We start from the raw sequence: 55,351 nt of genomic DNA, 5'->3' as shown, positions 1-55,351 counted from the left end.
AAACAGGCACACGCAAGCAGCAGGCTGTATAGCAGATGCGCCCTGACGGCTGTGTTTCAAGATGTGGCAGGCAAAGGTGCCACACTGTCGCGCCCGGACAAACAACCAGATAGAAAACGCTTACAAAAAAACCAAGCACTTGCTAGAATGCCACGCAAGTACCCCAGAACACAGGCAGGAGACGCCAGATGACGACACCCGGTCAACGCTTCCGCGATGCGGTAGCCCAAGAAAAACCCCTGCAAGTAGTCGGCGCGGTTAACGCCTATGCCGCACGCCTGGCCGAACATAGCGGCTTCAAGGCACTGTACCTGTCCGGCGGCGGCGTAGCCGCCTGCTCCTGCGGCATTCCTGACCTGGGCATTACCACACTGGAAGACGTGCTGATCGACGTGCGCCGCATTACCGACGCCACCGAGCTGCCGCTACTGGTAGACATCGACACCGGCTGGGGCGGCGCGTTCAACATTGCCCGAGCCGTGCGCCACCTGGAAAAAGCCGGCGCTGCCGCCGTGCACATCGAAGACCAGGTACAACAAAAGCGCTGCGGCCACCGCCCGAACAAAGCCATTGTCAGCCAGGAAGAAATGGTCGACCGCATCAAGGCCGCCACTGACGCCCGCAAAAACGGCATGGTGATCATGGCCCGCACCGACGCATTGGCCGTAGAAGGTCTGGACGCCGCCATCGAGCGCGCCGTGGCCTGCGTAGAAGCCGGCGCCGACATGATCTTCCCGGAAGCCATTACCGACCTGGCCATGTACAAACAGTTTGCCGAGGCGGTGAAGGTGCCGATTCTGGCCAACATCACCGAGTTTGGCGCCACCCCGCTCTACACCACCGAAGAACTGGGCGCCAATGGCGTAGGTCTGGTGCTGTACCCGCTGTCGGCCTTCCGCGCCATGAGCCAGGCTGCACTAAACGTGTACGGCGCCATCCGCCGCGACGGCAGCCAGAAAAACGTGGTGGACACCATGCAGACCCGCATGGATCTGTACGAGCACCTGGGCTACCACAGCTACGAACAAAAGCTGGACGCACTGTTTGCCGAAGGCAAAAACAAATAAATCACGTTTTGCAGGGTTGGCCGCACGCCACACATAACACAGAGAGCCTGGTCAGCCCTGCCCCCCCTATTCACGTTCGCGGCCGCGCCGCAATGACACAGCAGGCCTCCCGCCCGCGGGTACGGCAGCACAAAGGAGAAGTGGCATGAGTGAAGTAGTGATTGGCAAACCGAAAAAATCCGTCGCCCTGTCCGGCGTCGCCGCTGGCAATACTGCCCTGTGTACCGTTGGCCGCAGCGGCAACGACCTGCACTACCGTGGCTACGACATTCTGGACCTGGCCGCCCAGGCCGAATTCGAAGAAGTCGCCTACCTGCTGGTGCATGGCAAGCTGCCCAATCGTGCCGAACTGGCCGGCTACAAGAAAAAGCTCAAGAGCCTGCGTGGCCTGCCTGCCTCGGTAAAAGCCGTGCTGGAAGCCCTGCCGGCCAACGCCCACCCGATGGACGTGATGCGCAGCGGCGTATCGGCCCTGGGTTGCGCCCTGCCAGAAAAAGACGACCACAACATCGCCGGTGCGCGTGACATTGCCGACCGTCTGATGGCCAGCCTGGGCTCGATGCTGCTGTACTGGTACCACTTCAGCCACAATGGCAAGCGTATCGAGGTAGAAACCGACGACGACAGCATCGGCGGCCACTTCCTGCACCTGCTGCATGGTGAAAAGCCGTCCGAGCAATGGGTACGCGCCATGCACACCTCGCTCAACCTGTACGCCGAGCACGAATTCAACGCCTCCACCTTTACCGCTCGCGTCATCGCCGGCACCGGCTCCGACATGCACAGCGCCATTACCGGCGCCATCGGCGCACTGCGCGGCCCGAAACACGGCGGCGCCAACGAAGTGGCATTCGAAGTACAAAAGCGCTACGAAAGCCCGGACGAAGCCGAGGCCGACATTCGCGCCCGCGTGGAGCGTAAAGAAGTAGTGATCGGTTTTGGCCACCCGGTGTACACCATCAGTGACCCGCGCAACAAAGTCATCAAGGAAGTGGCGCACGAACTGTCCAAAACCGCCGGCGACACCAAGATGTTCGACATTGCCGAGCGCCTGGAATCGGTGATGTGGGACATCAAGAAAATGTTCCCCAACCTGGACTGGTTTTCGGCCGTGAGCTACCACATGATGGGCGTGCCTACCGCCATGTTCACGCCGCTGTTCGTCATCGCCCGCACCAGCGGCTGGAGCGCCCACGTGATCGAGCAGCGCATCGACGGCAAGATCATCCGCCCGTCGGCCAACTACACCGGCCCGGAAGACCAGGCCTTCGTACCGCTGGCCCAGCGCTAACGACTGCCAGCCACGGAAACTACGGGAAACTTGGCCACGAAAACCACCAAACAACACGAAAAAGACCTGAATATCCGGAGGTCGGCATCTCCATGCTCGGCCATCTGGATACTTGGGCATGACGCTTCTATGTTTTTGCGTGGGGTTCGTGGCCAGAAGTAGCACGCACACCACCAAACGGATAAGCACTCAACGTTAGTTTTTGTTTTCGTGCTTTTCGTGGTTATCGTGGCAAAAAAGCTTTTGAATTTTCGTGGTTGCGGTGAATGCTGCAGCCACGAAACACACCCTCCAAAACATTGCCGGTAAAAACCGCCATGAATAGCCAATACCGCAAACCGCTGCCCGGCAGCCCGGCCGACTACTTCGACACCCGTGCTGCCGTAGACGCCATCGCCCCCGGCGCCTACGCCACCCTGCCCTATGTTTCCCGCGTACTGGCCGAACAGCTGGTGCGCCGCTGCGAACCCGCGCAGCTGACCGATGCGCTAACCCAATTGATCGAACGCCGCCAGGACCTGGACTTCCCCTGGTACCCGGCGCGCGTGGTGTGCCACGACATCCTGGGCCAAACTGCCCTGGTGGACCTGGCCGGCCTGCGCGACGCTATTGCCGACCAGGGCGGCGACCCGTCCCAGGTGAACCCGGTGGTGCCCACCCAGCTCATCGTGGATCACTCGCTGGCGGTAGAGTGCGGCGGGTTTGACCCGCAGGCCTTCGAGAAAAACCGCGCCATCGAAGAGCGCCGTAACGAAGACCGCTTCCACTTTATTAACTGGACGCGCACTGCGTTCAAGAACGTAGACGTGATCCCGGCCGGCAACGGCATCATGCACCAGATCAACCTGGAAAAAATGTCGCCGGTGATCCAGCTGCGCGACGGCGTGGCCTTCCCCGACACCTGTGTCGGCACCGACAGCCACACCCCGCACGTGGACGCGCTGGGCGTGATCGCCATCGGCGTCGGCGGCCTGGAAGCCGAAACCGTGATGCTGGGCCACCCATCCATGATGCGCCTGCCCGATATCGTGGGCGTAGAGCTGACCGGCCAGCGCCAACCCGGCATTACCGCCACCGACATCGTGCTGGCGCTGACCGAGTTCCTGCGCAAAGAGCGCGTCGTGGGTGCCTGGGTAGAGTTCTTTGGCGCAGGCGCCAACAGCCTGTCCATCGGCGACCGTGCCACCATCGCCAATATGTGCCCGGAATACGGCGCCACCGCCGCCATGTTCTACATCGACGAGCAGACCATTACCTACCTGAAGCTCACCGGCCGCGAGCCGGAACAGGTAGCGCTGGTCGAAAACTACGCCCGCCACACCGGGCTGTGGGCCGATGACCTGAAAACCGCGCAATACCCGCGCGTGCTGCGCTTTGACCTGTCCGGCGTGGTGCGCAATATGGCCGGTCCGTCCAACCCGCACAAACGCCTGCCTACGTCGGCGCTGGCCGAGCGCGGCATTGCCGACGCCGCCAAGCTGGCCGCAGCCCGCGACGAAGAAGCCCGCGGCCAACTGCCGGACGGCGCGGTGATCATTGCCGCCATCACCAGCTGCACCAACACCAGCAACCCGCGCAACGTGGTGGCCGCCGGCTTGCTGGCCAAGAAAGCCAACGCGCTGGGCCTGGCCCGCAAGCCGTGGGTGAAAACCTCGTTTGCGCCGGGTTCCAAGGTAGCCAAGCTGTACCTGGAAGACGCCGGCCTGCTGCCGGAGCTGGAACAACTGGGCTTCGGCATCGTCGCCTACGCCTGCACCACCTGTAACGGCATGTCCGGCGCGCTGGACCCGGCCATCCAGCAAGAAATCATCGACCGCGACCTGTACGCCACCGCCGTGCTGTCCGGCAACCGCAACTTCGACGGCCGCATCCACCCCTACGCCAAGCAAGCCTTCCTGGCGTCGCCGCCGCTGGTAGTGGCCTACGCGCTGGCCGGCACCGTGCGCTTCGACATCGAGCAGGACGTGCTGGCCGTGGTAGACGGCCGCGAGATCCGCCTGCAAGACCTGTGGCCGTCGGACGAGGAGATCGACGCTATCGTCGCGGCCAGCGTGAAGCCCGAGCAGTTCAAACAGGTGTACATCCCGATGTTCGACCTGGGCGAAGCACAGCAAGCCGACAGCCCGCTGTACCAGTGGCGCCCGATGTCCACCTACATCCGCCGCCCGCCGTACTGGGACACCGAAGGCATGGGTGCGCTGGCGGCCAACCCGCGCACGCTGAAAGGCATGCGCCCGCTGGCGGTACTGCCGGACAACATCACCACCGACCACCTGTCGCCGTCCAACGCCATTCTGGCCAGCTCTGCTGCCGGCGAATACCTGGCCAAGATGGGCCTACCAGAAGAGGACTTCAACAGCTACGCCACCCACCGCGGCGACCACCTCACCGCCATGCGCGCCACCTTTGCCAACCCGCAGCTGGTGAACGAAATGGCTGTGGTAGACGGTGCAGTGAAAAAGGGCTCGCTGGCCCGCGTCGAGCCGGAAGGCAAAGTGATGCGCATGTGGGAAGCCATCGAAACCTATATGGCACGCAAACAACCGCTGATCATCGTGGCCGGTGCCGACTACGGCCAGGGTAGCTCGCGCGACTGGGCCGCCAAAGGCGTGCGCCTGGCGGGGGTGGAAGTGATCGTGGCCGAAGGCTTCGAGCGCATCCACCGCACCAACCTGATCGGCATGGGCGTGTTGCCGGTGGAGTTCAAACCCGGTACCACGCGGCTGACGCTGGGCCTGGACGGCACCGAAACCTACGACATCCAGGGCGAGCTGGCACCACGCTGCGACTTGACGCTGGTGGTACAGCGCCGTGACGGCAGCAGCGTGGAGGTGGCGGTAACCTGCCGCCTCGATACCGCCGCCGAAGTGAGCGTCTACCAGGCCGGCGGCGTGCTGCAGCGCTTTGCTCAGGACTTCCTGGCGGGCGCAGCCTAACGCACCCTCACCCCCGGCCCCTCTCCCGCCCGCGGGTGAGGGGTGACTGGGCGCAAGGTTGGCCGCAATCGCCATGCACAGCATTGGCTAAGACCAAAACCGCACCTATACCACCAAAGCCTCTCGCCCCAGCGGGGAGAGGGGTTAGGGTGAGGGGCAAACAGCACAAGGTAACAAACGAAGGGAGCAGCGCATGGCGGCCAATCAGCACGCGCGGCAGCTACGCCAGCGCATGACCAACGCCGAGCAGCTGCTGTGGCACCACCTGCGCAACCGCCGGCTGGATGGCCACAAATTTCGCCGGAAACACCCGATCGGGCCTTACATCGTAGACTTCGTCCACCTGCAAGCCCGGCTGGTTATCGAAGCAGACGGCGGGCAGCACCTGGGCAACGCGCACGACCAGCAACGCGATGCCTGGCTGCAGGCACAGGGCTACCGTGTGCTGCGCTTCTGGAACAACAACATACTGCAGCAACCCGATACCGCACTGGCCGCCATCTGGCAGGCGCTGCCAGACCAGACCAGAAAGGACGCATCCGCATGAGTCACCCGGCACAAATCCGTATTCCCGCCACCTATATCCGTGGCGGCACCAGCAAGGGCGTATTCTTCCGCCTGCAAGACCTGCCCGCCGCCTGCCAGCAACCCGGCGCAGCACGCGATGCGCTGTTCATGCGCGTCATCGGCAGCCCCGACCCGTACAGCGCCCATATCGACGGCATGGGCGGGGCCACCTCCAGCACCAGTAAGTGCGTGATCCTGAGCAAAAGCACTGTGCCTGACCACGACGTGGACTACCTGTACGGCCAGGTGTCGATAGACAAGCCGTTTGTGGACTGGAGCGGCAACTGCGGCAACCTGTCCACCGCCGCCGGCGCCTTTGCCATCCACGCTGGCCTGGTGGCCCCCGAGCGCGTGCCGCAAGACGGCGTTTGCACCGTGCGCATCTGGCAGGCCAACATCCGCAAAACCATTATTGCCCACGTACCGGTAAGCCACGGCCAAGTGCAGGAAACCGGCGATTTCGAGCTGGACGGCGTGACCTTCCCGGCCGCCGAAATCGTGCTGGAGTTCCTCGAGCCGTCGGACGATGGCGACGACGGCGCGATGTTCCCCACCGGCAACCTGGTAGATGCGCTGGACGTGCCCGGCATCGGCACCCTGCCCGCTACGCTGATCAGCGCCGGCATCCCCACCGTGTTCGTCAACGCGGCAGATATCGGCTATAGCGGCACCGAGCTGCGCGAGCATATCAACAGCGACGCCGCCGCGCTGCAGCGCTTCGAAGCCATTCGCGTGGCCGGCGCGCTACGCATGGGGCTGATCAAGACACCGGAAGAAGCCGCCAACCGCCAGCACACGCCCAAGATTGCCTTTGTGGCACCGCCGCAGGACTACACCGCATCCAGCGGCAAAACCATTGCCGCCGGCGATGTGGACCTGCTGGTGCGGGCGCTGTCGATGGGCAAGCTGCACCACGCGATGATGGGCACCTGCGCGGTAGCCATCGGCACCGCCGCGGCCATCCCCGGCACGCTAGTGAACCAAGCGGCCGGTGGCGGCGCGCGCGAGGCGGTGCGCTTTGGCCACCCGTCCGGCACGCTGCGCGTGGGCGCCGAAGCGGTGCAGGACAACGGCCAGTGGAAAGTGACCAAGGCCATCATGAGCCGAAGCGCGCGCATCCTGATGGAAGGCTGGGTACGGGTACCGGGCGATACGTTCTGATTCCGCCCACCTGAAAAACCATGCGGCCAACCTTGCGTGACAAGGTTGGCCGCATCGTTCAAGGCAACAGGGTTCAGGCTTTTGCCACCTCGGCCAGCAATGCCTGCGCCGCCAGTTTGCCCAAGTTATTGGCCGCCAGCGGGCTGTCGCCGGTAATCAGCTTGCGGTCCTGGTAACACTGGCCGCTGATGCCTTCGTTCAGCACTTCCACGCCCAACTCGGCCAAGCGCGCAGCCAACGGCCAGCGCAACTGGCCAGGCATGTAGCCGATATCCACGTTGGCGCCTTGGTCCAGCGCGTCGGGGAACACGCAGATCTTGTAGCCCTTGTAGAGATAATTGTCGGCGCTTTCGCCCAGCGCCGGTGCCAGCATACAGGCAGGGCCATGGCACAACGTGATCACGTACTTGTCTTTGGCCATCGCCCACTGCAGCAGTGCTTTCACTTCCAGGCTGTCCGGAATGCCCACCAGCGAGCCGTGACCGCCCGGCACAAACACCGCGATATACGGCGAATCGGCGTGCAGGTTTTCTGCCATCACATCAGACAGCTTGCGCGGCTGCTTGAACTGGGCGCGGTACTTCTGGTACGTGGCTTTCACTGTCTCGTCTTCTGCCGGCATGGCCCACATTTCAAACTTCACCGGGTTGCCAGACAGGGTGGCTACCTCGATATCGAAACCGGCACTGTCCAGGTGATACATCGGCAACAGCGTTTCCACCGGGTGGTTGCCGGTGGAAAACATGGTGCCGTTCTGCATCAACACATAGCGCTCATCGGTGGCCACCATCAGCACTTTCCACTTTTTGCCGGTGTAGGGCTGCGGATAGACGGTACCGTCAAAGTCGGTTTTGGGGGCGGTGTACAGGCTTAGCGAGTACGGCGAGGGGAAAAAGGCATTTTCCTCAGCACGATCGGGGGTGGGTGCTTTGCTCAGTTCGTTGACTGTGGTTGTCATGTCAGGCCCTTTGTGTTGGATTGATCTGCACCTTGCCGCCCATTCAGGCAAGCAGCGGTCGGCCAGCAGCACGACGCGGTTGCCCGGCGGCATAAATAAGCTACACCGCACACTGCTTGCAATAATAGTTAAAAATTGCAATGTAGCGTTTCACCGGTGCAACAGGTGTCGGCACTGACAGGCAGGGGCCGGATGCGGTAGCGTAAAGCCTTGATTCGACTCCCACCGTACCCACACCATGCTGGACCTGAATGCGCTGTTCTACTTTGTACAAGTCGTTGACCACGGCGGCTATAACGCTGCCAGCCGCGCTACCGGGGTACCCACTTCGCGCCTCAGCCGCAGCATCCGCCAGCTGGAAACCCACCTGTCCGCCCGCCTGATCAACCGCAGCCCGCGCCACTTTGCACTGACCGAGGCCGGGCAGGCGTTCTACACCCACTGCCAGCAAGTCATGCTCGCCAGCGATGCTGCGCAGGCAGCCATAGCGCAGCAGCACATCGAGCCGCAAGGTACGATACGGCTCAGCTGCCCCACTGCCCTGCTCAATTTTGTGGTGGGCGGCATGATCTCGCGCTACATGGCGCGTTACCCGCTGGTCAAGGTGCAGATAGAAAGCACCAACCGCGAGGTCGATGTGGTACGCGAGGGGCTGGACATCGCGCTAGTGGCCAAAACCCCGCCCATAGAAGACAGTAATCTGGTGATGAAGCGGCTATCGCGCAGCCCGCAGGCGCTGGTGGCCAGCCCGGCACTGCTGGCACGTTACGGTCACCCGGGCAGCGTAGACGATCTGGCGGGTTTGCCCAGCCTGCACTGGGGGCCACAAGCACGCCACTACCAGTGGCAACTGCAAGGGCCAGGGGGACAAAGTGCCAGCATCAGCCATCAGCCGCGGCTGGTCACCGACGACGTCATCACCATCCGCCGCTGCGCACTGGAACACGGTGGCATGGCGCAGCTGCCTTTGCTGGTGTGCTTCAAGGACCTGCAGCAAGGCTTGCTGCTGCCGGCGCTGGACGGCTGGCAGCCACCGGAGGCAGTGGTGTTTGCGCTCTTCCCCTCCCGCCAGGGCATGCCACTTTCGGTACGCAGCCTGCTGGACTTCCTCACTGACAGCTTTGGCGACTTGGATTTTTCCAACCTGCAGGCAGGCTACGCAGCAAGGGGCGACGAAGACGCCTGCTTCATGCGCTAAGGTTGGCCGCAAGCCGCTTCAGGGCCACCTTGGCCGAGCTGCCGGAGCTAGCGCGGCAAACCACAGTGCCCGCACCCTTGCGGCCAGGCCTGTCGGACGGCACAAGTACCAAAACACAGCCCGCCAGGCCGGATAGCCGGCAAGGCGGGCTGTATCCACAGACAGGGCTGGCTTATACCGCGTACTGCAGCAAGGTACCGTAGTGCTCTACGCGGCGGTCGCGAAATACACCCCAGGCGCGGCGCTTAGCCGCCAGCGCGTCCAGGTCGAAAGTGGCGGTGAGGATGGTGCCATCCTCGCTGCCGGCCTCGGCACGCAGCTCGCCGTCTTCTGCGGCAATGAACGAGCCGCCGTAGAAAGTGATGTGCGTGCCGGCCTCGCCGTGCTCGGTGCCAACACGGTTACTGGCCAGTAGCGGCATCACGTTGGCCGCAGCGTGGCCGCGCTGGGTGTTTTGCCAGTGGCGCAGCGACTGGATGCCCGGGTCGTGCGGCTCGCTGCCGATGGCGGTGGGAAACAGCAGCAGCTCGGCGCCCATCAGTGCCATGCTGCGCGCGGTTTCGGGGAACCACTGGTCCCAGCAGATGCCCACGCCCAGCCGGCCGTAGCGGGTGTCCCACACCTTGAAACCCATATCGCCGGGCGCAAAGTAGAACTTCTCGCTGTAACCGGGGCCGTCCGGAATGTGCATCTTGCGGTAGTGGCCCAGCACGCTGCCGTCGGCGTCGATCATGGCCAGGCTATTGAACTGGGTATTGCCCGCCTGCTCGAAAAAGCTCACCGGCAGTACCACCTGCAGCTCGCGCGCCAGCGCGGCAAAGCGCCCCAGCCACGGGTGGCCGTCGAACGGCGCCGCCAGCGCGTTGTGGTGATGGCGCTGATCGATGCAGAAATACGGCGTTTCGAACAGCTCTTGCAGCAGGATCACCTGCGCCCCTTGCGCCGCCGCAGCGCGCACCAGGGCTTCGGCGCGATCCAGGTTGGCCGCACGGTCCCAGCTACAGGCCATCTGTGTAGTAGCCACGGTCACGTTACGCATCTTGTTCTCCTTGCAGTGCCCAGTACTGGCGCTGGGGGTCGCGGGCACGCGCCACGGCGGCGGCTTCGCCGCTGGTCAGCGGCCGGTCCGGCACCCAGTGCGGGTCGTCGAAATCCACCTGCTGGCCGCTTAGCCCTTCGATGACACCGAGCGTGGCAATCGGCAGGTACGGCAGGCTGTAGCCGCCTTCCTGCAGCATCACGATGCGGCCTTGGCACAGCTCACCCGCCGCAGCGGTGAGGCTGGCCGCCAGCGCACGGTAGCCGGGGCGGGTAAGGCGCATGCGGCCCAGCGGGTCGTAGGCATTGGCGTCCTGCCCGGCCGACACCAGAATCAGCTCGGGGCGGAAGCGCTGCAGCACCGGCAGCAACACCTGCTCGAATGCCAGCGCGTAGGCGGCGTAGCCACTGCCGGCCGGCAGCGGGATGTTCAGCGTGTAGCCGGCAGCGTCGCCCTGCCCTTGGTCCGTCTCGCTGCCGCCTTCCAGCGGGTAGTTGCCTTCCTCGTGCAGCGAGCAGAACAGCACATGCGCGTCGGCCTCGAACACATGCTGGGTGCCGTTGCCGTGGTGCACGTCCCAGTCGATGATGGCGATGCGCTGCAAGCCGTAACGGGCCTGGGCGTGGCGCGCCGCCACCGCCACGTTGTTGTAGTAGCAGTAGCCCATGGCGTAGTCGGGCCCGGCATGGTGGCCGGAGGGGCGGATCAGCGCGTAGGCGCGGCCAACCTTGCCTTGCAGTACCGCGTCTACCGCGGCGCAGGCCGCACCGGCGGCGGCGCGGGCGATGCGCTCGGTAGCCGGGCCGCCACGCGCATCGGGGCCTAGCTCGACACCATCGCCATCCGCAGCGGCACAGTTGGCCGCCAGCTGCGCCAGGTAGGCCGGGGTGTGCACCCGTAGCAGCGCAGCGTCGTCGGCCGGCAGGTAGGCCAGCGGCTGCAGCCGTGCTGTCATGCCGGTGGCGTCCAGCAGCGCCTTGGTATAGGCCAGGCGCTCGGGGCAGTCGAACTCGGCGCCGGCATCGGCGCTACCAGCGCTACCGTGGTAAGTCTGGCGCCCTGCGTTATGTTGCAGAAACAGCTCGTCGTACAGAAAACCGGTGGGGGTGGTCATGGTGTGCTCCTAGCGGCCGGTCTTGAACTTCTGCCACAGCCGGGTCTGGATGCGCTGTACCGCAGGCTCCAGCGGGCGCTGTACCCAGAAGGATTTCATGCGGGTGGCGTCGGGGTAGATCATCGGGTCGCTGGTCAGGTCTTTGCTCATCAGCTTGGTGGCCTGGGCATTGGGGCTGGGGTACATCACCGCATTGCTGATGTTGGCGATGACGTCCGGGCGCAGCAGGTAGTTGATGAACAGGTGGGCGTTATCGACGTTCTTGGCGTCTTTGGGGATCACCATGCTGTCAAACCACATGGGGGCGCCCTGCTGCGGAATGGTGTAGGCGATGTTCTGGCCGTTCTTGTTCTGCTTGGCGCGCAGCTTGGCCACCAGTACCGCGCCGGAGTAACCAGTGCTGACGCACACTTCGCCATTAGCCAGGTCGTTCATCACCGGGGTGGCGATCAGGCGCTTCACGTAGGGGCGGGCTTTGGCCAGCACGGCGTAGGCGGCCTCGTAGTCTTTGGCGCTGGTGCTGTTGGGGTCCAGCCCCAGGTAGCGCATGGCCATGGGCAGCATCACGCTGCCGGCATCGTTATAGGCCACATTGCAAGCTTGCAGCTTGGCCAGCACCTCGGGCTTGAACAACAAGTCGTAGCTATTGGCCGGCAGCTGGCCGCCCAGGGCTTTCTTCACTTTGTCCACGTTGTAGCCAATGGCCGTGGTGCCCCACATATACGGCACACTGTACTGCATGCCCGGATCGACACTGTCTACCTTGGGCACAAAGGCCGGGTCCAGGTTCTTCAGGTTGGTCAGCTTGCGCTTGTCCAGCTTCTGGTACACCCCGCTCTGGATCTGGCGCGTCAGAAATTCGTTGGACGGAAACACCAGGTCGTAGCCACTGCCACCAGCCAGCAACTTGGTCTGGAGCACTTCGTTGCTGTCGTACACATCCAGCCGCACTTTGATGCCGGTTTCTTTTTCGAATCCGGCAACAGTATCGGGGGCGAAGTATTCACCCCAGTTGTAGATGTTCAAGGTACCGGCTGCCTGGGCCAACGGTGGCACACAAGCAGCCGCAATACAGATGGCAAGGGCTTTCACGGTGATTTTCATTGCACTCTCCCTGGTGTGATACGCACAAATGCGTGTGTCGGTGAAAACATCATGAGCGCAAGTGCGCGGCAGGATAAAGTACGTGGCAGGCAGTTCTTTTTTTCCCGGATGGAAAAACTGATGGATACATTTCAGGCGATACAAGCCTTTATCGCGGTGGCAGAAACCGGCAGCCTGTCACGCGCCGCACTAAAACTGGGCAAAAGCCCATCGGCCATGACCAAAGCGTTGAACGCGCTGGAGGCATCGTTAGGTACGCGGCTGCTGACGCGCAGCACGCGCCAGGTGGCACTGACCGAAGCGGGCCGCATTTATCTGGAAACCGCCAGCGAAGCCATGCAGCAGCTGGGGCGTGTCGGCCAGCGCCTGCGCGAGCTGGATGGCGAGCCACGCGGGGTGCTGCGCATCACCGCACCGCTATCGTTTGGCCGCGCCGTGCTGTCGGGCTTTTGCCCCGCGTTCATGCAGCGCTACCCCGAGGTGGAGCTGGATATCAGCCTGGCAGACCGCTACGTAGACCTGGTGGCCGAGAACTACGACCTGGCGCTGCGCCTGGGCCACCACGACCTGCCAGGCCAGATTGCCAAGATCATCGGCGATAACCGCGTGATGGTGTGCGCCTCGCCGGCCTACCTGGCCAGCGCGCCACCCCTGCACAGCCCGGCCGACCTGATGCAGCACCGCTGCCTGGTGTACCGCCACCCGCTATTGAACCCCGCATGGTTTTTTGCCCGCGATGGCCACAGCCTGCGGGTGGAACCGCAGGGGCGTATCCGTTCGGACAATTTCGATTTGCTGCTGGACGCGGCCTGCGCCGGGCAGGGTATCTTGCCCTGCCCGCGCTGGAGCGCACTGCACCACATCAGGGCAGGGAAACTGCTGCAGGTGTTTGCCGACTACCACTGCACGGGCGAGAGCTTTGGCCGCGACCACGTGTACGCGGTGTACCCGGCCGCACGGCGCAACGCGCTAAAGGTGAGGCTGTTTGTGGAAGAGATACAACAATGGATGGCGTGTCATTTTAGCGACAGCCCTAGCCCGGCCACACCAAGCGCCTAGCGGCGGCTGCCGGTGCCCGGGCTGGCCGCCTGGCGCAGGCACACCTAAGGCAATAAGGCTTGGAAGCTGAAACGGTAACGGCGGATAGACGGATTCTTCACCTTGCTGTAGCTGGCAAAATCCACCCGGCTGAAATCGGCATCGCTATAAGCTTTCAGATAGCGCTGGGCCAAGGCAGCATCGAAGCGGACAAACAGCGGCCGCTGCAGCTCCAGCCCCTCGCTGGCAAAATCCTTGCCGTGCTCGTAGTCGTACAGCATCACCAGCGCCCAGGCACCGGTCACAAAATGGCCGCCGGCCAGCGCGGTCAGGCTGCCATCGCTCAGGTTTTGCAGCGCCTCTGGCGAGGTATTGATGCCGCTGAAAAACGCGTCCCGGCCGGGCTCGCCGCCACGCGCGCGCCACTGGGCCATCGCTCCCATGGCCATCTGGTCGCTACCGGCCCACACCATGCGGGCTTGCGGGTGCCGGCGGTACAGCCAGCTGGCCTGCTGCGCCGCGCGCTGGCGGTCCCATGCTGCCATCACTTCCTGCACCACCACCACATCGCCCGCGTCGCGCACGGCCTCGTACAAACCCTGCAAGCGAAAAACCGACGTAGGCGTGCTGCGGTCGCCACCAATCACCAGCATGGGCATCTTGCCGCCGATGCGTGGCACCCGCGCCTGGCGTGCCTGGGCAATCAGGGCCTGGCCGGTAAGGTAGCCGGCATCTTGCGCACGCGGTTCCAGCGAGCCCAGCCACAGGGGGTACTTTTGCCGTGGTTTGCCCAGCTCGGCACCGGCCACACCGCCCCCGCCGCCACTGTAGGCCAGAAACGTCTTGATACCGGCGGCACTCAGCATCTGCACCATTTCCGCCGCGGTACCGAATTCATTACTCAGCATCACATAATCCGGCCGCTGCCCCGCAGGCAGGCTGGCCAGCGTACGCGTGTGCTCCAGCGCCAGCTTGGCGTTGCGCGCGGCGTACTCTATGCGCAGTGAAATACCCAGATCCTCTGCCGCTGCCTGCATGCTGCGGCTCGCCGTAAACCAATAGGTTTCGTTGGCATGCCCAGGGTTGATAAACACCACCGACATGGCCCAGGCGGGGCGCACAAGACACAGGCAGCACAGAAGCAATACAGCGCGCAACATGGGGCCATTCCTACAAATCGATAAATAACATTGTAGGTACTAACATAAAAATCCCATGGTTAATATCGAATTGCAGCGATCGCTGCAGCAGCAAGCCACCCTAATGCACGATGCATGAATTTCTGTGTCTATAAAACACACACATGCCCGATGGCATGAGAAAATTCCACCCAAGCCCATACTGCTCTGCCTACCAAGGCCCAGCCCGCCATGCCCAATACACCCGAACAACACACGCCCAAACCGTGGCCGTTTTTTTCCAGCCTGCTGGGGCAAGGCAGCAAGGAAATCCTGGGCCAGCAAGAGCGCAGGGATAACGTCCTGACCATCGCGCCCATAGGGTTTGTGGTGGCCATCATTTTTGCTCTGTTCAACACCCTGCTGGCACCATTCCCGGTGCTCGGGATCATCGAGGCCTGCGGTGCTTTTCTGCTCTTGCTGCCCGCCATCCGCCTGGCACGGCGCGGCCAACATTTGCGCTGGGCAGAAAACCTGCTGATGCTGTGCGGCTTTCTGGTGTTTGGCGCGCTGGTCGTGATCGGTGGCGTGGGCGGCACCGGGCTGTTCTGGGCGTACAGCTTTCCCTTCATGGCGTTTTTCATCAAAGGCCAGCGCAAGGGCTGGCTATGGAGCAGCCTGTTTTTGCTGGAGGTCGGCGTGCTGCTGCTGGCGCTACGTGGTACCCCACTGGCCTACCCCTACGACCCGGTGCAGATACCGCACTACCTGTCGTCGCTGCTGTTTGTATCGGTGATTGCTGCCTGCTTCAACCTGCTGCGCAGCCGTTTTCAGGAAAAGCTGCACGAAGGCGTACTGGCCAATACCGCCACCGCCCAGCACTACCTTGACCAGCTGCAGTTTCTGGCACTGCACGACCCGGTTACCAAGCTGCCCAACCGCACCCGCATCCTGCCGGTACTGCAAGAAGAAATCGCCCAGACCCAGGCCCGCCAGGGGGGCTTGCTGGTGATCGCCATGCGGCTGTCCCGCCTGCCCGAAATCAGCAACATCATCGGCAACGATGCCACCAACGAGCTGATGCAAGCCATTACCGCCACCTTGCAGCAGCTGCTGGGCGACGGCGGCAAGCTGGGGCGCATCGCCCGGGAGGAAATGCTGCTGATTTTCCCCATGCGCAAACCGCAATTCGACCTGGACAACACCACGCGCATGGTGGGCAGTTACAACCTGGATTTTGAAATACGCGGCTTCCCGGTGCACATCGACTACACCGCCGGCATTGCCACCTACCCGCACCACGGCAGCAGCGCCGAGGTACTGCTGCACAAAGCCGAGCAGTCCATGCTGCAAGCCCTGCAACATGGCTTGCCGGCCACCATGTACGACGCCAGCCAGGACGAAGCGTTTGTACGCTACCACTACCGTTTTGGCCGCCTGCGTGACGCCATGGCGCAAAACCAGCTGACGCAGCACTTTCAGCCACTGATCAATATCCGCACCGGCAAACTGGTGGCAGCCGAAGCGCTGGCACGCTGGTTCGACCCGGAAGAAGGCTTTATCTCGCCGCTGGAATTCATCCCCATTGCCGAAAGCTCTGGCCTGATCAAGCCGCTGACCCGCTGGACCATCCGCGAAGCACTGCACCAGTGCGCCTTATGGCAGGCAGACTTCCCCGGCGTGGCAGTATCGGTCAACCTGTCGGTACGCAGCCTGTTCGACCCCGAGCTGCTACCCATGCTGCGCCAGCTGCTGCAGGAAACCGGCATCAACCCGGCACTGGTGCGGCTGGAGGTCACCGAAAGCCTGATGCTGGCGGCGCCGGAAAAAGGCCTGGCCATCCTGCGCGACATCGTGGCGCTGGGCATACGGCTCGCCATAGACGACTACGGTACCGGCTTTTCCTCGCTGGGCTACCTCAAGCTGCTGCCGGTGCAAGAACTGAAAATCGACCAGCGCTTTATCCGCCACCTGGTAGAAGACCGCGGCGATATGGCCATTGTGGAATCCACCATCGACCTGGCGCACCACCTGGGCCTGAGCGTGGTGGCAGAAGGCATAGAAGACCAGGAAACCATGCAACAGCTGTGGCTGCTAGGCTGCGATATCGGCCAAGGCTACTACTACAGCAAACCCATGCCGATAGACGACTACCTGAGCTGGTGCGACCACTACCAGCGCCGCCAGGCCGCCGACCCGCAGCTGCTGGACAGCGAGCCGGACAACACCCCGCTGCTGTAAGCCGGCTGCTGCGCTGTTGTCGGTGGGCTAGTACGGATAAAGCGCGTTTGAATCTGCGTAAATAGCGGGGCACTAGGCCCCGTTACTTTTTGGTCAAAGCAGATGTGGGGTGGCGGGAAAGAGGCATTGCTGCTGGCCTTGTTTGGCCAATACGTAGCTTGGGTTGAGCGCAGCGAAGCCCAATGTTTACCTGATCTCTCGCTGCAAGCCCTGCCACTTGCCTGAAAAACGCGGTAAGCGTTCGGGTTCATGTCATTCAGCACGCAGGGTGGGCAAAGCTCAGTATGGCCACCCTACTTGCTACCGTACAGATTCAATCGATGTTCTGGCCAATCCGCCAAAGAACACCGGATGGGTCGTAAAGACAGAAATCACGCATCTGCCAAGGCTGATCTTCCAGCTCGGTAACCTTGACCCCGTACTTTTCAAGGACACCACTTTCGTGGACCAGCTGCCACCAGGCTCCCACATCTTCTACCAGGATGTGCATCATGAAGTTTTCAGCGAATGATTCCGCGCAGAAATCCTGCAGTAAAAAGCTCACGCCCCCGAAGTGGAAATAAGCCACACCACCACCCTCGGAAGCCATCGTGAAACCAAGGTCCTGGTAGAACTGTTTGGAAAGCGCAAAGTCCTTCGACGGGACGAATGCCTTGATTTCCGAGATCTTGAGATTTGACATGGTGTGTTAGCCCTATGACACCAAACGTTTGGCAAGAAGCAAAGCCCAATGTTTACCGAGCTGCACTGCTGCAAATCATGTCAGCTCTTTTAAAAACGCGGTAAACGTTGGGCTTCATTGTAATGGCCTAGCCCTTTCTTCACAGGCCGCGTAGCGACCGGCTTTGCCAAACCGTCTGCAGCCGCGTCTCGGTAAAGTCGTCCGGCGTCACGGTAAGGCGGCGTGGCCATAGGCCCAGAAAGCCGTGCTGACGCGGGTGCATGTCCAGCCACTGCGCCACGCCGCGGTAGCAATAGAACACCAGCTCGGCGCAGCTAAAGCTCTGGAACGCTTTCACGTCGTTGCAGGCAAAGTCGTACTCGGCGCCCAGCTTACCCAGCGCGGCGGCGCAGGCCAGCCGGGTGGCTTCGTGGCGCTGCAGGGTGTGGTCGGCCAGTAGCTGGCTGGCCAGGCGCTGCTCGGCGCTGCCTGGCTGCAGCGCAAAAACCGGCGCCACATCGGTGTGCGGCACGCCCTGAAAGGTATCGGGCAGGCGCAGCACCTGCAGGTAGTCGCAGCGGCAAAAACTGAGGATGTCTTCCATCTGTACGCCTTCCGCCATGGCGTGAATCACCATGGCGTTATCGGGCCAGCTGCCATCGCTGTGCGGCTGCAGCACGCTATCAAAAAAGCGTTCCCGCATGGCCTCGCGGTGTGCCGGCAGTGCGGCCGCGGGGATGCGGCGGTCCTGGTCCCAGGCGTAGCCACTGATATCGGCGGCGGCGTGCTGGCGGTCTGGCTGGGCGATGTGGCCAACGTAGAGCGCGGCGTGGGTAAAGCGCCCTTTGCGGCGCTGCCCGGTGCCAAGCGGCCAACTACTGCGGATAAACCAGCTATCCAGATAGCCATCGTAGGCGCGCAGCAGGATATCGCCCGGCTGCAATACGCCCAGCAGCTCGCGCACGTCGGCACCTTTGACACGGTAGGTAGACGGGTCGAATACGATGACCGGCGGGGCGCGAAAGTACTTCAGGCGCCCCAGCAAGGTCATGGCGGCTTTTTGCAGCGGGCGGAACATATCAAATACCAGCAGCATTCAATGTATGCACTATGACAATTGAACACCATGACAGCAAGCCAAGACCCGCCCGGCCTGACAATATGGCCAGCCACCCGTGTGGTTTAAGACACGCCCTGCCCCAGCGCCAGCAGCGCGCCCACATTACCCGCCACCCGCGCCAGGTTGGCCGCAGCGTTGCCCAGCGCGGCTTCCAGCGTGGTGATGCGGTCCACGCAGGCAAACACGGCGCGGATGTGGTGCTGCTGCAGCGCCTCTACGCCGTCGCCCAACGCGCCACCAATGGCGATGGTGGGTACGCCATGGCGTGCTGCCAGCGTGGCCACGCCCACCGGCGTTTTGCCAAAGGCGCTTTGGCCGTCCAGCCGGCCCTCGCCAGTAATCACCAGGTCGGCGCCTTGCAGCGCAGCGGCCAGCCCTGCCGCCTCCAGCACCAGCTCGATGCCGGCCTGCATGCGCCCGCCCAGCACCGCCAGTGCGGCCGCGCCCATGCCGCCGGCGGCACCGCTGCCGGGCAAGTTGGCCGCATCGCAGCCGGTGGTGACGTGCAGCACGGCGGCGTAGCGCGCCAGCGCGGCGTCCAGCTGCGCCACCATGGCGGGGGTGGCGCCTTTTTGCGGGCCGAATACCGCGCTGGCGCCGTGCTCGCCCAGCAGTGGGTTACGTACATCGCAGGCGATATCGATGCGGCATTGCGCCAGCCGCGCATCCAGCCCGGCCAGATCCAGCGTGGCCAGATTGAGCAGCGCCGCACCGCCAGGCGGCAGCGGCTGGCCGGCGGCGTCCAGCAGCCGCGCGCCCAGTGCGGCCAACATGCCGGCGCCGCCGTCGTTGGTAGCCGAGCCGCCTATGGCCAGAATCAGCCGCCGTGCGCCGTGATCCAGCGCGGCGCGGATGAGCTGGCCGGTGCCGTAGCTGCAGGCGCGTAGTGGGTCGCGCTGTTCGCGCGGCACCAGCGCAATGCCGCTGGCGGCGGCCATCTCGACTACGGCGGTTTCGCCGTCGCCCAGCATGCCCCACGCCGCCTGTACCGGCGCACCCAGCGGGCCACGTGCTTGCAGATAGTGATAACGGCCACCGGTAGCGGCCAGCAGCGCATCCAGCGTGCCTTCGCCACCGTCGGCCACCGGCACGGTGTGCAAGACGGTATGCGGCAGGTGCGGCGCCAGCGCGGCGGCGATGATGTCGGCCACCTGCTGCGCACTAAGGGTTTCTTTGAAAGAATCGGGGGCGATGACGATCTTGCGCATGGTGTCTCCTGCTGGCGGCACGCTGCCGCCGCATGATAAGGGTTGGCCGCTACCGTGCGGCCAGGCTGATATGGATGCCAAAGCCTGCTTGCCACGCAATCTGGCTTTGCCTTGCCAACAGAAACTTTGCCAATTCAAAGGCTTACACGACACAACCCGGCTTGGCCGGTGCCGTGCCACCTTGATGCGTACGGCGTCAGCAGCCAGCCGCTACAGTGCAGCCAACCTTTGCTGCAGGCTGGCGGCCTCCTGCTGCAGCATATCGATAAAAGTAGTGGTCAAGGGCGACGACGGGCGGTACAGCGGCTGCACCAGGCTCACACGGTACGGCACCGACACGGCAAAGCGGCGCAGCTGCAGGCCGCTACCGGCCATGGCCAGCGCGGTGAGCGGGTTGACAATAGCCACGCCCAGCCCTTCGCGCACCAGCGCGCACACCGATACCGCGCTGTGCGTTTCCCACAGTAGCTGACGCCCCACACCGGCCTGCTCGAATACTGCATCCAGCAGCCGGCGATAGCGGTCGTCCGGCGACAGGCTGACAAAAGGCTGCCCGGCAAAATGCTGCGGGCTGAGCACGCTGTGCGCCAATAGGGGGTGACCCTCGGGCAGCACGCACAGCTCGTCGGCCTCCAGCACTGCCTGCAGGCGGGTGCCAGGCGGCGCTTCGCTGTGCTCGGTCAGGCCGATATCAAAGCGCTGCGCGCTGAGCCACTCTTCCAGCAACGGCGATTCCTGCGGCGTAATGGCTACCCGCGCCTGCCCGGCTACGGCGTGCAGGCGGCGGCACACCGCCGGCAGCAGCGCATGGGCAAAGGCCGGCAGACACACCAGCGCCAGCTGCGCCTGGTCCAGCCGCGCCAGGTTGGCCGCGGTTTCGCTTACCCTGGCCAGGCCGACGTAGGCGCGCTGCACCTCGTCGTACAGCGCCAGCGCACGCGCCGTGGCCTGCAGGCGGCCTTTGTCGCGCTGAAAAAGCGCGTAACCCAGCAGCTGCTCCAACCGCGCCAGCTCGCGGCTGACGGTGGGCTGCGAGGTGCGCAGCAGCGCGGCGGCACCGGTAACGCTGCCGCTGAGCATGATGGCGCGGAATACCTCGATGTGGCGGTGACTGATTTCCACGCCTACCTCATATCAAAAATGAATCGACTGGCAAAATAATAGCATTTTACCGAATAGACGGCAGCGGGCATGATGCAGGGCAACACGCCGCACGACGGCTCATATAACAGGACAAAGCGATGCAAACACCCGACACTTCCCGCCTGGCCGGCCTGGCCGCCCGCTACGGCACCCCACTGTGGACGTACGACGCCGCAACCATTCGCCAGCGCATTGCCGAGCTGGCCGCGTTTGACACCATCCGCTTTGCGCAAAAAGCCTGCAGCAACACCCACATCCTGCGCCTGATGCGCGAACAGGGTGTAAAGGTAGATGCAGTATCGCGTGGCGAGATCTTGCGTGCACTGGCCGCCGGCTACGACGCCCAGGGCGAGCCGTCCGGCATTGTATTTACTGCCGACCTGCTGGACCGCGACACGCTGGCACTGGTAGTGGAACACGATATTCCGGTGAACGCCGGCTCCATCGACATGCTGCAGCAGCTGGGCACCGCCCACCCCGGCCACCGTGTCTGGCTGCGCATCAACCCCGGCTTTGGCCACGGCCACAGCAACAAGACCAATACCGGCGGCGAGCACAGCAAGCACGGCATCTGGCACAGCGACCTGCCGGCAGCGCTGGCGGTCATTCGTCAGCACGGCCTGCAGCTGGTGGGCCTGCACATGCACATTGGCTCTGGTGTGGATTACGGCCACCTGCAAGAAGTCTGCGGCGCCATGGTGAACCTGGTGCGCCAGGTAAAAGACGCCGGCCACGACCTGCACGCCATTTCTGCTGGCGGCGGCTTGTCTATCCCCTACCGTGATGGCGACGCCACCGTGGATACCGCACATTACTTTGGCCTGTGGGACGCCACCCGCCACGAGGCTGCCGCGCTGCTGGGCCACCCACTGGCGCTGGAAATCGAGCCAGGCCGCTACCTGGTGGCCGAGTCCGGCAACCTGCTGGCCGAAGTGCGCGCCACCAAGGACGTTGGCCGCAACCACTTTGTACTGGTAGACGCCGGTTTTAACGAGCTGATGCGCCCATCCATGTACGGCAGCTATCACCACATCACCGTGGTACCGCAAGACGGCGTAGCGCGTAGCGAGAAACCCAGCGTGGTAGCCGGCCCGCTGTGCGAATCGGGCGACGTGTTCACCCAGGGTGACGGCGGCGTAGTACTGCCGCGCAACCTACCTGCAGCCAACGTGGGCGACCTGCTGGTGTTCCACGATACCGGTGCTTACGGCGCGTCCATGTCCAGCAACTACAACAGCCGCCCGCTGATTGCCGAAGTGCTGGTAGACGGCGATAGCGACCGCCTGATCCGCCGCCGCCAGACGGTAGAAGAGCTGCTGGCGCTGGAAGCGCTGTAAAACACAGCACCCGCAAGATTAACGCCCTGCCGGCACCCGCCCGCAGGGCGTTGTTGCGCCAATAGCCGCCAAAACAGCGTGTTCTGCCCTGTTTGGCGCCTAGCCGGGGCGATAGCCGCTACAGTATCGTCATACCCGCTCACGGCCACACCCATGCTGCCACCCTGCCGCGCCACCTGCTGACCCCGCTGATTATTGCTACCGCGCTGTTCATGGAAAACCTGGACGCCACGGTGATTGCCATCTCGCTAGCCGTCATTGCGCAAGACCTGGGGGTGAACCCGATTGCGCTAACGTCTCATCTGGTGAGCCTGGCAGTGCTTACCCCGATCAGCGGCTGGATGACCGAGCACTTTGGCACGCGGCGCGTGTTTCGCGCGGCGATCGTGGTGTTTACCACCGGCTCCCTGCCATGTACCTTGAGCAGCAGCCTGGCAGGCTTTGTGGCGGCACGCTTTGTTCAGGGCATGAGCGGAGCCGCGCTGGCGCAGACAGCCAAGCAGGGCGGATGCAGCTGCGGCGCTTAGGTGTTCTGGGCCACTGCAGTGATGCGCCGCTGTGCGCTGCGCTGCGGCGTGGCATGTGGTGCGGGTGCCGGGCGCATCAACGCCGGGTTTTCGGCCAGCAGGCGCTCCATCAGCCGACCGCGGGCATCGACATGGTGCTGACCATGCCAGTCGGCCAGTAGCTGCTGGGCCAATTGAAAGTGGCTGGCATCCAGCTGCGCCAACGCGGCCAACTCGAAAGGCAGCTTTAATTCCAGCGCCAGGGCCAGCTGCTTCAATACCGCCAGCTGCCTGCACTGGCCAGACTCGTCCATCATTTTCTTGATACGCTTGGCTGCGTTCATGCTTGTTCCTTAGCTGGCGTGTCACGCGGGGCTTGTATGACACGTCATCAAATCATCAAGTTCTATAAGAACACAGCCACAATGAAAAGTTAAATACCTTTTTATAAAATAAATAGCCAATCATTGGCATAAAAAAAGCACAAGCCACCTGAAAGATTCGCCATCATGAAAGCACTACGCTGTTTGATCCTGCTGCCCCTCCTCCCCCTGCCCGCATTGGCCGCCGCCGCTGCACCCTCCTTCCCCTGTAGCAAAGCCGCCAGCAGTGCAGCAAAACAGGTATGCAGCACCCCCACACTGGCCGCGCTGGATCGCCAGCTGGCCCAGGTCTATCGCCAGGCACGCAGCAAGGCGGGTAAAACACTGCAAGCCACGCTGAAAGCCGAACAGCGCGGCTGGGTGAAAGGGCGTGACGATTGCTGGAAAGCCGGCGACGTGGCCGCCTGCGTGCACGATAGCTACACACTGCGCATTGCCGAGCTGCAAGCGCGCTACCAGCTGCTACCGGTACAGGCCAGCGCACGCTACCAGTGCGGCGCCCAGGCGGCCAACGATATGCGGGTACGCTTTTACGCCACGCAGCCGGCCACGCTCATTGCCGAGCGCGGCGACCGCAGCGAGCTGATGTACCAGCAAACTGCCGCCAGCGGCACGCGCTACGCCGGCCGCAACAGCTGGCTGTGGGAACACCAGGGCGAAGCTACCGTGGTGTGGGAATGGCAAGGCGCCGAAGAGGTATGCCGCGTACAGCGCTGAGCCCGCAGGCCGCCCGCTGCGGCCAACCCTGCCGCACCTAGCCGGCAAAGCTGCGGCGCCAGTCGCCTGGCGACACACCAAAGCGGCGGCGAAAGTGCTGCCGTAGCGATAGCGCGCTGCCAAAGCCGGCCTGCTGCGCGATGGCCTCTACCGTCAGCGGCGTGGTTTCCAGCAGCTGCTGCGCCCGCACCAGGCGCTCGGCCAGCAGCCATTGCTGCACTGTACTGCCGGTGAGCTGGCGAAAATGGCGGGTAAAGGTACGGCGGCTCATCAGCGCCCGCTCGGCCAGGCTGTCCAGTGTATGCGGCTGCTGCAAGCTGGCGCGCACCGCGTCCAGCAGGCCGGCCAGCCGGCTGTCGCGGGCATTATCCGGCAGCGGCTGGGCAATATACTGCGCCTGCCCGCCCTGGCGGTGCGGCGGGGTCACCAGATAACGCGCCACCTGCCCTGCTGCCGCAGCACCGCACTGCTGGCGCAGCAAGTGCAGGCAGCAATCCAGCGCCGCTGCCGTACCGGCCGAGGTCAGCACCCTGCCATCGTCCAGATACAGGCTATCCGGCGCAACGCTTATCGCGGGATAGCGCGCGGCAAAGTCATCGGCAAACGCCCAGTGCGTGGTAGCCGCCAGGCCATCCAGCAGCCCGGCCTGCGCCAGCACGTAGGCTCCCAGGCACAAGCCCATCACTACCGCACCACGGGCGTGAGCGTCGCGCAGCGCCTGCAGCAGCGCCGGTGCGGCCAACTCGTCCACGTTGCGCCAGCTGGGCACAATCACCACATCGGCCTGTGCCAACCCCTCCAGCCCGGCCAGCCCAAGTAGCTGGAAACCCGCACTACTGGCCAGCGGCCCGGCTTCCCAGCTGCACACCTGCAGCCGGTAGCCCAGCGCCGCACCGTGGCGCTCGCCAAACACCGCGCACGGCACCGCCAGATGAAACGGGCTGATACCGTCAAACGCCACCACTGCCACCTGCCTGCTCATGCCGTACCTCCGTCATACCATATGGCCCGATGTTAACGCATATTGTCATACGGGCCACTCACGATACCGCCGGCAAAGCGGCACACTGTGGCCACTCTCACCCCGCTACGGAACCCGCCATGAACACCCCACAACGCGCCCTGATCGTTATCGATGTACAAAACGAATACTTCGACGGCCAGCTGCCCATCAGCTACCCGCCACGCGAAGACACCCTGCCGCGCATCCTGCAAGCCATCGATGCGGCCAACCTGGCCGGCATACCGGTGGTACTGGTACGCCACGTCGCGCCAGCCGGGAGCCCCATCTTTGCCGACGGCAGCCACGGCGCCGCACTGCACCCCGAAGTCGCCGCCCGCCAGCACCAGCTGCTGCTGGATAAACAGCACGCCAGCTGCTTTACCGGCACCGGGCTGGACGCCTGGCTGCGCGAACGCGGCATCGACACCCTCACCATCTGCGGCTACATGACCCACAACTGCGACGCCAGCACCATCATCCACGCCAGCCACGACGGCTACCGGGTAGAGCTGCTGCACGACGCCAGCGGTGCCCTGCCCTACCGCAACGCCGCCGGCAGCGCCAGCGCCGAGGAAATCCACCGCGTGTACTGCACCGTAATGCACACCGGCTTCGCCGCCGTGGCGGCTACGAACGACTGGCTGGCGGCGGTAGCCAGCGGCAACGCGCTAGCGGCAGATAATGTCTACACCTCGCACCTGCGCGCTACGGGCAAGCTGGATTAAGAGAAAATGGCGAAATATTGGTGCACTTGCATAAAAAGTGCATTCGTCATTAAGATGAAAGAATGTGTTTTTTGGCAGATAGGCGCAAGCACATAGAACCGCACTTAACAACAAGGCCCAAACATGAAATATGCGATCCCCTCCATTCTGCTAACCATCAGCACCCTAAGTGGTTGCGCTTCAATTACTCAAGGTACTTCTCAAATTATCTCGTTTAGCATTGAACCGTCCGAAGCTAGATGCTCCGTAATCAACAAAAGCGGTGCCACACTCGGAACAGTCAGTGGTCGAAATAATCTCCTCCAAGTATCGAAAGGTGCCAGCGATCTTGTCGTTACCTGTACTGCCGATGGCTATGAGCAAAAAACAACCCGCATTGTTTCTTCCACTCAAACAGCTGGGGTTCTCGGGGTAGGTATTGATCTAGGCATAACGGACATGCTGACAGGCGCAATGTGGAAGTATCCCGATCATGTCTCCATCGTTATGGATAAAATTCCACCAAAACCTTAACCGAAAACTTGTTCACTTAGGGCATTTCTAATCTCTGAAAATTGCCGACGGGTAACTCTGGTTAAATATTCCTAGCTGCCGTATGCCGCCTCCCTATCCAGTACTGGTGGCTGCAGCGGCAACTGGCACTGCCCGACCTGCCTCTGGATAGCTGCCCGGACGCGCAAGCCTTCCGCAGCAAAGCGCCCATGAATACACTGAGCCTGGTGTTTGTCAGCGAGACACTCACCCAGCCTTCCAGCATGATGGGGCACGCATTTCTCAAGCTATCGGGGCAGAATGCACAGGGGCAAACCTTGACACACGCCGTCTCGTTCTATACCGATGCGGACACGTTCAACCTGCCCAAATTACTGTTCGATAGCCTGGTTACCGGCAAGCAGGGCTATTTTGCGCTGACCCCCTACCAGGAACAGCAAAGCCGCTATACGGATGAAGAAGAACGCAATGTGTGGGAATACGACTTCAAACTGGATAGCTGGCAGCGCGAGCTGGTGCGACTGCACCTGCTAGAGCTCAAGCAAAGCGATCTGCGGTATTTCTTCCAGGACTACAACTGCGCCACCGTCGTACGCTTCATCATGGCCCTGCCAGGTCGGCTACCAGAGCAAGGCAGCGGCTGGGTAACGCCCAAAGACCTGGTACGTGTAGCAAACGAGGCCGGGCTGATAGACGAGCAGCGCACCATTACGCCCAGCCGCTGGATGACGCGCAACCTGGGCAAACAACTGTCCGCAGGGCAACTAGCGGCCAACCAGGCTGCGCTGCACAGCAATAGCATCAACCCTGCCCTGTTTACCCCTGCCGACGAACAGCACTATATGCAGCTGGAGCATGCAGCGGCACTGAACCAGTACAGCTATCTGCAAGGCCAGCTAAAGCGCAGCCAATGGCTGCAAAACGACCGCCAGCTGGCAAACATCCGTCAGCAGCAATTTGCCGGCCAGCAGCTCTCCGCCGATGCACGCCTGGACCCGGCCTATGCGCCTGACGACAGCCAGATATCAATCAACTGGCAACAGCGCAATGGCCAGCACGGCGTGCTACTAAGCTACCTGCCCGTGTCACACTGGCTGGCAGACGACAATCGCAGCTACCAACGGGAAAATGGCCTGCAGCTACTCAGCCCTAGCCTGCTGATACCACGGCACGGCAAAGGTGCCAGACTGGATAGCTTTGTGCTGTACGGCATGGAAAGCCTGCTACCTTACGACCCCACCACCGGCGGCCTGTCGGGCAAATTCCGCCTAGCCTACCAGCCACAGTACGGCAAGCAGCTGCAGCTGGCACGCGCCACCTCGGCTATTGCCATGGGCGGGCTTACCCGCCGCCTGCACGACGATATCGACCTGTACCTGCTGGCCGGTGGCGGGCCCGGCATGCGTAGCGGCCAGGTTTATCTGCAAGCACAGGCGGAGGCCGGGCTGATTCTGCGCGGTGTGTTCAACAGCAAAACGCAGCTACAGCACAGCTGGCACCGCAACGAGCTGAACAGCCACGAAGGCTATCGCCAGCTAGCTATCTGGCAGTCGCTGTATCTGAACCGCCAGCACACCGTATGGCTGGGCGCGCAGTGGCGCCGCCAGGGCGTCACCACACAGCACGACACCACCCTGGGTTACAAGTACCTGTTCTAGCCCCTGCGGCCAACCCTGCCGCCCTCACAATGGCAGGCGGCTGCCAGCCTTGATTTCACGCAGCGCCAGGCTGGAATGAATGGACACCACGCCTGGCGTCTGGCGCAGGACGGTTTCCACAAACACGCTGTAGTCGTCCAGCGTGCGCGCCACCACCTGCAGCAGATAATCAGCATCCCCGGTGATCTTGTGGCAGCTCAGCACCTGCGGGTGCTGGCACATGGCGGCCTCAAAGGCATTGGGCAGCTCGCCACCATGCACGCCAAAGCGCACCTGCACAAAGGCCAGCACGTCCAGCCCCAGGCGGCGCCGGTCCAGGTTGGCCTGGTAATCACGCACATAGCCTTCCTGCTGTAGCCGCTTTAGCCGGCGCCAGCACGGCGTGACGCTGAGTGACAGCGCCTCGGCCAGCGCGGTAGCAGACAGCGCGCCGTCTGCCTGCACCAGGCGCAACAGCGACAAATCGGTTTCGTCCAACGCCTTTTCGACAAATTTTTCGCTCATATGCACGCCAATACAGAATAATTTTGCCCATTATGCAAATCGGCGCAGGCAGATAGCAAAGCATTTTCAGCCATCGCGCCGGATACTGGGCTTTTGCACTGCGGAGCCCACCATGCTGACCTTTTACAATGACACCCACCGCCTGCACCACGGCAGCGAGCTGAAAGACGGCCACCTGATGCCCTGTTTCGAGGAGCCAGGCCGCGCCGACACTATCTTGCAGCGCGTATTGCAAAGCCAGCTGGGCACCGTGCTGCCCGGCCAGGCATTTGATGCCAGCTGCTACGCCCGCGTACACAGTGCCCGCTATGTCCGCTTTTTGCAGCAAGCCTGGGACGAGTGGCAGGCGCTGGGCCACCAGCACCATGCCCTGCCGCTAGTGTGGCCGGTACGCGACCTGCGCCACGATATCGAGCCGCAGCATATCGATGGCAAGCTGGGCTTTTATGCCATGGATGCCGGCGTGGCCATTACGCCCGGCACCTGGGCGGCAGTCAGCGCCAGCGCCAACCTGGCACTGAGCGGCATGCAGGCCGTACTGGGCGGCGAGCAGGCGGCGTTTGCGCTGTGCCGCCCGCCTGGCCACCACGCAGCGGCTGAATACATGGGTGGCTATTGCTACCTGAACAATGCGGCCATCGCCGCCCAATACGCACGCGACCACGGCGCGGCACGGGTGGCGGTGCTGGATATCGACTTCCACCACGGCAATGGCACGCAGAGCATCTTTTACCAGCGCAGCGATGTGCAGTTCATCTCGCTGCACGGCGACCCGCTGGTGAGCTACCCCTATTTCAGCGGCCACGCCGACGAAACCGGCAGCGGCGACGGCGCGGGCTACAACCTGAACCTGCCACTGCAGCACGGCACGGCGTGGGATGGCTACCAGGTGGCACTGGCGCACGCCTGCCAGCGCTTGCAGGCCTATCGCCCGGACGTGCTGGTGGTGTCGCTGGGGGTGGATACCTTCAAGGACGACCCGATCAGCCATTTCCTGCTGGATAGCGAGCACTACAGCCGCATCGGCGCCATGCTGGGCGCACTGGGCCTGCCCACGCTGTTTGTGATGGAAGGCGGCTATATGGTGGATGCCATCGGTAGCAATACCGTGAATGTGCTGGCCGGTTTTAGCGGCCAATAATGGCGCTGGGCATGGCCGATAAAAAAACACCCCGCCAACCAGACTGACGGGGTGTTGTGCTAGTTGGCCGCAGGCTTAGCGGCAGCCTTCCGGCGTGCAGAAGGCGCCATCGGCGGCCTGCTCTGCGGCGGCACCGCCCAGCAGCGCCTGCAGGTGGCCGGCAAACGCGGTGGGCTGCCCCAGCCACGGCGAGATGTCCAGCCGCTGCAGCTGGCCGTTAAGCTCCAGCAGCAGCGAGGGGAAACCGCGCAGGCCGTTGGCGGCCATGTCACGGTGGCTGCGGCCAACGTGGGCATCAAACTCGCCCGCCTGGCGCTGGCATTCGGCGGCAAAGGCCGCGTTGTCCAGCCCCAGCTCGGCAGCCAGTGCTTGCAGCACGCTGGCATCGGCAATGCGGCGGCCTTCGGCGTAATGGGCGTGCTGGATGCGGTGCAGCATGGCCAGGCCCTGGCCAGCCAGCGTGTCGGCCGCCAGAATTGCCAGCGTGGGCGGCGTGCTGTCGAACACCGCGTTGCCATCCAGCAGCAAGCCGTTGAAGTAGGCATCACCAAATGGCTGGCCGGTCAGCGCGTGAATGCGCTGGTCGTGCGGCATGACGTAGTTGCGCAGCCGGGGCGACACTGGCTGGCGGTTGGCACCGCTCATCATGGCGCCTGCGTGCAGCGCCACACGCAGGCCGGGGATGGCAGCCGCGGCGGCGGTGAGCGGCGCGGCGCCGTAGCACCAGCCGCACAGCGGGTCGTAGTAGTAATGCAGGGTGGCGCTTACCATTTCATTTCACCTTTGTTCACTTTGGCGCCGATATCCAGCGCAATGCCCAGGCCCGCTTCCGGGTAGGCACGTTTCATGGCGTCGATCAGCTCGGCACCGGTTTTGGCCTTGGCCGCTTCGCTGTCAAAGCGCAGCAGGTATTGGCGGGTGTAGTCGATGGCGCTGCTATCCAGCGCGGTACCCGGCAGCATGTGACCAGGCACGACCACGGCCGGCTTCAGCGCTTTCATTTCGTCCAGCTGGGCAACCCAGGCTTGGCGCTCGGCCGGCTGCTGGGTGTCGGCAGTCCACACGTGCAGCTTGCCGAATACGGCCACGTTACCGGCGATGGCACGGATAGACGGAATCCACACATAAGGGCGGTGCGCCAGCACGCCATGGGTGCCACGGATGGCAATCTCTTCGCCGTCTACGGTCAGCTTGTCAGCCGCCAGTGCGGTAGGCAGTACCGGTTTTACCGGGGCGTTGGCACCCATTTTCGGGCCCCAGAACGCTACCTTGCCTGCCAGTTTGGCGCTGATTTTCTCGCGCACGGCGGCGGTGGTCACCACCTCGGCCTGCGGAAAGATCTGCTTCAGCACTTCGGCGCCAAAGTAGTAGTCGGGGTCGGCATTGCTGATGAAGATGGTTTTCAGGGTCTTGCCGCTGTCCAGCACGTTGGCCGCAATACGGTAGGCGTCGGCGCGGGTAAAGCCGGTGTCGATGACCACCGCCTCGCTCTTGCCGCTGACTACCACGGCGTTGGCGTGGAAGCTGTTGCCGTCGGCGTTGTACACCTTCAGGTTCAGCGGCTCGGCAGCGTGGGCGGCGCCGAAGGCCAGGGCAAAAGAGGCAGCAAGCAGGGTTTGGCGAATCATGGTCAGTCCTTTCAATGTGGCGGCAAACACTGCCGCGGTGTGCATCGGGTATGGACGACACTATAATTTCCATATTCGCGCAGATAAACGCGATAAACTGCGCATATTTGTTGCACAAATCGAGCAAATCATGGACAGACTCACCGCCATGCAGGTGTTTGCCGACGTGGCCGCAAGCGGTAGCTTTACCACCAGTGCCGAGCGGCTGGGCATGTCGCGCGCCATGGTCACGCGCTACGTGGCCGAGATGGAGCAATGGCTAGGTGCCCGCTTGCTACAGCGCACCACCCGCAGCGTGACGCTGACCGACGCGGGCGAGCAGGCCCTGCGCCGCTGCCTGCAAATGCTGGCCCTGGCCGAAGAAACCGCAGACGAGGTGGCCCCGCCAGACGGGACGCTACGCGGCCAACTACGGCTGACCAGCAGCATGTCGTTTGGCCACGCCCACCTGGCGGCGGCCATCAGCGACTTTCTGGCGCTGCACCCGCAGCTGAAGATAGACCTGAACGTGGGCGATGCCGCGCTGAACCTGGTAGAGGCACGCATCGACCTGGCCATCCGCATCAGCAGCGAGCCGGACCCGGCGCTGATCGCCCGCCCGCTGGCTGGTTGCGACTCGGTACTGGTGGCCAGCCCGGCCTACCTGGCGGCACAAGGTTGGCCGCAACAACCGGCCGATCTGGCCCGCCACCGCTGCCTGGGCTACGCCAACTTTGGCCGCAGCACCTGGCGCTTTGGCCGGGATGGGGAATGGCAAAGCGTGAGCGTACCGACACGCTTTACCGCTAATGAAGCCACCGTGCTGCTGCACGCGGCGCTGGCTGGTGGCGGTATCGCGCTGCAGCCCACCTATCTGGCGGCGCCGCTATTGGCCAGCGGCCAACTACAGCAGGTCTTGCCAGGCTGGGAGGTGCCACAGATGACCATCTACGCGCTATACGCTTCGCGCCGCCACCTGTCGCCGGCGGTTCGGGCGCTGCTGGATTTTTTGCTGGCACGCTTTGCCGGCGCGCCGTGGGATCAGGCACCGTAACGGCGCTGCAGTGCCGTCAGGCGGCCGTCGGTCTTGATGCGATCCAGCGCCTGCTGCAGGCTGCGCAACACCGCGGGGTTGGTATCTTTATTGAAGGCAAACCAGTACTGGTAGCGCTGGTCCAGCGTCCACACCGGGCGGATGCGCGCCGGGTCCACTTTTTGCTGCCGCAGCTGCCATTGCATGGCCCAGTCCAGCATCACTACCGTATCGGCGCGCCCCAGCAACAGCTTTTTCAGGTTCACCTCGTCACTTTGGCCATATTCCAGCTGCGCTGCCGGCACACCCAGCTGCTGCAAGCCGCTGGCAGCACTGGATGATGCCAACACGCCATGGCGGTAACGCAGGAGGTCGGCCTGTTTGCGCAGCACCACATCCGTACGCGTGTCCAAGGTATACACCACGATACGGCGCGGGGCGATGGGGCCTACCCAACGGAACAGTTTTTCACGTTCAGGGTTACGCACAATGCTGTACAGCGCGGTGCCCGGCTGCTGCTTCACCGTACGGTAGGCGCGCAGCCACGGCACCAACTCCAGCTGCACCGTGTGGCCTGCGTCTGCCGCCATCAGCTGCAGCAGCTCGCTGGCAAAGCCGCCCACGCGACCGTTTTCCTCAAAATTAAGCGGTGGCAGCGCCTCGGTGTAGGCCTTGATGGTGGCCGCCACGGTAAACGCAGGAAACAACAGCGCCGCCAATGCCGCGGCCAACAAGGTTTTTTTCATTATTCTGGGCCCAAGTTTCTATAAGTCTGAGCCTAGGACAACGCCGCGCCCCGCACAAGGCCCGTCCAGGCACACCAGCTAGCAGCGCTGGCAAAAAAACACCCCCGGCTTGCCGTGGCAAACAGGGGGTATTGGCCGCAGCCCGCCAGCTTAGTGGCAGCCACCGCCCTTGCAGCTGCTGCAGCTACCGCAGCCATCCTGCTTGGGCGCCGCACCCGGCTGCGGCTTGCGGCGGCGCGGCAGGTATTGGCGCAGCAGGTACAACACGGCTGCGGCGACGATCAGGCCAACCACGGCCCCCTGCATGCTTTCACTCATGGTGTGCTCCTTATGCCCACAGGGCAGCAATATGGCGTACCAGCAGCGCGCCAAGGTAAGCCAGACCAAACAGGTAGGCGGTGAAAATCACCGTCGCCTGGCGCGAGTTGGTTTCGCGGCGCACCACCGCAATGGTGGCCAGGCACTGCGGCGCATACACGAACCAGGCCAGGTAGGCCAGCGCTACCGGCAGTGCCCAGTCGTGCGCCAGTGCGCCACCCAGCGCGTCCTCACCGCCTACGGCGTACACGGTAGCCAGGGCGCTCACCGCCACCTCGCGCGCGGCCATGGCAGGGATCAGGGCAATGCACATTTGCCAGTTAAAGCCCAGCGGGTCGAACAGCGGCTGCATCAGCTTGCCCAGCATGCCGGCAAAGCTGTACTCGATCGCCGGTAGCGTGGCACCCACCGGCGCATGCGGAAAGGTGGCCAAAAACCACAGCACGATAGACAGCGCCAGAATGATGGTGCCCACGCGGCGCAAAAAGATCCACGCACGCTCTTTCAGCCCCAGCGCAAAGTGGTACGCATTGGGCCAGCGGTAGTTGGGCAGCTCCAGCAGCAGCGGGAAGCCCTGGCTTACCACCTGGCGGCCACGCATGACCCAGGCCACCAGCGCAGCGCTGACAATACCGGCAACGTATAAGGCAAACAGCGTCAGCCCCTGCAGATTGAACACGCCCCACACGGTGCGCTGCGGCACAAACGCACCAATCACCAGCGCGTACACCGGCAGGCGCGCCGAGCAGGTCATCAGCGGCGCGGTAAGGATGGTCAGCAGGCGTTCTTTCGGGTCGGCAATGCTACGCGTAGACATGATGCCCGGCACGGCGCAGGCAAAGCTGGACAGCATGGGGATAAACGAGCGGCCGGACAGCCCCACGCCACGCATCAGGCGGTCCAGCAAAAACGCGGCTCGCGGCAGGTAGCCGGAATCTTCCAGCGCCAGGATAAAGGCAAACAGGATGATGATCTGCGGCAAGAACACCAGCACGCCGCCTACGCCGGCAATCAGGCCATCCACCACAAAATCGTGCAGGATGCCGGCGGGCAGCAAGCTGCCCACGGTTTCGCCCAGCCACGCCATGCTGCCGTCGATGGCGTCCATCACCGGCGCGGCCCAGGCAAACACCGCCTGGAACATCAGCAGCAAAATGGTGGCCAGCAGCACCAGGCCCAGCACCGGGTGCATCACCAGCGCATCCAGCCGGTCTTGCCACGCCGGGGCGTGCGACGGCGCCGACACACTGCTGGCCAGCAGCGTATCGATACGGGCGTACAGGTGCTCTACCGCCTCGGCACGCTCTGGCAGGGCCAGGCGGCCGCTGCGGCTGCCTGCCGTGCGGGCACACTGTGCCAACGCGGCTTGCAGGTCGGCCACGCCGTTTTTGCGTACAGCCACGGTTTCTACCACCGGCATGCCCAGCTGTTGCGACAGCATGGCGGTATCGATGGTAATGCCGCGGCTGCGGGCCGTATCGGCCAGGTTCAGGGCCAGAATCATGGGCAGGCCCAGTGCCTGCAGCTCCAGCACCAGGCGCAGGCCCAGCTTGATATTGGTGGCATCCACCACCGCCACCAGCACATCGGGCGCGGCCTCGCCGGCCATTTCGCCCAGGATCACGCGGCGCGCTACTTGTTCGTCGGGCGACGCCACGTACAGGCTATAGGTACCGGGCAGGTCGATCAGCTCGGCCGGGCGGCCCAGACCTGCCAGGCTACCCAGGCGTTTTTCGACCGTCACACCGGCGTAGTTGGCCACTTTGGCGCGGGCGCCGGTCAGGCAATTGAACAGTGCGGTCTTGCCGCAGTTGGGGTTACCCACCAGGGCAAAACGCAATAGGGATGAAGACATGGCGGAATCAGGCGGGATGAACAGTGGTCAGGATCTTGGCGGCTTCGCTGCGGCGCAGGCCAAACTTGGTGCCGTTAATGCGCACGGCTACCGGGTCGGCACCAAACAGGCCAAAACCGATCACCTGCAATACCGCACCGGGCAAGAAGCCCAGCTCTTTCAGACGCTGGGTAACCTGCGCGTCCAGCTCGCCAAAATGGCTGTGGCTGGCGATATCGACAATGGTGGCACGTGCGCCCTTGGGCAGCTGGTGCAGCGGGGTGGCAGTATGTGGCAAAGCGCGCTCCTTGCTGGTTAGAAAACCGCATCAGCAAATGCGATTAATTCTTTTTATCGTAGCAATAAGCACAGCCTATGTACACCCGCCAAACCTGATACAGATCAAGCAAAACGTATCCATCTGTAGCGGCATGCCATAGGCAAAGACCATCAACCCCGCCACGCCCAGCCCCTCAATACATGGCATCCAGCACCAGCAATACCCTTGGCAGCTGGCTGCCTGCGGCGGGCGAACGGTGGATCGCACCAGCATCGCCATTGCCTTGCCACTGGCTACCTTTTAGCAGCACCACCTCGCCTGCCACGCTGCGGCCAACCTTTGCCGTGTGCATCAGACCGGAGGTTTCGTCGGGCAAGCCGCCACTGCCACGCCCCAGAAAGCGGCGGTCAGCACCGGAAAGCCATTCGGTACCCGGCCCGCGCCAGGTGCACACCAAGCGGATGCCGGTGCGGTCCACATGAAAACGCGGGCACATGCTGCCATCCAGCACCTCTACCCGCCAGCCCACCTGCGCGCAGCCCAGCAAGGTGGCGTACATATCGGCCAGCAGGGCAATGTCGTCTTGCAGCGCCTGCCGCCCTGCGTCTGCAGGCCAGGCGGCCAGCACGGGCGCTTCGCCAGCCGATAGCACGCCGCGATAGCCCAGCCGCAAGCTACCGCTGGCCGCCAGGCTATCCAGATAGCCGGCCACCCCGGCGGGCATGGGGCGCTGCCAGCACAGCAGCTGCACCTGAGGCTGAAAAATCTGCGGCCAATCCGCCAGATGCGGCGTAATAACAATATCGCGCATCAGCCCCCCGCTCTGCCGCCAAACTGCAGCGCCCGCCCCTGCACACCGGGCTGCAAACGCCCCTGATACCAGGCCAGCTGGCCGGATACCACGGTAGCACGCACATGGTGGCGCAACGGGCGGTGCTCGAACGGCGACCAGCCGCAGCGCGACATCACCGGCAGCACCGGGCCAGCGCCAGGCGCCACGAGTGCCAGGTCGGCCCAGCAGCCCTCGTCCAGATAGCCGCGATCGCGTATGCCAAACAGCTCGGCCACGTTATGGCTGGTTTTCTGCACCAGCTGCGGCAGTGTCAATACGCCGTCGTCCACCAGGCCCATCAGCGCCGGTAGCGCGTGCTGCACCAGCGGCAGGCCACTAGGCGCCTGCCAGTACGGGCGGGCTTTTTCTTCGGTGGTGTGTGGGGCGTGGTCGGTACCGATCACATCGATACGGCCATCGGCCAAGGCCTGCAGCAAGGCGGCGCGGTCGGCGGCGGTTTTGACCGAGGGGTTGCATTTCAGGCGGTTGCCCAGCCTGGCGTAATCGGCCTCGTCAAACAGCAGGTGGTGCACGCAGGCCTCGGCGGTAATGCGCTTACCCGCCAGCGGGCCGGCATCGAACAGCGCCAGCTCGCGCGCGGTGGTGAGGTGCAGCACATGCAAGCGGGTGTCAAACTGCCGCGCCAGGCTCACCGCCAGGCTGCTGCTCTGCCAGCAGGCTTCGGCGCTGCGTACCTGCGGGTGCAGCGCTGCCGTTGCCTCGTCGCCGTATTGTGCTCGCAGGCGGGCGGTATCAGCCTCGACCGTGGGCGTGTGTTCGCAATGCGCCAGCAAAACGGTGGGCACGCTGGCAAACAGACGCTCCAGCAGCGCCGGTTCGTCCAGCAGCATATTGCCGGTGCTGGCGCCCATGAACACCTTAACCCCCGCCACGCGGCCCGGTGGCAGCGCGGCCACCAGGTCCAGGTTGTCGCTGGCGGCACCAAAATGAAAGCCATAGTTGGCCGCGCTGTGCTGTGCGGCCAACCATTCCTTGTGCGCTAGCGCGTCCAGCGTGGTGGTGGTGGGCGTGGTGTTCGGCATGTCCATAAAGCTGGTAATGCCGCCCGCCAGCGCCGCGCGCGACTCGGTGGCGATGCAGCCCTTATGCGTAAGCCCCGGCTCGCGAAAATGCACCTGGTCGTCGATCATGCCGGGCAGCAGCCAGCCGCCAGCAGCGTCGATGTGGTGCCGGGCGTCGGCATCAATACGGCTGGCGATGCGCTCGATACGCCCAGCGTGCACCAGCAGGTCACCTTCGGCCACGCCACCGCGGTTTACCAGCCGTGCGTTGCGAATCAGGATGTCTGCTTTCATGCTGGCAGCGCCTCGCTGTCTTCTTCTACGTCGCCCCACTGTGGAAACGGGTCTGGCAGGCTGGTCCAGGCGGCCGGGCCGGCAGCCAGCTCGTCGTCGGTCAGCAAACAGGCGTCAAATGCCGCAGTCAGCGCAGCCTGGTCCATGCCCATGCCGATGATCACCAGCTCTTGCTGGCGGTCGCCCCAGGGCTCGGCCCAGCGGCTAGTGATAATGGCGCGGCTTTCGTCGTCTTGCGGCCAGTCGGCACGGTCTACCGCATCCCACCACAGCCCGCCCAGCCCGTGGCGTGACATGGCGCCCGCCTGCGACCAGCTGCCCACCAGCATGGGGCGGGTAGCCAGCCAAAAGTAACCCTTGGAGCGCACCACGCCAGGCCATTCTTGCTGTACCCATTGGTAAAAACGCTGCGGGTGGAAAGGCTGGCGCGCACGGTAGACAAAGCTGGTAATGCCGTACGCTTCGGTTTCCGGCACGTGCTCGCCGCGCAGCTCCTGCAGCCAGCCGGGTGCGTCGGCCGCCGCGTCAAAATCAAACAGGGCGGTATCCAGCACGGTATGCAGCGGCACGCGGCCAAAATGGCTTTTGACGATGCGCGCACGCGGGTTCAGCGTGGCCAGAATGGCTTCCAGCCGCAGGATGTCGCCGGCCGACATCAGGTCAGTCTTGTTCAGCACAATCACGTCGCAGAACTCCACCTGCTCGATCAGCAGGTCTACCACGGTGCGCTCGTCTTCTTCGCCAGCGGCTTCGCCACGCTGGTGCAGGAAGTCTTGCGAGCTGTAGTCGCGCAGAAAGTTAAAGCCGTCCACTACGGTGACCATGGTGTCCAGCCGGGCGATATCGGACAGGCTGTGGCCGTCGTCATCGCGGAAGGTAAAGGTTTCTGCCACCGGCAGCGGCTCGGCAATGCCGGTAGATTCGATCAGCAGGTAGTCAAAACGGCCCGCTGCGGCCAACTGCCGTATCTCCACCAGCAGGTCTTCGCGCAAGGTGCAGCAGATGCAGCCATTGCTCATTTCTACCAGTTTTTCTTCGGCGCGGCTTAGCGCGGCGCCGCCTTCGCGCACCAGCTGTGCGTCGATGTTGACCTCGGACATATCGTTCACGATTACCGCCACGCGGCGGCCTTCGCGGTTATGCAGGATATGGTTCAGCAAGGTGGTTTTGCCTGCACCCAGAAAACCGGACAACACGGTAACGGGCAGGCGGGGGTCTTGTTTGGCGGGCATGGCTCACTCCGGCGTTATAACGTAACATTAGCTTATGTTATGTTGTAACATACCTGTCAAGCCCCCTGCGTCATCGCAGCGCAACCAGCTTGTCATCAAGCTGCCATGCCACGCCCGCACTATTTGATAAAACACACTCAGGAGGCCGCATGAGCACGCACAAGCTAGTTAGCCAGGCAGTGAGCAACTCCACCACCACCGGCCTGAAAGCCATCGGCGACCGCCTGTTTGCCAGCTGGTTCAGCCGCCTGGTATACGCCCAGATCTGGGAAGACCCGGAAGTCGACATCGCCGCGCTGCAGCTGCGCCCCGGCATGCGCCTGCTCACCATTTCGTCCGGTGGCTGCAATGCCCTGGCCTACCTCAGCCGTCAGCCGGCCGAAGTCCACGCGGTAGACCTCAACGACGCCCACCTGGCCATGCTGGCCCTCAAGAAAGCCGCCTTTGCCGAGCTACCAGACTACGCCACCTTGCTGGATTTTCTGGGCGACGCCAGCCAGCGCCAGAACGCGCAGCGCTACCGCCGCTACATTGCCGCCGCGCTGCCGGTAAGCGCCCGCCAGTACTGGGAACACAGCGATATATGGGGCACGCCACGCTACGCGCTGTTTACCTGCCACGCCTACCGCCATGGCCTGCTAGGGCGCTTTATCGGCCTGGGCCATGTGCTGGCCCGGCTGATGGGTGGCAACCTGGGCAAGCTGGCCAAAGCCACTAGCCTGGAAGAACAAAAAGCCCTGTTCGACCGCCATCTGGCACCGGTATTCCGCCACCCGCTGCTGCGCTTTCTGTGCCACCGCGAAAGCCTGCTATACAGCATGGGCATACCACCAGCGCAGTTTGCTGCACTGCGTGCCGACGCGGGTGGCAATCTGCCTGCGCTGTTTGAAAGCCGCATGCGCCGCCTGGCCTGCGACTTCCCGCTTGGCGAAAACCCCTATGCACAACAAGCCTTTGCCCGCCGCTACGACACCGACAACCAGCGCAGCCTGCCGCTCTACCTGCAACAAGCGCATTACCACACCATCCGCCAGCAGCTGGGCAAGCTGCAGCTGCATCATCACTCGCTAACCGACTTTCTGGACGAGCGCGCCCCGCAAAGCCTGGACGCTTACGTGCTACTGGACGCGCAAGATTGGATGGACGACGCCCAGCTTAATGCGCTGTGGCGGCAGATCACCCGCACCGCCGCCCCCGGCGCGCGTGTGGTATTCCGCACCGGTGGTAGCACCTCCCCGCTGGAGCGCCGCCTGGCACCACAGCTGCTGGCCTGCTGGGAAACCGACACCGCCTATAACCGCCAGTTGCACCAGCGCGACCGCGCCGCCATCTACGGCGGCGTGCACGTGTACACCAAGCGCACATGAGCCGGCTGGAAAACCCACTACTGCTAGACAGCCACGCCCACTGGCTCAGCCAGGCACGCCAGCTGGGTGGCCAGCACTGGGTGGCCAACGCCCCCTGCCAGGTCTGCTGCAGCGATGCGGGCACGCCGGCCATTCCGGTCACACGGCTCACCCGCCAGGCCAGCGGTGATAGCTATGTGGCCAGCCCGCGTGCCGCCTGGCTGCACTACCCGCAGGCCGAAGCCGCCCGCCACGGGCGCACAACCCGCCTGCTAGCCACCGCCGCTGGCGGGCCACTGGGCGGGCTCATCAGCGCCGCCCGGCTGGACAGTGCCTGGCACATCAACAACTGGCTACTCTCCACCAACCTGCACCCGCAATGGGGCGAAGACGAGCTGACCCTGCTGACCGACACCCTGCTGGCGCGCCAGCCAGACGCCCCGCTACTGCTGCGCAATGTGTGCGATGCGGCCAACCCCGGCCTGCCAGCCCTGCTGCAAGCCCAGGGCTGGCTGCTCATCCCCGCGCGCCAGGTTTACCTGTGCCAGCCGGCCGACCCCGCCGTGTGGCGCAGCGCCAATGTCAAACGCGACCAAAAGCTGCTGCAGGCCGGCCCGCTCACCGTGCTGGGCCCGGATCAGCTCGGCGAAGCCGACATCCCCGCCCTGCAACGCTGCTTTCGCCAGCTGTTTATCGATAAGCACTCCGCACTGAACCCGGACTTCACCCCGGCGTTTTTCCGCCTGTGCCTGCAGCAGCGCTTTCTGGCACTGCACGCGCTGGCGCTGGATGGCCAGATAGTTGGCTGCATCGGCCTGTATGAGCGCTACGGCTGGCTCACCACCCCGCTACTGGGTTACGACACCAGCCTGCCGACCGAGCTGGGCCTGTATCGCCAACTGATGGCCCTGTTGCTAGCCAAAGCGCACGAGCGCCAGCTCGCGCTGCACTACAGCAGTGGCGCCGGCGAATTCAAACGCCACCGTGGCGGCGTGCCCCACCTGGAATACACCGCCGTGTTTGCCCACCACCTGCACGGCCGCCACCGCCTGGCACTGTCTACCCTGGCCAGCCTGCTGCAACGCACCGCCACCCCGCTACTGCAACGCTACGGCTAGGCACCGGCCCAAGGTTGGCCGCAGCGTGACCTGGGCCCATGCCCAGCGGCCTTGTGCAAAATGGGAAAATGCTTAGCGTAAATAATGCTTGGCATAGCAATACATGCTTTCGGTATGCTGTTAGCCATGATTGCCCGGCGGGCACTTCGCACCGCCGCCGACCCGAAGGACACGCCATGACTGCTCGCCTTACCGCCCTCGCCGCCCTGCTGGCCCTGTCTCTGCCCGCCTTGGCCAAACCGCTGACCGTCTGCACCGAAGCCAGCCCGGAAGGCTTCGACGTGGTGCGCTACAACTCGCTGACCACCACCAACGCCAGCGCCGACGTCCTGTTCAACCGCCTGGTGGATTACGACGCCCGCCAGGGCAAAGTGGTGCCCAGCCTGGCCCGCGCCTGGCAGGTAGCGCCGGATGGCCTATCGGTCACCTTCACGCTGCGTGACAAGGTCGCCTTCCACAAAACCGCCTGGTTTACCCCCAGCCGCACCCTGAACGCCGACGACGTGGTGTTCAGCTTCCAGCGCATGACCGACCCCGCCCACCCGTGGTTCAAAAGCGCCCCCAACGGCTACCCGCACGCCAAATCGTTCCAGCTGGACAAGCTGATCAAGGCCGTGGTGAAAGTGGACGCCCGCACCGTGCGTTTTGAGCTGAACCAGCCCGACGCCACCCTGGTACCGCTGCTCACCATGGGCTTCGCCAGCATTTACTCCGCCGAATACGCCGCCCAGCTGGCCAAAACGGGCAATTTTGAGCAGCTGAACGCGCAGCCGGTCGGCACCGGCCCCTTCGTGTTCCAGAGCTCGGCCAAAGACAGCGCCGTGCGCTATGCGGCCAACCCTGCCTACTTTGGTGGCAAGCCGGCAGTCGAGCGCCTCGTTTACGCCATTGCGCCCGATAGCGCGGTACGCCTGCAAAAAGTCAAAACCGGCGAATGCCAGATTGCACTCGGCCCCAAACCGCAAGATATCAGCGATGCCGCCAGCGACGCCCGCATCAAGGTGCTGACCGTGCCGATGTTCTCCACCGCCTTCATTGCGCTGAACAGCCAGCACAAACCGTTTGACGACAAGCGCGTACGCCAGGCCGTGAACCTGGCCTTCGACAAGGCCAACTACCTGAAAGTGGTGTTTGCCGGCAGCGCCACCGCCGCCGTCAACCCCTTCCCGCCGTCCACGTTTGGCTACAACAAAGCCATCAAGGACTACAACCTGGACATCACGCGCGCCAAAAAACTGCTGGCCGACGCCGGCCTGCCCAACGGCTTTGACACCACCATCTGGATTCGCCCCACCGGCAGCACGCTAAACCCCAACCCGAAAGCCGGCGCCGAAGTGCTGCAGGCCGACCTGGCCAAGATCGGCGTCAAGGCCGAGATCAAAGTCATCGAATGGGGCGAGCTGATCAAGCGCGCCAAAGCGGGCGAACATGACGTGCTGTTCATGGGCTGGGCCGGCGACAATGGCGACGCCGACAACTTCCTGACCCCGCAATTCAGCTGCGCAGCGGTACAGAGCGGTACCAACTTTGCCCGCTTCTGCGACCCCACGCTGGACAAGCTGATCACCGACGCCCGCCGCGACGCCAGCCCGAAACTGCGCGCGGCCAACTACGCCCGCGCCCAGCAGATCATCAAGGAGCAGGCACTGTGGGTACCGCTGGCCCACCCCACCGCCGCCGCGCTAACCAGCACCAACGTCAGCGGCTATAACGTCAGCCCCTTCGGCCGTGTGGATTTCAGCAAAACCGTGGTGAAATAAACCACGCACGCGAGCATCAAAGCCAAGCGGCCAACCTGGCAAAAGGTTGGCCGCTTTTTTATCCCCCCACCTGGCCGTCGCTAGCCGGGTACCGCCTTGCGCCGGCCAAACTGCCACTCGGTCAGCAGCATCGCCAGCACAATCAACAGCGCGCCGCACCAGTTGAACAGTGTCAATCGGTCGCCTGCCAGCAGGTAGCCAAACACGCCGCCGAATACCGGCTCCATCACGATGATCAGCGCAATCTTGTTGGGCGACGACCCCACCTGCGCCCGCGTCTGCACAAAGAAACCCAGGGCGGTCCCCAGCAGTGCAATCGGCAGCACGCTGTGCAGCAGCGTAGGCAGGTTCGGCCACTGCAGCGAGCGATCCAGCCCGGCCTGCACAGCCGACAAACCTGCCACCACCAGTAGCTGCACCAGGGTGATGTTGAGCGTATCGGCCAGCTTGCTGGCCCGCGACAGCACGATCACATGTACGGCAAAAAAGAACGCGCAGCCCAGCACCAGCGCGTCGCCCAGACGCAGCTGCATATCCGATAGCGTGAGCATGGCCAGGCCGACGGCAGCCAGTAGCGCGCCGGCCAGCTGCTGCCGGCCAAGGGTGATACCCAGCCAGCGCCACGCCAGCAAGGGGGTGATGATGACGGCCAGCCCGGTAATGAAGCTGGCGTTGGACGCCGAGGTGTAACGCAAGCCTTTGGTCTGCAACAGAAACGCGGCAAACAACGCCAAGCCGGCTAGGCCGCCACCCACCACATCGTGCCGCGACAGCGGTGTGCGCCGTAGCAGCCAGATGGGCAGCAGGCACAGCGCGGCAAGGGCAAAGCGCCAGGTGTTGAACGCGGCGTCGCTAAGGCTTTGCAGCGCAAAGTGGATGGCCGAGAACGACCAGCCCCAAAAAGCGGTAATGGCGACGAAAGCCCATTCCCAGAGCTGCCTACTTGTTTTTTTCATCATCCGACATTCTCACTCTGTGTGGTATGGAAACTGTCCGAATTCAACATGATGTGCATTCGCAATTTCCAACATATTCAAAACCTTACCGCCCATACTAGCAACACCCACCCCAAGTACATTAACATTGTAAATTAGCGATGCTCGGCATTCAGATAGGTTTAGATTTAAAACCGCATGATAGGCAGGGCCAATCAATCCATCAGTAAGCTCAGTCAACAAAGAGCCAGCCATAACAATTGCCTCATCATCCTGAAGATTGATTAAATATTCCCCTCCATCCCTATAGATAACAAGACCGGGATTATTAGGCTTAACCAGAGTGAGTACATGCCCATCTTCGTGAGCATCTTGCAAGTAGCGCCTCTCAAGCAATTTTAAAGCATCATGGTATACATTAAATTGCAAATATGAGTCACCTCTGAAATCCCATTTAAAATCAAAATCCAAAAACAAGGAAATACCATTCAAGATAGCCAAAGTAATTTTATCGAAAATTGCCTCTATTTTAGTAGCATTTGTGTAAAAATCAGACTTGCTAAAACTATACGAGCCATGCTCATGGCAATACGCGTACCAATAATTAAAAGTCTCACAAAGATCTATTTTTTTCTCATCTCGAGCAAAGGTTGTACCGAGAGGCATGAAACCATCAGTTCTTTTTGGAAATGAAAATGCAACTTTATCTGTCGACACAATACTGGAGAAATCATTTCGCATGCCGCATAGAGTTTCGCCCACCGAAGTCGGCACTTTTACTATAGAAAATCCATATCTTACTATATGTTCCGCACACAAATGTACATCAGAAAAATCATATTGCAGACCATCGGGAAAAATTGAAATACTTGATTCACATTTCATGATAGCGTCCCTATTCAAATTAAATTACACAGCAACAATAAAACAATGAAATATCACAGTCAATCAAAAATACCAAATGCAAGCTCAAATACATTAAAAACAACATTAAGCAAATTCATATAAATAGTGAATTTATAGAATTAAAAATGATTACAATAAATTGCATAGCAACCAAAAAAACCAGGCTAAATTAGAAATCCACAATCAATCACAAGTCCAAAAAAGACAAACCCAACGACATCCAGCATCGCCAGTACAGTGCAGCACTGCTACACTGCGCGCCTTCCCTTTTGCGGCCAACCTTCATGCTGACCATTCTGTACCGCGACGCGCACCTGATTGCCATCGACAAACCCAGCGGCCTGCTGGTGCACCGCAGCGAGATCGACCGCCGCGAGACGCAGTTTGCCGTGCAGATGTTGCGCGACCAGATTGGCCAGCAGGTGTTTCCGGTACACCGGCTGGATCGTGGCACCAGCGGCGTGCTGCTGTTTGCGCTGGACAGCGCTACCGCGCGCCTGCTGAACGACGCCTTTGCCAGCCGTGCGCCGGCCAAGACCTATCTGGCAGTGGTGCGCGGCCACCCGGCCGATAGCGGCGATATCGACCACGCCATCACCCGCCAGCCAGACGAGCGCGAATACGTGCACGGCAACGCCCAGCTCAACGCCCAACCGGCGTTTACCCGCTACCGCACGCTGGCGCGCTGCACGCTGCCCTTTGCCGTGGACCGCTACCCGCAAAGCCGCTACGCGCTGGTGCAGCTGCACCCGGAAACCGGCCGCCGCCACCAGCTGCGCCGCCACCTGAAGCACATCGCCCATCCGATTATTGGCGACGCCACCCACGGCAAGGGGGTGCATAACCGCTTCTTCCAGACGCAGTACCAGGTTGGCCGCATGCTGCTGCACGCCGCCGAGCTACAGATTACCCACCCGCACAGCGGCCAGCCGCTCACGCTGACGGCACCGCTAAGCGGCGATTTTGCCCGCCTGCTGGGCGAGCTTGGCTGGGCCGGCACGCTACCGGCCAGCTGGCTGGGCGAGGCCTGAGCCACCGCCGACAGCAAGCGGCCAACTAGCAAAAAGCCCCTGCCTGCTATTGCAGACAGGGGCTTTCATCCTTAGTGGGTTCAGAAGCGGTAATGCACACCCAGCATGCCGGTAACGGTGACATTGCGCTCCACCAGCGGGCTGCCTGTGCGGGCGGCAGCGTCCCACTTCAGCGACGCTGGCAGGTGGCTGACCGACACGCGAGTCAGTACCGCCAGATTGCGGCTGAACGCATGGCGCCAGCTAGCGCCGAGCTGGTAGCGGGTAGCCGCGTCGGCCTGGTAGGCGGGCAAACCGCTGCGGGCGGCCTCGCTGGCGCTCACGCCGGTGTAGTACTGCTGATAGGCCTTCGGCAGGTAGCTGGCCCCGGCCGATACCACGAAGGCGTCCTGTTGCGTGCTAAACGGCAGCACGTGCTCTACTGCCACCGTGGTCAGCGTGGCTTGATGGCGGCTACCGGCGTCGTGCATGGCTTGCAGCGACAGCGTGGTGCGCGGGTCCAGCGCCCAGCTCAGCTCGCCGCCCACCAGTGCGCCTTGCTTGCGCTTGTCCAGCTGGCGCAGCGCGGCGATGTCGTTTTCTTTGGGGTCAAACTCGTCAAATTCCCACTGCGCCTTGGCCGTGGCCGTCAGATTGCTGCCCAGCGGCTGCTTCCAGCCCAGCTCCGGGCCCTGAACATAGAACTGCTCGCCCTGGTAGCCCAGCAGCGGTATCGCCATTGCCCTGCTATCGTCACCACGGTAAAGGGTGCTGCCGACACCGGCGCCGATGCCGGCTTGCCAGTCACCAGCCTGTACCGCCATGGCGGCCAACATCAGGCCTATGCCTGCCATCCCCTGTTTCATGTCTGCTCCTTACTGGTTGATAGTCACAAAAACCGCTATCAATCCTATATGAATCGGTTTACAAAAAAGGCATTATGCGACCAAAGACCGGCCAGCGCGACTAACGGTTCCCAGGCTTCGCCAGCGACAAAAACAAAACAGCCCGGCAGGTTTCCCGTGCCGGGCTGTTGCATGGCGCTGCAGCACCTTAGCCAGTGCTGGCTGCCTGGCAAAGTGCCTACCGTGCGGGCAGCACAAACCTGCTTCACATCTGGCGAAACTGTGCTGCGTGGCTGCGCGATAGCGGCAATGGCCGGCCATCCTTGAGGACCACTTGCTGGCGGCCCAGCAAATCACGCTCGATGCGGCCAACCTGCGGCAGGCTCACGATATAACTGCGGTGGATCTGGGCAAAGCGCTGCGGGTCCAGCTGCGCCAGCAACTCTTTGAGTGGCAGGCGGATCAGGTGGCGCTCGTGCGCGGTGACGATCTCGGTGTATTTGTCACTGGCCTGAAAATACAGCACCTCGTCTACTGCAATCAGCCGGGTGGTATCGCCCAGGCCGGCGTGCAGCCACTGCAGCCAGCTGCGTGCCGGCGGCGGGGCCAGCTGTGCCAGTACTGCGGCCAGGTCTGGTACCGGCCGTGCATCGCGCTGCAAGCGGGCGACACATTGCGCCAGGCGTGCGTCGCTCACCGGCTTGAGCAGGTAATCCACAGCGCTGGCATCAAAAGCCGCCAGCGCGTATTCGTCATAAGCGGTCACAAACACCACGCGGCAGCGCGTGGCGGCGGTGGCCACCTGCAAGCCGGTGAGCCCCGGCATGCGGATATCGAGAAAAGCAACATCAGGCTGCTGGCTAGCCAGCACGGCCACGGCGTCGATACCGTTATGCACCGGTGGCAGCAGCACCAGCCCGGGCCACAAGGCTTGCAAGCGCCGCGCCAGGCTGGCGGCCAGCAGCGGCTCGTCGTCGGCAATCAGCACACGGGTCATGCTGTTTCTCCGGGCAGCGGCAGGGTTATCTCGGCAATCACGCCGTGCGGGCTGTTGGCATACAGCGCCAGCCGGGCCGCGTCGCCATACAGGGTGGCCAGCCGCTGCCGTACATTGGCCAAACCTACGCCATCGCTGCCCTGCCCGCTCAAGCCCAGGCCGGTATCCGCCACGCGCAGCAGCAGGGTTTTGCCACTGGCACTGGCGCTGATATTCAGTGTGCCACCGGCTACCGAGGGCTCCAGGCCGTGCTGCAGGGCGTTTTCTACCAGCGGCTGTAGCAGCAGTGGCGGCAGGGGGGTCGCCAGTAATTCGGAGGGAACAGCCAGCTGGTAATGCAGGCGCTGCCCCATGCGCAGACAAGCAATGTCCAGCAGTGGGGTCACCAGTGCCAGCTCGTCGGCCAGGGTGACCGCGCTGCGGCGGGTGCGGCTCAAGCTGGCGCGTAGGTAGTCGTTCAGCAGGTCCAGCGTGCGCTGCGCCAGCGCGGCATCCTGCCCTATCAGGCTGCGTACTGTGGCCAGGGTATTAAACAGGAAATGCGGCTCGATCTGGGCCTGCAGCAGCGCCAGCCTGGCGGCGGTCTCGGCTTGCTGCATCTCGGCCTGCCGCCGTGCCGCCTCGGCCAGCAGGGCCAAATTGCGCTGGTGGTTATAGCGGTAGTAGAACAGGCTGGCAGCCGAGATGGTTATCAGCGCCATCATGCCGAACTTTCTGAGCTGCAGCGCCAGGTCGCCCGCCCCGCTGATGCGCTCCGGCACGACACCCGGCCAGATACCCGCCGCCAGGGTGAAGCCCAGCAGTACCGCCAGCGGCATGCAAAGCAAGATCTGCCAGAAAGCCACCCGCTCTACCTTCAGGGCGTAGCACAACAGCCAGGTACTGCCCCACATCAGGAAGCCGATGCAGTTGGATACCAGCAGGTTGAACAGGAAATGCTCGTTTTCACCCAGCAAGGTTACCAGCGTGGCGATAAAGGCATTCACCAGCAGCAAAAACGGAAGCTCGCGGCGGAGATTCACCGCAACATGGGGTCGGTTCATGCACCCTCCCTGCCAGGTTCAGAAGTACCAGTCCGAGGCCAACTGCCAGCGGGCGGGCGTCGTAAAGTGGCCATCGGGCCGGCCATGGCCGCGCTCGTGGCTAAGCGTCAGCGCACTGCGGTCACCCTGTTGCCGCAAGGACAAGCGGGTAAAACGGCTATGATCTGCCAGATCATGCCGCAGCAGCGCGGTGACGGCCAGCTGCGGGCGCAAAAAATCCTGCCAATCGGCATAGAAAAACAGCTGTTGTCGTGTCGCCGGCAACGCCGCCTGGCGGGCCTGCTGCCGGTATTGGCCATAGCTGCGGCCTCTAAGCGCACCCCATTCCGCCTGGCTGAGTGCGCGGCCGTTATGGTGATACTCGGCCGCCAGCGTGAGCTTGCCCGCTGTGGTGTAGCTGCCCCCGGCGACGGCCAGCGCCCGCCAGCGGTGCGCGCCGCTGCCGGCCAGGTCGTGGCTGCGGCTGGCGCTGGCTTCGCCGTACAGCGTGGTGGCATCGCCCCACAGCAGGCTAGCCGCTACGCCTGGCTGCAGCGCCTCGCCGGCCCCTCCAGCCAGCAAGTACTGCATGCGCAGGCTACCACTACCTGTTGTGCTGGCTTGCAGCTGCCAACGCTCGCGACGGTTGCTGCTGCCCCAGTCCGGCGACCACGGCGCCGGGTTGGCCGCGCTGGCCAGCGCGGGCGCCAGCAGCACGCCGACACTGCCGCCATCGTACAAGTGCTGGGCACGCAGCATCACCACACCCAGGCGGTTGTCCCGGGCGCTGGTCGGGTCGGCCGAGCTTGCAGCGCGCAGGCCGCTATCGCGCCATACATCAATCGGGTTGAAGCCCAAGGCTACGCCACTACGCGGGTTGATGCGGCCAACGTCCAGCGCCTGCCCGGGTGAGGGCTGCCAGCTCAGGTAGGCTTCCTGCAGTGAGTTCACCTGGGCATGCCCGCCGGCTAGCGGCCGGAAGTCCAGCCGGTCGGCCAGCACTGCACGCAGGCCGGGCTGCAGTACGCTGTCCAGCCGTACGCTGGCAAAGCCTTGCCAATGGCCGCCTTGCCAGCGTGACAGCTGGAGCTGGCCATGCAGCGGGGTGTCGGCCTGCGGCTGGCTCACCGCACTATCGGCCAGCGCCAGCGCGTCCAGCTCGGCGTTGGTATCGGCCAGCGCCAATGGTGGCACGGCAGCCAGTAGCAAGCAGAGGCTCAGGCAACGCATGGCCGGCCTACTCCGCACGGAAGCGCGGCAGGTAGTCGCGCTGCAGCCAGGTTTCCGGAATATCACGCGCTGCCAGGTTGCCGGTGCGCATCACGGTAATCCAGCCCGGGTCCAGGCCGTCGATGATCACCGTCTCCGACGGGCGCTGTACACCCAGCTGCAGCTGGTAGCGCCGGTAGAAGGCGGTTTTCAGCAAGCGGCCGCTATCGCTATAGAATTGGCCTTTCAATGGCCGGCTGTTGGCCGCATCCACCCACAGCGTAATGCGCGGGTAGGTCACATCGCTATGGCTGGCCTGCAGCAACAGCCGGTAGCTGGCGCGCTGCTGGCGCTCGCCATCCTGGATGCTTTCTTCGCCGTCCAGCCGGGCGCGGTAATCGCGCGCCAGGTTCACCGTCATCACGTCGCCGTTGGCCGCTTGGCCCAGCAGGCGCTGCTGCGGCGAGATGCGCACGCTGGCCTTGCTGGCCGGGTCGTAGAACCACAGCTCGTTGCCGTTTTTCAGCATCAGCTTGCCGGCGTCGCGCAGCGGGGCCAGAAAGCGGATCAGGTTGCGATACTGGCCACTATCGCTGGCCGGGCGCGCGTAGATCTGCAGCTGGGTCTGGCCCTGCTCGCGGCCGTTGCGGTATTCGATCAGCGTGTTGTCCAGCGAAAACGACTGGCCGGGGTTGCGGATGGCGTCGCTGGCGGCCAGCAGTTGCTGCGCGTCCGGCGCGGCCTGGGCGAAGCCTGCGGCCAACAGCAGGGTAAACAGGATGTTACGCATGACGCAGCGCCTCCACGATATCCAGACGGGCGGCGCGTCGGGCCGGCCACCATGCCGACAGTACCGACAGCACGATCAGGCCCACGGCGGTAGCCAGCAGCATGCCGTACTCGCCCGCCACGCGCACCAGCAGCGGGATGCGCTCGCTATTGCCCGGCGGCAGCCAGGTAAGGCCGCTATGGTTGATCAGCCACGCTACGGCCAGCGCCAGCAGGCTACCCAGTAGCGCACCAGCCGCGCCCAGCAGCAGGCCTTCGCTGACAAACAGACGGCGGATGCCCGCCTGGCGCAGGCCCAGCGCACGCAGGGTGCCGATTTCCACCGTGCGCTCCACCACCGCCATACTCATGGTGTTACCTACGGTAAACAGCACAATGGCGCCGATCAGCACCGCCACAAAGCCGAGGATGGCGGCAAACATGCCGGTGATCTGGCCGTACTGCGGGTTAAGCGTGGCAAAGTCTTGCACCACCAGCGGCTGGCTGCCGCCTTGCAGCAGCTGCGCCAGTCGGGCCCGCGCAGCGGGCATGTCGCTGCTATGGCGTAGCTGCAGCACAATGGCGCTGACCTGCGGGGTGTCCTGGCCATAGACCAGCTGCTGCGCCTGAGCCAGATGCAGCTGCACGCTGATATCGTCCAGCGCCTTCACGCCCTGCTGCTCGGCCTTGACCACTTGCAGGCTGGCGACATTGGGTGCGCCGCTGGCACGGGCGGCGAGCAGTTCGATCTGCACGCGGCCAACGTTGGCCGCAGGCGCGGCGACCGGCAAGGCCGCCAGGTCTGCCGGCATGGCGCTACCCTGCTGGTGCACAGGCAGCGGCTGCGGGCAGTGCTTCACCTGTAAGGGGCCACACAGCTGCAATACACGTGCTACGCCGGTGCCCACCACGGCGGCGTTGGGCGCGGTGCCGGTTAGCGCCACGCTGCGCTGCGGCAGGCCCACCATGCGGTAATCGTTCCACTGCTTCAGCCGGTTTTGCCCGCTCACATCTACGCCGCGGCCATACACCGTACGCGATACACCGGCGGCAAAGTTACCGGCAATGCCGCCCAGGTCCAGCACTGGCGTCACCACCTGCAGTAGCGGGGCCAGCTGCGGGTCGGCCTGCAACTTTTGCATCAATTGCGCGTAGTCACGAATGCCATAGGCCGCCGGGTTACCGCTGCCGAACAAGAAATAATCACGATGCTGAATCTGCAAGTGCCCGCTACCGCGCACAAAGTCAGTCTCCAGACCCAGGCGGATATTGCGGTCGTAGCCGCCAAAGATCAGCACCGCCACCACGCCAACGATCATCGCCAGCAAGGTGGTCAGGGTGCGGCGGCGGTTGCGCACCAGGTTGCGTGCGGCCAACTGTAGCGTGTTCATGCGGCCTCCTGTACGGCAGTGGGTGCCTGTAGCTGGCCATCGCGCAGCAGTACGGCGTGGTCGGCCGCCGCCAGCAGTTGGGCATCGTGCGACGAGAACACAAAGCAGGTCTGGTACTGGCGCTGCATGTCGCGCATCAGCGCAATGATGGCCGCGCCAGTATGGCTATCGAGGTTGGCCGTGGGCTCGTCAGCCAGCACCAGTGCCGGGCGCAGGGCCAGGGCGCGGGCAATGGCCACGCGCTGACGCTGGCCGCCGGACAGCTGGCCCGGCAGGTTTGCCGCACGGTCCGCCAGGCCTACCGCATCCAGCAGCTCGGCGGAACGGCGGCGGCGCTCGGTGCTAGCAACGCCAGCCAACAGCAGCGGGTACTCCACGTTCTCGCGCGCACTCAGCACTGGCAGCAGATTGAAATGCTGAAACACGAAACCGATATGCCGGGCCCTGAAATCACTCAGGCGGTTGTCGTCCAGTGCATCCAGACGCTGACCAGCGACCACTACGTGCCCGCTATCCGGGCGGTCCAGCCCGCCCAGCAGGTTCAGCAAAGTAGATTTGCCACTGCCAGAGGGGCCGCTCAATACGGTAAAGGCGTTGGCCGCAATGTGCAGGTTAACCTGGCGCAGGGCTGGCACATCCACACTGCCCAGGCGGTAATGGCGGCTAAGATCAACAACTTCGATGGCTGACATGGTTCACTCCTCACGGTCAATGCCAACAGGCTAAGCTGTATGGCAGGGCCCTGCACCAGCTTGCGACCAAGGGTGAAATACGTGGACAAACGGTTGCTGGCAGGGATGAATGACCAGCGACGGGTGCTGTTTTTAACTTCCAAGGAAGTGACTTCCGGGGAAGTTTTGTCTACACTACGCAGCATGGACCAGATCGATCGCATTATTGCCGAGTGGCAACACAGCCAACCCAGCCTGGACACCACCCCGCTGGCGGTGTTGGGGCGCATTGCGCGCCTGATGGGCTACTTCGAACAAGTACGCGATAGCGTATTGGCGCAGCATCAGCTGAAGTATGGCGAATTCGATGTACTGCTTACCCTGCGCCGCCAGGGCGAGCCTTACACCTTGAGCCCGTCGCAGTTATCACAATCGCTGCTCCTGACCAGCGGCGGCATCAGCAAACGCATCGACAAGCTGGAAAACGCCGGTCTGGTAGAGCGCCTGCCAGATGATGCTGACCGTCGCGGCGTGATGATCCGCCTGTCCGACAGCGGCCTGGCCAAAGTCAACCAGGCACTGACACCCCACACCGACGCCCAGCTCGACCTGCTCGCCCACCTGCCCGCCTGCGACCAGCAAGCCCTGGCCACGCTGCTGCAACGCTGGCTGGTCGCGCTGGAAAACACCTGACTCCACCTTTGATACCGTCAGGCTGCGCGCGGCCTGACGCCGTGTGCTGCCGATGGGGAATACCATGCCATCACACACACGCACCCTGCTAACACTCCTGATCATCCTGTGCGGGCTCAACCTGCGCCCCATTCTGGCCGGCACAGGGCCGCTGCTGGAGCCCATCCGCGCCGCCACCGGCCTGAGCTTTGGCGGCGCCGCCTTGCTTACCACCCTGCCGGTCGCCATGATCGGCCTGTGCGCCTTCGCCCTGCCGCTGTTCAAACGCTGGCTAGGGAGCAAAGGCGGCATCCTGGCCGGGGTGTTGCTGATCGCCGCCGCCTGCCTGCTACGCTTCAGCGAAACCACCACAGCGCTCATGCTGTCAGCCGGTATTGCCGGCCTGGGCATTGCCATTGTGCAAGCCTTGGTGCCGGCACTGATCAAACAGCACGGCGGCAGCCGGGTATCGCTGATGATGGGTCTGTATGTCACCGCCATTATGGGCGGCGCCACCCTGGCCGCAAGCAGCACACCCTGGCTGGCTGGCCAGCTAGGCTGGAGCCCGGCACTAGCGGTATGGGCCCTCCCCGCCATGCTGGCCGCCCTGCTATGGCACAGCCAAGCGCCCGCTGAAGTCAGCCACGCCAGCAGCAGCGCATCGCATATCGGCCGCATGTTTGGCAAAGCCCGTGCCTGGTCGCTAGCGCTGTACTTTGGCATTGGCACAGGCGTGTATGTCTGCACCCTGGCATGGCTCGCCCCTTTCTTTGTCTTTATGGGCTATAGCGCACAGCAGTCCGGCCTGATGCTCAGCTACATGACAGCCTTCGAAGTCGCCACCGGCCTGCTACTGCCCATCATCGCCGCACGCTACCACGACCTACGCCCCTGGCTGCTGCTTACCCTAGCGGCCAACCTTATCGGCCTGGCAGGGCTGGCGTGGCTACCCGGCCAGCACAGCCTGCTCTTTGTCGCCCTGCTGGGCGCGGGCATAGGCGGCCTGTTCCCGCTCACCATGATCCTGACGCTGCAACACGCAGACGATGCACAAACCGCCGGCGACCTGACTGCCTTTGTACAAGGCATAGGCTACCTGCTGGCCGCCATCGCCCCGTTTGCTGCCGGCTGGCTGCGCGATCTTACTGCGAGCTACAGCCTGTCCTGGCAAATGCTGGCTGGCACCGTCCTGATCCTGCTAATCATGACCCTGCGCTTTCACCCCGCACGCTACCGCAGCGCATTAGGCCATTAAGCACAGCACAATGCGCCAGTAAGCTCACCAGCGCACACCACGAGCCCAACCGTGTCAACGGCAAAAAGCGCCAGCAACCATGCCAAGGCCCAAACCGCCATAAAGCAAAAAGCCCGATCCAAAAATCGGGCTTTTTTTATATCCAGCACGGTGCCGGCAAGAGGAATCGAACCCCCGACCTTTGCATTACGAATGCACTGCTCTACCAACTGAGCTATGCCGGCGAACCGTCAGCGCCACTATAGCGCGACGACAGAAGTTTGGCACAGCAATAGTCAATCACCGTAGCCCGGCATAAGCCGCAGGCGCATCCGGGGGGCGGCCGCAGGCCGGCGGGGGGAGGTGGTGAGCGGGGGTTGTTGTCGGGTATCGGTTGAGACCACCACGCTACGGCCAAGGTTGGCCGCAGCAGTGCTGGTCTGCTGCGCAGCGCGCAGCAACAACCCAGCCAAACGGACTTTTTATGTTTGCTCAAACAAGCCAAAGCCCGCTTGCGCGGGCTTTTTTATTGACTGGGCTGGGAGCGACCCGTAGCCCGGCATAAGCCGCAGGCGCATCCGGGGGGCGGCCGCAGGCCGGCGGGGGTGGGTGGCGTGGTGGGCGGGGGTTGTTGTCAGGTATCGGTTAAGGCAGCGATGTTGCGGCCAACGTTGGCCGCAGGGCGGGGGTTTTCACGATGGCTATCCGCCACTGCAAAGCACAACTGCAAAGCACAAAGCCCAGCTCGTGTGAGCTGGGCTTCGGTATCGGGCGTCTGGCGGTGTCCTACTTTCACACAGGTATCTGCACTATCATCGGCGCTGAGGCGTTTCACGGTC

General features: G+C 63.2%; 53 protein-coding genes and 1 tRNA gene. 22 read left to right on the top strand and 32 right to left on the bottom strand.

From position 1 onward, the window contains the following. Positions 1–188: 188 nt before the first annotated feature. The 5 genes from prpB (at position 189) to prpF (ending at position 7,022) form a co-directional block, all read left to right on the top strand. The gene (gene prpB, locus ACZ9XP_RS10215; protein WP_147682239.1) at positions 189–1,067 is read left to right on the top strand and encodes a methylisocitrate lyase; all 879 of its coding nucleotides are present in this window, start codon (positions 189–191) and stop codon (positions 1,065–1,067) included. A gap of 145 nt (positions 1,068–1,212) precedes the next feature. After that, positions 1,213–2,358 carry a bifunctional 2-methylcitrate synthase/citrate synthase gene (prpC, locus tag ACZ9XP_RS10210; protein ID WP_147682238.1) on the top strand — a complete coding sequence of 382 codons (1,146 nt, stop codon included), beginning with the start codon at positions 1,213–1,215 and terminating at the stop codon, positions 2,356–2,358. 317 nt (positions 2,359–2,675) lie between these two features. Further along, positions 2,676–5,294, top strand: a complete 2,619-nt coding sequence (gene acnD, locus ACZ9XP_RS10205; protein ID WP_465188363.1) for a Fe/S-dependent 2-methylisocitrate dehydratase AcnD — start codon at positions 2,676–2,678, stop codon at positions 5,292–5,294. Positions 5,295–5,487: 193 nt separating this feature from the next. Continuing rightward, complete coding sequence (locus tag ACZ9XP_RS10200; RefSeq protein WP_147682236.1) at positions 5,488–5,841, top strand: DUF559 domain-containing protein; 354 nt, start codon at positions 5,488–5,490, stop codon at positions 5,839–5,841. Beyond that, on the top strand, positions 5,838–7,022 hold the full coding sequence (prpF, locus tag ACZ9XP_RS10195) for a 2-methylaconitate cis-trans isomerase PrpF (RefSeq protein ID WP_465188362.1): 1,185 nt from the start codon (positions 5,838–5,840) through the stop codon (positions 7,020–7,022). The genes ACZ9XP_RS10200 and prpF overlap by 4 nt, the downstream gene beginning before the upstream one ends. 73 nt (positions 7,023–7,095) lie before the next feature. Here the strand turns inward: prpF and hchA are convergent, their stop codons facing one another. Then, positions 7,096–7,980 carry a glyoxalase III HchA gene (hchA, locus tag ACZ9XP_RS10190; protein ID WP_147682234.1) on the bottom strand — a complete coding sequence of 295 codons (885 nt, stop codon included), beginning with the start codon at positions 7,978–7,980 and terminating at the stop codon, positions 7,096–7,098. 238 nt (positions 7,981–8,218) lie between these two features. On the opposite strand from hchA, the gene ACZ9XP_RS10185 reads away from it, so the two are divergent. Next, positions 8,219–9,178, top strand: coding sequence for a LysR substrate-binding domain-containing protein (locus ACZ9XP_RS10185; RefSeq protein ID WP_147682233.1), 960 nt, complete (start codon positions 8,219–8,221; stop codon positions 9,176–9,178). A 172-nt stretch (positions 9,179–9,350) separates the two neighbouring features. Here the strand turns inward: ACZ9XP_RS10185 and aguB are convergent, their stop codons facing one another. From aguB to ACZ9XP_RS10170, 3 genes are read right to left on the bottom strand one after another with little or no spacing between them, the layout of a single operon-like run. After that, positions 9,351–10,217, bottom strand: coding sequence for an N-carbamoylputrescine amidase (gene aguB / locus ACZ9XP_RS10180; protein WP_147682232.1), 867 nt, complete (start codon positions 10,215–10,217; stop codon positions 9,351–9,353). Beyond that, on the bottom strand, positions 10,210–11,331 hold the full coding sequence (locus tag ACZ9XP_RS10175; RefSeq protein WP_465188361.1) for an arginase family protein: 1,122 nt from the start codon (positions 11,329–11,331) through the stop codon (positions 10,210–10,212). The genes aguB and ACZ9XP_RS10175 overlap by 8 nt, the downstream gene beginning before the upstream one ends. A 9-nt stretch (positions 11,332–11,340) precedes the next feature. Beyond that, positions 11,341–12,435: a polyamine ABC transporter substrate-binding protein gene (locus ACZ9XP_RS10170; protein ID WP_206211083.1), complete on the bottom strand. Its 1,095-nt coding sequence runs from the start codon at positions 12,433–12,435 to the stop codon at positions 11,341–11,343. 120 nt (positions 12,436–12,555) lie between these two features. Here ACZ9XP_RS10170 and ACZ9XP_RS10165 point away from each other — a divergent pair, with 120 nt between their 5' ends. Continuing rightward, positions 12,556–13,494 carry a LysR family transcriptional regulator gene (locus ACZ9XP_RS10165; RefSeq protein WP_170253460.1) on the top strand — a complete coding sequence of 313 codons (939 nt, stop codon included), beginning with the start codon at positions 12,556–12,558 and terminating at the stop codon, positions 13,492–13,494. Between the two features lie 44 nt (positions 13,495–13,538). On the opposite strand, the gene ACZ9XP_RS10160 is transcribed toward ACZ9XP_RS10165, so the two are convergent. Further along, on the bottom strand, positions 13,539–14,633 hold the full coding sequence (locus ACZ9XP_RS10160) for an ABC transporter substrate-binding protein (RefSeq protein ID WP_147682229.1): 1,095 nt from the start codon (positions 14,631–14,633) through the stop codon (positions 13,539–13,541). A gap of 210 nt (positions 14,634–14,843) precedes the next feature. Between ACZ9XP_RS10160 and ACZ9XP_RS10155 the strand changes: the two genes are divergently transcribed. Then, positions 14,844–16,832 (top strand): GGDEF domain-containing phosphodiesterase, encoded by a 1,989-nt coding sequence (locus tag ACZ9XP_RS10155; RefSeq protein ID WP_147682228.1) that lies wholly within the window; start codon positions 14,844–14,846, stop codon positions 16,830–16,832. Between the two features lie 313 nt (positions 16,833–17,145). Here the strand turns inward: ACZ9XP_RS10155 and ACZ9XP_RS10150 are convergent, their stop codons facing one another. The 4 genes from ACZ9XP_RS10150 to ACZ9XP_RS10135 form a co-directional block, all read right to left on the bottom strand. Then, entirely contained in the window at positions 17,146–17,514 is a 369-nt protein-coding gene (locus tag ACZ9XP_RS10150) for a VOC family protein (protein ID WP_147682227.1), read from the bottom strand. 139 nt (positions 17,515–17,653) lie between these two features. Beyond that, on the bottom strand, positions 17,654–18,589 hold the full coding sequence (locus tag ACZ9XP_RS10145; protein WP_147682226.1) for a hypothetical protein: 936 nt from the start codon (positions 18,587–18,589) through the stop codon (positions 17,654–17,656). An 86-nt stretch (positions 18,590–18,675) separates the two neighbouring features. After that, a complete protein-coding gene (locus ACZ9XP_RS10140; protein WP_147682225.1) occupies positions 18,676–19,821 on the bottom strand; it encodes a glycerate kinase family protein in 1,146 nt (381 codons plus the stop codon). A gap of 210 nt (positions 19,822–20,031) precedes the next feature. Further along, positions 20,032–20,943 (bottom strand): LysR family transcriptional regulator, encoded by a 912-nt coding sequence (locus ACZ9XP_RS10135; protein ID WP_147682224.1) that lies wholly within the window; start codon positions 20,941–20,943, stop codon positions 20,032–20,034. 119 nt (positions 20,944–21,062) lie between these two features. Here ACZ9XP_RS10135 and lysA point away from each other — a divergent pair, with 119 nt between their 5' ends. Then, positions 21,063–22,301 (top strand): diaminopimelate decarboxylase, encoded by a 1,239-nt coding sequence (gene lysA / locus ACZ9XP_RS10130; RefSeq protein WP_147682223.1) that lies wholly within the window; start codon positions 21,063–21,065, stop codon positions 22,299–22,301. 92 nt (positions 22,302–22,393) lie between these two features. After that, on the top strand, positions 22,394–22,828 hold the full coding sequence (locus tag ACZ9XP_RS10125) for an MFS transporter (RefSeq protein ID WP_240803337.1): 435 nt from the start codon (positions 22,394–22,396) through the stop codon (positions 22,826–22,828). Here ACZ9XP_RS10125 and ACZ9XP_RS10120 read toward each other — a convergent pair. Further along, positions 22,825–23,151: a hypothetical protein gene (locus ACZ9XP_RS10120; RefSeq protein WP_147682222.1), complete on the bottom strand. Its 327-nt coding sequence runs from the start codon at positions 23,149–23,151 to the stop codon at positions 22,825–22,827. The two genes, ACZ9XP_RS10125 and ACZ9XP_RS10120, sit on opposite strands and share 4 nt — an antisense overlap. Positions 23,152–23,316: 165 nt before the next feature. Between ACZ9XP_RS10120 and ACZ9XP_RS10115 the strand changes: the two genes are divergently transcribed. Beyond that, the gene (locus ACZ9XP_RS10115; RefSeq protein ID WP_465188360.1) at positions 23,317–23,907 is read left to right on the top strand and encodes an MliC family protein; all 591 of its coding nucleotides are present in this window, start codon (positions 23,317–23,319) and stop codon (positions 23,905–23,907) included. A gap of 37 nt (positions 23,908–23,944) precedes the next feature. On the opposite strand, the gene ACZ9XP_RS10110 is transcribed toward ACZ9XP_RS10115, so the two are convergent. After that, entirely contained in the window at positions 23,945–24,889 is a 945-nt protein-coding gene (locus ACZ9XP_RS10110; RefSeq protein WP_465188359.1) for a GlxA family transcriptional regulator, read from the bottom strand. A gap of 119 nt (positions 24,890–25,008) precedes the next feature. Between ACZ9XP_RS10110 and ACZ9XP_RS10105 the strand changes: the two genes are divergently transcribed. The 3 genes from ACZ9XP_RS10105 (at position 25,009) to ACZ9XP_RS10095 (ending at position 27,785) form a co-directional block, all read left to right on the top strand. Beyond that, positions 25,009–25,635 carry a cysteine hydrolase family protein gene (locus ACZ9XP_RS10105; RefSeq protein ID WP_465188358.1) on the top strand — a complete coding sequence of 209 codons (627 nt, stop codon included), beginning with the start codon at positions 25,009–25,011 and terminating at the stop codon, positions 25,633–25,635. Between the two features lie 123 nt (positions 25,636–25,758). Beyond that, complete coding sequence (locus tag ACZ9XP_RS10100; protein ID WP_465188357.1) at positions 25,759–26,148, top strand: hypothetical protein; 390 nt, start codon at positions 25,759–25,761, stop codon at positions 26,146–26,148. A 65-nt stretch (positions 26,149–26,213) separates the two neighbouring features. Next, the gene (locus ACZ9XP_RS10095; RefSeq protein WP_465188479.1) at positions 26,214–27,785 is read left to right on the top strand and encodes a lipoprotein N-acyltransferase Lnb domain-containing protein; all 1,572 of its coding nucleotides are present in this window, start codon (positions 26,214–26,216) and stop codon (positions 27,783–27,785) included. Between the two features lie 24 nt (positions 27,786–27,809). On the opposite strand, the gene ACZ9XP_RS10090 is transcribed toward ACZ9XP_RS10095, so the two are convergent. Then, positions 27,810–28,289, bottom strand: coding sequence for an Lrp/AsnC family transcriptional regulator (locus ACZ9XP_RS10090; RefSeq protein ID WP_147682217.1), 480 nt, complete (start codon positions 28,287–28,289; stop codon positions 27,810–27,812). A 112-nt stretch (positions 28,290–28,401) separates the two neighbouring features. On the opposite strand from ACZ9XP_RS10090, the gene ACZ9XP_RS10085 reads away from it, so the two are divergent. Continuing rightward, positions 28,402–29,430 carry a histone deacetylase family protein gene (locus ACZ9XP_RS10085; RefSeq protein WP_147682216.1) on the top strand — a complete coding sequence of 343 codons (1,029 nt, stop codon included), beginning with the start codon at positions 28,402–28,404 and terminating at the stop codon, positions 29,428–29,430. Between the two features lie 75 nt (positions 29,431–29,505). On the opposite strand, the gene ACZ9XP_RS10080 is transcribed toward ACZ9XP_RS10085, so the two are convergent. Next, the gene (locus ACZ9XP_RS10080) at positions 29,506–30,201 is read right to left on the bottom strand and encodes a DsbA family protein (RefSeq protein WP_147682215.1); all 696 of its coding nucleotides are present in this window, start codon (positions 30,199–30,201) and stop codon (positions 29,506–29,508) included. Continuing rightward, positions 30,195–31,058, bottom strand: a complete 864-nt coding sequence (locus ACZ9XP_RS10075) for an MBL fold metallo-hydrolase (protein ID WP_147682214.1) — start codon at positions 31,056–31,058, stop codon at positions 30,195–30,197. Before ACZ9XP_RS10075 ends, ACZ9XP_RS10080 begins: the two co-directional genes overlap by 7 nt. A gap of 130 nt (positions 31,059–31,188) precedes the next feature. Between ACZ9XP_RS10075 and ACZ9XP_RS10070 the strand changes: the two genes are divergently transcribed. Next, positions 31,189–32,091, top strand: coding sequence for a LysR family transcriptional regulator (locus ACZ9XP_RS10070; RefSeq protein WP_147682213.1), 903 nt, complete (start codon positions 31,189–31,191; stop codon positions 32,089–32,091). Here the strand turns inward: ACZ9XP_RS10070 and ACZ9XP_RS10065 are convergent. The 7 genes from ACZ9XP_RS10065 to zigA all read right to left on the bottom strand — a co-directional run bounded on the left by ACZ9XP_RS10065 (position 32,079) and on the right by zigA (position 38,628). Beyond that, positions 32,079–32,816, bottom strand: a complete 738-nt coding sequence (locus ACZ9XP_RS10065; RefSeq protein ID WP_206211082.1) for a transporter substrate-binding domain-containing protein — start codon at positions 32,814–32,816, stop codon at positions 32,079–32,081. The two genes, ACZ9XP_RS10070 and ACZ9XP_RS10065, sit on opposite strands and share 13 nt — an antisense overlap. 150 nt (positions 32,817–32,966) lie before the next feature. Continuing rightward, positions 32,967–33,134: a FeoB-associated Cys-rich membrane protein gene (locus ACZ9XP_RS10060; protein WP_147682212.1), complete on the bottom strand. Its 168-nt coding sequence runs from the start codon at positions 33,132–33,134 to the stop codon at positions 32,967–32,969. A gap of 10 nt (positions 33,135–33,144) precedes the next feature. Next, positions 33,145–34,989: a ferrous iron transporter B gene (gene feoB, locus ACZ9XP_RS10055; protein WP_147682211.1), complete on the bottom strand. Its 1,845-nt coding sequence runs from the start codon at positions 34,987–34,989 to the stop codon at positions 33,145–33,147. Positions 34,990–34,996: 7 nt separating this feature from the next. Then, on the bottom strand, positions 34,997–35,266 hold the full coding sequence (locus ACZ9XP_RS10050; RefSeq protein ID WP_147682210.1) for a FeoA family protein: 270 nt from the start codon (positions 35,264–35,266) through the stop codon (positions 34,997–34,999). Positions 35,267–35,441: 175 nt separating this feature from the next. Beyond that, the gene (locus ACZ9XP_RS10045; protein ID WP_147682209.1) at positions 35,442–36,059 is read right to left on the bottom strand and encodes a DUF1826 domain-containing protein; all 618 of its coding nucleotides are present in this window, start codon (positions 36,057–36,059) and stop codon (positions 35,442–35,444) included. Next, complete coding sequence (locus tag ACZ9XP_RS10040) at positions 36,059–37,396, bottom strand: dihydroorotase (RefSeq protein WP_465188356.1); 1,338 nt, start codon at positions 37,394–37,396, stop codon at positions 36,059–36,061. The genes ACZ9XP_RS10045 and ACZ9XP_RS10040 overlap by 1 nt, the downstream gene beginning before the upstream one ends. After that, positions 37,393–38,628, bottom strand: coding sequence for a zinc metallochaperone GTPase ZigA (zigA, locus tag ACZ9XP_RS10035; RefSeq protein WP_465188355.1), 1,236 nt, complete (start codon positions 38,626–38,628; stop codon positions 37,393–37,395). Before zigA ends, ACZ9XP_RS10040 begins: the two co-directional genes overlap by 4 nt. 149 nt (positions 38,629–38,777) lie before the next feature. Here zigA and ACZ9XP_RS10030 point away from each other — a divergent pair, with 149 nt between their 5' ends. The 3 genes from ACZ9XP_RS10030 to ACZ9XP_RS10020 all read left to right on the top strand — a co-directional run bounded on the left by ACZ9XP_RS10030 (position 38,778) and on the right by ACZ9XP_RS10020 (position 42,852). Then, positions 38,778–39,995 (top strand): BtaA family protein, encoded by a 1,218-nt coding sequence (locus tag ACZ9XP_RS10030; RefSeq protein WP_465188354.1) that lies wholly within the window; start codon positions 38,778–38,780, stop codon positions 39,993–39,995. Further along, positions 39,992–41,092: a GNAT family N-acetyltransferase gene (locus tag ACZ9XP_RS10025; protein WP_465188353.1), complete on the top strand. Its 1,101-nt coding sequence runs from the start codon at positions 39,992–39,994 to the stop codon at positions 41,090–41,092. The genes ACZ9XP_RS10030 and ACZ9XP_RS10025 overlap by 4 nt, the downstream gene beginning before the upstream one ends. Positions 41,093–41,268: 176 nt before the next feature. Continuing rightward, a complete protein-coding gene (locus tag ACZ9XP_RS10020; protein ID WP_465188352.1) occupies positions 41,269–42,852 on the top strand; it encodes an ABC transporter substrate-binding protein in 1,584 nt (527 codons plus the stop codon). Positions 42,853–42,932: 80 nt separating this feature from the next. Here ACZ9XP_RS10020 and ACZ9XP_RS10015 read toward each other — a convergent pair whose 3' ends face one another. Next, positions 42,933–43,811, bottom strand: coding sequence for a DMT family transporter (locus ACZ9XP_RS10015; protein ID WP_465188351.1), 879 nt, complete (start codon positions 43,809–43,811; stop codon positions 42,933–42,935). Positions 43,812–43,820: 9 nt separating this feature from the next. After that, a complete protein-coding gene (locus ACZ9XP_RS10010; protein WP_465188350.1) occupies positions 43,821–44,672 on the bottom strand; it encodes a hypothetical protein in 852 nt (283 codons plus the stop codon). Positions 44,673–44,977: 305 nt separating this feature from the next. Between ACZ9XP_RS10010 and ACZ9XP_RS10005 the strand changes: the two genes are divergently transcribed. Continuing rightward, a complete protein-coding gene (locus ACZ9XP_RS10005) occupies positions 44,978–45,724 on the top strand; it encodes a pseudouridine synthase (protein WP_147682201.1) in 747 nt (248 codons plus the stop codon). Positions 45,725–45,804: 80 nt separating this feature from the next. Here the strand turns inward: ACZ9XP_RS10005 and ACZ9XP_RS10000 are convergent, their stop codons facing one another. From ACZ9XP_RS10000 to ACZ9XP_RS09970, 7 genes are all read right to left on the bottom strand, one after another. Beyond that, on the bottom strand, positions 45,805–46,569 hold the full coding sequence (locus tag ACZ9XP_RS10000; protein WP_147682200.1) for a MipA/OmpV family protein: 765 nt from the start codon (positions 46,567–46,569) through the stop codon (positions 45,805–45,807). Positions 46,570–46,813: 244 nt separating this feature from the next. Continuing rightward, positions 46,814–47,545 (bottom strand): LytR/AlgR family response regulator transcription factor, encoded by a 732-nt coding sequence (locus ACZ9XP_RS09995; RefSeq protein ID WP_147682199.1) that lies wholly within the window; start codon positions 47,543–47,545, stop codon positions 46,814–46,816. Then, positions 47,542–48,588, bottom strand: a complete 1,047-nt coding sequence (locus ACZ9XP_RS09990; RefSeq protein WP_147682198.1) for a histidine kinase — start codon at positions 48,586–48,588, stop codon at positions 47,542–47,544. Before ACZ9XP_RS09990 ends, ACZ9XP_RS09995 begins: the two co-directional genes overlap by 4 nt. Before the next feature lie 18 nt (positions 48,589–48,606). Then, the gene (locus ACZ9XP_RS09985; protein ID WP_465188349.1) at positions 48,607–49,797 is read right to left on the bottom strand and encodes a hypothetical protein; all 1,191 of its coding nucleotides are present in this window, start codon (positions 49,795–49,797) and stop codon (positions 48,607–48,609) included. Between the two features lie 7 nt (positions 49,798–49,804). Next, positions 49,805–50,566, bottom strand: coding sequence for an outer membrane lipoprotein-sorting protein (locus ACZ9XP_RS09980; RefSeq protein WP_147682196.1), 762 nt, complete (start codon positions 50,564–50,566; stop codon positions 49,805–49,807). After that, positions 50,559–51,935, bottom strand: a complete 1,377-nt coding sequence (locus ACZ9XP_RS09975; protein ID WP_147682195.1) for an FtsX-like permease family protein — start codon at positions 51,933–51,935, stop codon at positions 50,559–50,561. The genes ACZ9XP_RS09980 and ACZ9XP_RS09975 overlap by 8 nt, the downstream gene beginning before the upstream one ends. Next, positions 51,932–52,627 (bottom strand): ABC transporter ATP-binding protein, encoded by a 696-nt coding sequence (locus tag ACZ9XP_RS09970; RefSeq protein ID WP_147682194.1) that lies wholly within the window; start codon positions 52,625–52,627, stop codon positions 51,932–51,934. The genes ACZ9XP_RS09975 and ACZ9XP_RS09970 overlap by 4 nt, the downstream gene beginning before the upstream one ends. 165 nt (positions 52,628–52,792) lie before the next feature. On the opposite strand from ACZ9XP_RS09970, the gene ACZ9XP_RS09965 reads away from it, so the two are divergent. Continuing rightward, complete coding sequence (locus ACZ9XP_RS09965) at positions 52,793–53,299, top strand: MarR family transcriptional regulator (RefSeq protein ID WP_170253456.1); 507 nt, start codon at positions 52,793–52,795, stop codon at positions 53,297–53,299. A 64-nt stretch (positions 53,300–53,363) separates the two neighbouring features. Further along, on the top strand, positions 53,364–54,533 hold the full coding sequence (locus tag ACZ9XP_RS09960) for a cyanate transporter (RefSeq protein WP_170253454.1): 1,170 nt from the start codon (positions 53,364–53,366) through the stop codon (positions 54,531–54,533). Positions 54,534–54,684: 151 nt separating this feature from the next. Here ACZ9XP_RS09960 and ACZ9XP_RS09955 read toward each other — a convergent pair. Both ACZ9XP_RS09955 and ACZ9XP_RS09950 read right to left on the bottom strand, forming a co-directional pair. Continuing rightward, positions 54,685–54,757: transfer RNA gene (locus tag ACZ9XP_RS09955), tRNA-Thr, on the bottom strand. A 389-nt stretch (positions 54,758–55,146) separates the two neighbouring features. Then, on the bottom strand, positions 55,147–55,351 hold a 205-nt coding region (locus tag ACZ9XP_RS09950; RefSeq protein WP_465188348.1), incomplete at its 5' end, for a hypothetical protein.

This window comes from Vogesella perlucida (assembly GCF_979366545.1).
Note: the sequence above shows the minus strand (reverse complement) of the source record. Positions and strands in the feature narration are given on the sequence as shown.

Excerpts from the sequence above, each read along its gene's own strand:
- prpB (WP_147682239.1), top strand. The coding sequence starts at position 189 with ATGACGACACCCGGTCAACGCTTCCGCGATGCGGTAGCCCAAGAAAAA.
- prpC (WP_147682238.1), top strand. The coding sequence starts at position 1,213 with ATGAGTGAAGTAGTGATTGGCAAACCGAAAAAATCCGTCGCCCTGTCC.
- acnD (WP_465188363.1), top strand. The coding sequence starts at position 2,676 with ATGAATAGCCAATACCGCAAACCGCTGCCCGGCAGCCCGGCCGACTAC.
- ACZ9XP_RS10200 (WP_147682236.1), top strand. The coding sequence starts at position 5,488 with ATGGCGGCCAATCAGCACGCGCGGCAGCTACGCCAGCGCATGACCAAC.
- prpF (WP_465188362.1), top strand. The coding sequence starts at position 5,838 with ATGAGTCACCCGGCACAAATCCGTATTCCCGCCACCTATATCCGTGGC.
- hchA (WP_147682234.1), bottom strand. The coding sequence starts at position 7,980 with ATGACAACCACAGTCAACGAACTGAGCAAAGCACCCACCCCCGATCGT.
- ACZ9XP_RS10185 (WP_147682233.1), top strand. The coding sequence starts at position 8,219 with ATGCTGGACCTGAATGCGCTGTTCTACTTTGTACAAGTCGTTGACCAC.
- aguB (WP_147682232.1), bottom strand. The coding sequence starts at position 10,217 with ATGCGTAACGTGACCGTGGCTACTACACAGATGGCCTGTAGCTGGGAC.
- ACZ9XP_RS10175 (WP_465188361.1), bottom strand. The coding sequence starts at position 11,331 with ATGACCACCCCCACCGGTTTTCTGTACGACGAGCTGTTTCTGCAACAT.
- ACZ9XP_RS10170 (WP_206211083.1), bottom strand. The coding sequence starts at position 12,435 with ATGAAAATCACCGTGAAAGCCCTTGCCATCTGTATTGCGGCTGCTTGT.
- ACZ9XP_RS10165 (WP_170253460.1), top strand. The coding sequence starts at position 12,556 with ATGGATACATTTCAGGCGATACAAGCCTTTATCGCGGTGGCAGAAACC.
- ACZ9XP_RS10160 (WP_147682229.1), bottom strand. The coding sequence starts at position 14,633 with ATGTTGCGCGCTGTATTGCTTCTGTGCTGCCTGTGTCTTGTGCGCCCC.
- ACZ9XP_RS10155 (WP_147682228.1), top strand. The coding sequence starts at position 14,844 with ATGCCCAATACACCCGAACAACACACGCCCAAACCGTGGCCGTTTTTT.
- ACZ9XP_RS10150 (WP_147682227.1), bottom strand. The coding sequence starts at position 17,514 with ATGTCAAATCTCAAGATCTCGGAAATCAAGGCATTCGTCCCGTCGAAG.
- ACZ9XP_RS10145 (WP_147682226.1), bottom strand. The coding sequence starts at position 18,589 with ATGCTGCTGGTATTTGATATGTTCCGCCCGCTGCAAAAAGCCGCCATG.
- ACZ9XP_RS10140 (WP_147682225.1), bottom strand. The coding sequence starts at position 19,821 with ATGCGCAAGATCGTCATCGCCCCCGATTCTTTCAAAGAAACCCTTAGT.
- lysA (WP_147682223.1), top strand. The coding sequence starts at position 21,063 with ATGCAAACACCCGACACTTCCCGCCTGGCCGGCCTGGCCGCCCGCTAC.
- ACZ9XP_RS10120 (WP_147682222.1), bottom strand. The coding sequence starts at position 23,151 with ATGAACGCAGCCAAGCGTATCAAGAAAATGATGGACGAGTCTGGCCAG.
- ACZ9XP_RS10115 (WP_465188360.1), top strand. The coding sequence starts at position 23,317 with ATGAAAGCACTACGCTGTTTGATCCTGCTGCCCCTCCTCCCCCTGCCC.
- ACZ9XP_RS10110 (WP_465188359.1), bottom strand. The coding sequence starts at position 24,889 with ATGAGCAGGCAGGTGGCAGTGGTGGCGTTTGACGGTATCAGCCCGTTT.
- ACZ9XP_RS10105 (WP_465188358.1), top strand. The coding sequence starts at position 25,009 with ATGAACACCCCACAACGCGCCCTGATCGTTATCGATGTACAAAACGAA.
- ACZ9XP_RS10100 (WP_465188357.1), top strand. The coding sequence starts at position 25,759 with ATGAAATATGCGATCCCCTCCATTCTGCTAACCATCAGCACCCTAAGT.
- ACZ9XP_RS10090 (WP_147682217.1), bottom strand. The coding sequence starts at position 28,289 with ATGAGCGAAAAATTTGTCGAAAAGGCGTTGGACGAAACCGATTTGTCG.
- ACZ9XP_RS10085 (WP_147682216.1), top strand. The coding sequence starts at position 28,402 with ATGCTGACCTTTTACAATGACACCCACCGCCTGCACCACGGCAGCGAG.
- ACZ9XP_RS10080 (WP_147682215.1), bottom strand. The coding sequence starts at position 30,201 with ATGGTAAGCGCCACCCTGCATTACTACTACGACCCGCTGTGCGGCTGG.
- ACZ9XP_RS10075 (WP_147682214.1), bottom strand. The coding sequence starts at position 31,058 with ATGATTCGCCAAACCCTGCTTGCTGCCTCTTTTGCCCTGGCCTTCGGC.
- ACZ9XP_RS10070 (WP_147682213.1), top strand. The coding sequence starts at position 31,189 with ATGGACAGACTCACCGCCATGCAGGTGTTTGCCGACGTGGCCGCAAGC.
- ACZ9XP_RS10065 (WP_206211082.1), bottom strand. The coding sequence starts at position 32,816 with ATGAAAAAAACCTTGTTGGCCGCGGCATTGGCGGCGCTGTTGTTTCCT.
- ACZ9XP_RS10060 (WP_147682212.1), bottom strand. The coding sequence starts at position 33,134 with ATGAGTGAAAGCATGCAGGGGGCCGTGGTTGGCCTGATCGTCGCCGCA.
- feoB (WP_147682211.1), bottom strand. The coding sequence starts at position 34,989 with ATGTCTTCATCCCTATTGCGTTTTGCCCTGGTGGGTAACCCCAACTGC.
- ACZ9XP_RS10045 (WP_147682209.1), bottom strand. The coding sequence starts at position 36,059 with ATGCGCGATATTGTTATTACGCCGCATCTGGCGGATTGGCCGCAGATT.
- ACZ9XP_RS10040 (WP_465188356.1), bottom strand. The coding sequence starts at position 37,396 with ATGAAAGCAGACATCCTGATTCGCAACGCACGGCTGGTAAACCGCGGT.
- zigA (WP_465188355.1), bottom strand. The coding sequence starts at position 38,628 with ATGCCCGCCAAACAAGACCCCCGCCTGCCCGTTACCGTGTTGTCCGGT.
- ACZ9XP_RS10030 (WP_465188354.1), top strand. The coding sequence starts at position 38,778 with ATGAGCACGCACAAGCTAGTTAGCCAGGCAGTGAGCAACTCCACCACC.
- ACZ9XP_RS10025 (WP_465188353.1), top strand. The coding sequence starts at position 39,992 with ATGAGCCGGCTGGAAAACCCACTACTGCTAGACAGCCACGCCCACTGG.
- ACZ9XP_RS10020 (WP_465188352.1), top strand. The coding sequence starts at position 41,269 with ATGACTGCTCGCCTTACCGCCCTCGCCGCCCTGCTGGCCCTGTCTCTG.
- ACZ9XP_RS10015 (WP_465188351.1), bottom strand. The coding sequence starts at position 43,811 with ATGATGAAAAAAACAAGTAGGCAGCTCTGGGAATGGGCTTTCGTCGCC.
- ACZ9XP_RS10010 (WP_465188350.1), bottom strand. The coding sequence starts at position 44,672 with ATGAAATGTGAATCAAGTATTTCAATTTTTCCCGATGGTCTGCAATAT.
- ACZ9XP_RS10005 (WP_147682201.1), top strand. The coding sequence starts at position 44,978 with ATGCTGACCATTCTGTACCGCGACGCGCACCTGATTGCCATCGACAAA.
- ACZ9XP_RS10000 (WP_147682200.1), bottom strand. The coding sequence starts at position 46,569 with ATGAAACAGGGGATGGCAGGCATAGGCCTGATGTTGGCCGCCATGGCG.
- ACZ9XP_RS09995 (WP_147682199.1), bottom strand. The coding sequence starts at position 47,545 with ATGACCCGTGTGCTGATTGCCGACGACGAGCCGCTGCTGGCCGCCAGC.
- ACZ9XP_RS09990 (WP_147682198.1), bottom strand. The coding sequence starts at position 48,588 with ATGAACCGACCCCATGTTGCGGTGAATCTCCGCCGCGAGCTTCCGTTT.
- ACZ9XP_RS09985 (WP_465188349.1), bottom strand. The coding sequence starts at position 49,797 with ATGCGTTGCCTGAGCCTCTGCTTGCTACTGGCTGCCGTGCCACCATTG.
- ACZ9XP_RS09980 (WP_147682196.1), bottom strand. The coding sequence starts at position 50,566 with ATGCGTAACATCCTGTTTACCCTGCTGTTGGCCGCAGGCTTCGCCCAG.
- ACZ9XP_RS09975 (WP_147682195.1), bottom strand. The coding sequence starts at position 51,935 with ATGAACACGCTACAGTTGGCCGCACGCAACCTGGTGCGCAACCGCCGC.
- ACZ9XP_RS09970 (WP_147682194.1), bottom strand. The coding sequence starts at position 52,627 with ATGTCAGCCATCGAAGTTGTTGATCTTAGCCGCCATTACCGCCTGGGC.
- ACZ9XP_RS09960 (WP_170253454.1), top strand. The coding sequence starts at position 53,364 with ATGCCATCACACACACGCACCCTGCTAACACTCCTGATCATCCTGTGC.